The 43,993-nt window shown below is 65.2% G+C and carries 47 protein-coding genes; 17 read left to right on the top strand and 30 right to left on the bottom strand.

Annotation, left to right across the window (positions count from 1 at the left end; all coding sequences use genetic code 11):
* Positions 1-185 precede the first annotated feature (185 nt).
* Together ACXJMY_RS33630 and ACXJMY_RS33635 are read right to left on the bottom strand one after the other, a co-directional pair.
* Positions 186-1,559 (bottom strand): PleD family two-component system response regulator, encoded by a 1,374-nt coding sequence (locus ACXJMY_RS33630; protein WP_456623651.1) that lies wholly within the window; start codon positions 1,557-1,559, stop codon positions 186-188.
* A gap of 14 nt (positions 1,560-1,573) precedes the next feature.
* Entirely contained in the window at positions 1,574-1,939 is a 366-nt protein-coding gene (locus ACXJMY_RS33635) for a response regulator (protein WP_008566616.1), read from the bottom strand.
* 244 nt (positions 1,940-2,183) lie between these two features.
* Here ACXJMY_RS33635 and ACXJMY_RS33640 point away from each other — a divergent pair, with 244 nt between their 5' ends.
* Together ACXJMY_RS33640 and ACXJMY_RS33645 are read left to right on the top strand one after the other, a co-directional pair.
* Entirely contained in the window at positions 2,184-2,495 is a 312-nt protein-coding gene (locus ACXJMY_RS33640; RefSeq protein WP_456623652.1) for a DUF3572 domain-containing protein, read from the top strand.
* Positions 2,492-3,781, top strand: a complete 1,290-nt coding sequence (locus tag ACXJMY_RS33645; RefSeq protein WP_456623653.1) for a DNA polymerase IV — start codon at positions 2,492-2,494, stop codon at positions 3,779-3,781. The genes ACXJMY_RS33640 and ACXJMY_RS33645 overlap by 4 nt, the downstream gene beginning before the upstream one ends.
* A gap of 16 nt (positions 3,782-3,797) precedes the next feature.
* Here ACXJMY_RS33645 and ACXJMY_RS33650 read toward each other — a convergent pair whose 3' ends face one another.
* Entirely contained in the window at positions 3,798-3,953 is a 156-nt protein-coding gene (locus ACXJMY_RS33650) for a hypothetical protein (RefSeq protein WP_456623654.1), read from the bottom strand.
* Between the two features lie 200 nt (positions 3,954-4,153).
* On the opposite strand from ACXJMY_RS33650, the gene ACXJMY_RS33655 reads away from it, so the two are divergent.
* The gene (locus ACXJMY_RS33655) at positions 4,154-4,561 is read left to right on the top strand and encodes an ACT domain-containing protein (RefSeq protein ID WP_456623655.1); all 408 of its coding nucleotides are present in this window, start codon (positions 4,154-4,156) and stop codon (positions 4,559-4,561) included.
* Between the two features lie 94 nt (positions 4,562-4,655).
* On the opposite strand, the gene ACXJMY_RS33660 is transcribed toward ACXJMY_RS33655, so the two are convergent.
* The gene (locus ACXJMY_RS33660; protein WP_456623656.1) at positions 4,656-5,057 is read right to left on the bottom strand and encodes a RidA family protein; all 402 of its coding nucleotides are present in this window, start codon (positions 5,055-5,057) and stop codon (positions 4,656-4,658) included.
* Between the two features lie 170 nt (positions 5,058-5,227).
* The gene (locus tag ACXJMY_RS33665; RefSeq protein WP_456623657.1) at positions 5,228-6,073 is read right to left on the bottom strand and encodes a cell envelope integrity EipB family protein; all 846 of its coding nucleotides are present in this window, start codon (positions 6,071-6,073) and stop codon (positions 5,228-5,230) included.
* A gap of 267 nt (positions 6,074-6,340) precedes the next feature.
* Between ACXJMY_RS33665 and ACXJMY_RS33670 the strand changes: the two genes are divergently transcribed.
* The 4 genes from ACXJMY_RS33670 to ACXJMY_RS33685 are packed head-to-tail and all read left to right on the top strand — an operon-like array spanning position 6,341 to position 9,265.
* Positions 6,341-6,808 carry a RidA family protein gene (locus ACXJMY_RS33670; RefSeq protein ID WP_045008051.1) on the top strand — a complete coding sequence of 156 codons (468 nt, stop codon included), beginning with the start codon at positions 6,341-6,343 and terminating at the stop codon, positions 6,806-6,808.
* Positions 6,809-6,813: 5 nt separating this feature from the next.
* Positions 6,814-7,560 (top strand): glycerophosphodiester phosphodiesterase, encoded by a 747-nt coding sequence (locus tag ACXJMY_RS33675; protein ID WP_456623658.1) that lies wholly within the window; start codon positions 6,814-6,816, stop codon positions 7,558-7,560.
* Between the two features lie 33 nt (positions 7,561-7,593).
* On the top strand, positions 7,594-8,787 hold the full coding sequence (locus ACXJMY_RS33680) for a GNAT family N-acetyltransferase (RefSeq protein ID WP_456623659.1): 1,194 nt from the start codon (positions 7,594-7,596) through the stop codon (positions 8,785-8,787).
* 52 nt (positions 8,788-8,839) lie between these two features.
* Positions 8,840-9,265, top strand: a complete 426-nt coding sequence (locus tag ACXJMY_RS33685) for an HIT domain-containing protein (RefSeq protein ID WP_456623660.1) — start codon at positions 8,840-8,842, stop codon at positions 9,263-9,265.
* Positions 9,266-9,380: 115 nt separating this feature from the next.
* Here the strand turns inward: ACXJMY_RS33685 and tsaA are convergent, their stop codons facing one another.
* From tsaA to ACXJMY_RS33705, 4 genes are all read right to left on the bottom strand, one after another.
* Complete coding sequence (gene tsaA, locus ACXJMY_RS33690) at positions 9,381-9,872, bottom strand: tRNA (N6-threonylcarbamoyladenosine(37)-N6)-methyltransferase TrmO (RefSeq protein ID WP_456623661.1); 492 nt, start codon at positions 9,870-9,872, stop codon at positions 9,381-9,383.
* Between the two features lie 31 nt (positions 9,873-9,903).
* Entirely contained in the window at positions 9,904-10,254 is a 351-nt protein-coding gene (locus ACXJMY_RS33695) for an AzlD domain-containing protein (RefSeq protein ID WP_456623662.1), read from the bottom strand.
* The gene (locus ACXJMY_RS33700; RefSeq protein WP_456623663.1) at positions 10,251-10,991 is read right to left on the bottom strand and encodes an AzlC family ABC transporter permease; all 741 of its coding nucleotides are present in this window, start codon (positions 10,989-10,991) and stop codon (positions 10,251-10,253) included. Before ACXJMY_RS33700 ends, ACXJMY_RS33695 begins: the two co-directional genes overlap by 4 nt.
* A gap of 168 nt (positions 10,992-11,159) precedes the next feature.
* Positions 11,160-12,182 carry a transglycosylase SLT domain-containing protein gene (locus tag ACXJMY_RS33705; protein ID WP_456623664.1) on the bottom strand — a complete coding sequence of 341 codons (1,023 nt, stop codon included), beginning with the start codon at positions 12,180-12,182 and terminating at the stop codon, positions 11,160-11,162.
* 39 nt (positions 12,183-12,221) lie between these two features.
* Here ACXJMY_RS33705 and ACXJMY_RS33710 point away from each other — a divergent pair, with 39 nt between their 5' ends.
* Positions 12,222-13,238 (top strand): TRAP transporter substrate-binding protein, encoded by a 1,017-nt coding sequence (locus ACXJMY_RS33710; RefSeq protein ID WP_456623665.1) that lies wholly within the window; start codon positions 12,222-12,224, stop codon positions 13,236-13,238.
* Positions 13,239-13,307: 69 nt separating this feature from the next.
* On the opposite strand, the gene ACXJMY_RS33715 is transcribed toward ACXJMY_RS33710, so the two are convergent.
* From ACXJMY_RS33715 to ACXJMY_RS33745, 7 genes are all read right to left on the bottom strand, one after another.
* Positions 13,308-13,508, bottom strand: a complete 201-nt coding sequence (locus ACXJMY_RS33715) for a hypothetical protein (protein ID WP_063194940.1) — start codon at positions 13,506-13,508, stop codon at positions 13,308-13,310.
* A 41-nt stretch (positions 13,509-13,549) separates the two neighbouring features.
* On the bottom strand, positions 13,550-13,792 hold the full coding sequence (locus tag ACXJMY_RS33720) for a hypothetical protein (protein ID WP_456623666.1): 243 nt from the start codon (positions 13,790-13,792) through the stop codon (positions 13,550-13,552).
* A 55-nt stretch (positions 13,793-13,847) separates the two neighbouring features.
* Entirely contained in the window at positions 13,848-15,149 is a 1,302-nt protein-coding gene (locus ACXJMY_RS33725) for a glycoside hydrolase family 130 protein (protein ID WP_456623694.1), read from the bottom strand.
* Positions 15,150-15,183: 34 nt separating this feature from the next.
* Entirely contained in the window at positions 15,184-17,469 is a 2,286-nt protein-coding gene (locus tag ACXJMY_RS33730) for a glycosyltransferase family 4 protein (RefSeq protein ID WP_456623667.1), read from the bottom strand.
* Positions 17,466-18,404: a class I mannose-6-phosphate isomerase gene (locus tag ACXJMY_RS33735; RefSeq protein ID WP_456623668.1), complete on the bottom strand. Its 939-nt coding sequence runs from the start codon at positions 18,402-18,404 to the stop codon at positions 17,466-17,468. Before ACXJMY_RS33735 ends, ACXJMY_RS33730 begins: the two co-directional genes overlap by 4 nt.
* A 12-nt stretch (positions 18,405-18,416) precedes the next feature.
* Complete coding sequence (locus ACXJMY_RS33740) at positions 18,417-18,788, bottom strand: signal transduction histidine kinase (protein WP_456623669.1); 372 nt, start codon at positions 18,786-18,788, stop codon at positions 18,417-18,419.
* A 75-nt stretch (positions 18,789-18,863) separates the two neighbouring features.
* Positions 18,864-19,148 (bottom strand): hypothetical protein, encoded by a 285-nt coding sequence (locus ACXJMY_RS33745; protein ID WP_456623670.1) that lies wholly within the window; start codon positions 19,146-19,148, stop codon positions 18,864-18,866.
* A 639-nt stretch (positions 19,149-19,787) separates the two neighbouring features.
* Between ACXJMY_RS33745 and ACXJMY_RS33750 the strand changes: the two genes are divergently transcribed.
* Positions 19,788-20,426, top strand: coding sequence for an HAD family hydrolase (locus tag ACXJMY_RS33750; RefSeq protein ID WP_456623671.1), 639 nt, complete (start codon positions 19,788-19,790; stop codon positions 20,424-20,426).
* Positions 20,427-20,429: 3 nt separating this feature from the next.
* Here ACXJMY_RS33750 and ACXJMY_RS33755 read toward each other — a convergent pair whose 3' ends face one another.
* Together ACXJMY_RS33755 and ACXJMY_RS33760 are read right to left on the bottom strand one after the other, a co-directional pair.
* On the bottom strand, positions 20,430-21,470 hold the full coding sequence (locus ACXJMY_RS33755) for a phenylacetaldoxime dehydratase family protein (protein WP_456623672.1): 1,041 nt from the start codon (positions 21,468-21,470) through the stop codon (positions 20,430-20,432).
* A 28-nt stretch (positions 21,471-21,498) separates the two neighbouring features.
* A complete protein-coding gene (locus ACXJMY_RS33760) occupies positions 21,499-22,515 on the bottom strand; it encodes a carbon-nitrogen hydrolase family protein (protein WP_456623673.1) in 1,017 nt (338 codons plus the stop codon).
* A 212-nt stretch (positions 22,516-22,727) separates the two neighbouring features.
* Here ACXJMY_RS33760 and ACXJMY_RS33765 point away from each other — a divergent pair, with 212 nt between their 5' ends.
* From ACXJMY_RS33765 to ACXJMY_RS33785, 5 genes are all read left to right on the top strand, one after another.
* Positions 22,728-23,684, top strand: coding sequence for an AraC-like ligand-binding domain-containing protein (locus tag ACXJMY_RS33765; protein ID WP_456623674.1), 957 nt, complete (start codon positions 22,728-22,730; stop codon positions 23,682-23,684).
* A gap of 454 nt (positions 23,685-24,138) precedes the next feature.
* Entirely contained in the window at positions 24,139-25,164 is a 1,026-nt protein-coding gene (locus tag ACXJMY_RS33770; RefSeq protein ID WP_456623675.1) for an aldo/keto reductase, read from the top strand.
* A gap of 86 nt (positions 25,165-25,250) precedes the next feature.
* Complete coding sequence (locus ACXJMY_RS33775) at positions 25,251-25,412, top strand: hypothetical protein (RefSeq protein ID WP_456623676.1); 162 nt, start codon at positions 25,251-25,253, stop codon at positions 25,410-25,412.
* A gap of 147 nt (positions 25,413-25,559) precedes the next feature.
* Positions 25,560-26,981 (top strand): MFS transporter, encoded by a 1,422-nt coding sequence (locus ACXJMY_RS33780; RefSeq protein ID WP_456623677.1) that lies wholly within the window; start codon positions 25,560-25,562, stop codon positions 26,979-26,981.
* A 128-nt stretch (positions 26,982-27,109) separates the two neighbouring features.
* Complete coding sequence (locus ACXJMY_RS33785) at positions 27,110-27,565, top strand: translation initiation factor 2 (protein ID WP_456623678.1); 456 nt, start codon at positions 27,110-27,112, stop codon at positions 27,563-27,565.
* 89 nt (positions 27,566-27,654) lie between these two features.
* Here the strand turns inward: ACXJMY_RS33785 and clpA are convergent, their stop codons facing one another.
* From clpA to ACXJMY_RS33800, 3 genes are all read right to left on the bottom strand, one after another.
* The gene (clpA, locus tag ACXJMY_RS33790) at positions 27,655-30,063 is read right to left on the bottom strand and encodes an ATP-dependent Clp protease ATP-binding subunit ClpA (protein ID WP_456623679.1); all 2,409 of its coding nucleotides are present in this window, start codon (positions 30,061-30,063) and stop codon (positions 27,655-27,657) included.
* Between the two features lie 285 nt (positions 30,064-30,348).
* Entirely contained in the window at positions 30,349-30,681 is a 333-nt protein-coding gene (clpS, locus tag ACXJMY_RS33795) for an ATP-dependent Clp protease adapter ClpS (protein WP_456623680.1), read from the bottom strand.
* A 625-nt stretch (positions 30,682-31,306) separates the two neighbouring features.
* Positions 31,307-31,645 carry a phasin family protein gene (locus ACXJMY_RS33800; RefSeq protein ID WP_456623681.1) on the bottom strand — a complete coding sequence of 113 codons (339 nt, stop codon included), beginning with the start codon at positions 31,643-31,645 and terminating at the stop codon, positions 31,307-31,309.
* A 390-nt stretch (positions 31,646-32,035) separates the two neighbouring features.
* On the opposite strand from ACXJMY_RS33800, the gene ACXJMY_RS33805 reads away from it, so the two are divergent.
* The gene (locus tag ACXJMY_RS33805; protein WP_456623682.1) at positions 32,036-33,883 is read left to right on the top strand and encodes a serine hydrolase; all 1,848 of its coding nucleotides are present in this window, start codon (positions 32,036-32,038) and stop codon (positions 33,881-33,883) included.
* A 221-nt stretch (positions 33,884-34,104) separates the two neighbouring features.
* Here the strand turns inward: ACXJMY_RS33805 and ACXJMY_RS33810 are convergent, their stop codons facing one another.
* The 4 genes from ACXJMY_RS33810 to ACXJMY_RS33825 form a co-directional block, all read right to left on the bottom strand.
* Positions 34,105-34,830: a DnaJ domain-containing protein gene (locus ACXJMY_RS33810; RefSeq protein ID WP_456623683.1), complete on the bottom strand. Its 726-nt coding sequence runs from the start codon at positions 34,828-34,830 to the stop codon at positions 34,105-34,107.
* A 64-nt stretch (positions 34,831-34,894) separates the two neighbouring features.
* Complete coding sequence (locus ACXJMY_RS33815; protein ID WP_456623684.1) at positions 34,895-35,641, bottom strand: VWA domain-containing protein; 747 nt, start codon at positions 35,639-35,641, stop codon at positions 34,895-34,897.
* 141 nt (positions 35,642-35,782) lie between these two features.
* The gene (locus tag ACXJMY_RS33820; protein ID WP_456623685.1) at positions 35,783-36,643 is read right to left on the bottom strand and encodes an alpha/beta fold hydrolase; all 861 of its coding nucleotides are present in this window, start codon (positions 36,641-36,643) and stop codon (positions 35,783-35,785) included.
* Between the two features lie 343 nt (positions 36,644-36,986).
* The gene (locus ACXJMY_RS33825) at positions 36,987-37,910 is read right to left on the bottom strand and encodes a division plane positioning ATPase MipZ (protein WP_456623686.1); all 924 of its coding nucleotides are present in this window, start codon (positions 37,908-37,910) and stop codon (positions 36,987-36,989) included.
* Positions 37,911-38,195: 285 nt separating this feature from the next.
* Between ACXJMY_RS33825 and panC the strand changes: the two genes are divergently transcribed.
* Positions 38,196-39,047: a pantoate--beta-alanine ligase gene (panC, locus tag ACXJMY_RS33830; RefSeq protein WP_456623687.1), complete on the top strand. Its 852-nt coding sequence runs from the start codon at positions 38,196-38,198 to the stop codon at positions 39,045-39,047.
* Here the strand turns inward: panC and ACXJMY_RS33835 are convergent.
* The 5 genes from ACXJMY_RS33835 to ACXJMY_RS33855 all read right to left on the bottom strand — a co-directional run bounded on the left by ACXJMY_RS33835 (position 39,044) and on the right by ACXJMY_RS33855 (position 42,178).
* On the bottom strand, positions 39,044-39,484 hold the full coding sequence (locus ACXJMY_RS33835; protein ID WP_456623688.1) for a DUF1489 family protein: 441 nt from the start codon (positions 39,482-39,484) through the stop codon (positions 39,044-39,046). The genes panC and ACXJMY_RS33835 overlap by 4 nt on opposite strands.
* 42 nt (positions 39,485-39,526) lie before the next feature.
* Positions 39,527-40,510: a hypothetical protein gene (locus ACXJMY_RS33840; RefSeq protein WP_456623689.1), complete on the bottom strand. Its 984-nt coding sequence runs from the start codon at positions 40,508-40,510 to the stop codon at positions 39,527-39,529.
* A gap of 157 nt (positions 40,511-40,667) precedes the next feature.
* Positions 40,668-40,871 carry a hypothetical protein gene (locus ACXJMY_RS33845; RefSeq protein ID WP_456623690.1) on the bottom strand — a complete coding sequence of 68 codons (204 nt, stop codon included), beginning with the start codon at positions 40,869-40,871 and terminating at the stop codon, positions 40,668-40,670.
* A 190-nt stretch (positions 40,872-41,061) separates the two neighbouring features.
* On the bottom strand, positions 41,062-41,430 hold the full coding sequence (locus ACXJMY_RS33850) for a YidB family protein (protein WP_456623691.1): 369 nt from the start codon (positions 41,428-41,430) through the stop codon (positions 41,062-41,064).
* An 85-nt stretch (positions 41,431-41,515) separates the two neighbouring features.
* Positions 41,516-42,178 (bottom strand): glutathione S-transferase family protein, encoded by a 663-nt coding sequence (locus ACXJMY_RS33855; protein WP_456623692.1) that lies wholly within the window; start codon positions 42,176-42,178, stop codon positions 41,516-41,518.
* Positions 42,179-42,299: 121 nt separating this feature from the next.
* Here ACXJMY_RS33855 and ACXJMY_RS33860 point away from each other — a divergent pair, with 121 nt between their 5' ends.
* Complete coding sequence (locus ACXJMY_RS33860; RefSeq protein ID WP_456623693.1) at positions 42,300-43,013, top strand: DUF599 domain-containing protein; 714 nt, start codon at positions 42,300-42,302, stop codon at positions 43,011-43,013.
* Positions 43,014-43,993: the final 980 nt, after the last annotated feature.

Genomic DNA, 43,993 nt, shown 5'->3' on the forward strand with positions numbered 1-43,993 from the left:
GAGTATGTGGCCGCAGTATTCGCCCCACGCCCCGACGATACCAAAATGCGCCTGTTTTGCCCGACGAGTCAAACGGCTTTGCGGACGCATAAGCCATGACTTCGCTCACGCGTAAGCCATTGATCCGACTACTGCCGGCTACTGTGCATGGGGTTGTTTTCGCGTTTTTTGTGCCGCCGGCAGCCTCACGCCGCGTGCGACACCACGCGATTACGGCCGTCGTGCTTGGCGCGGTAGAGCGCGGTGTCGGCGCGCTTGAGGACGTCGGCGACCGCCTCGCCCTTCTGCTCCAGCGTGGTCAGGCCGATCGAGATCGTGACCTCGATGCGCTTGGCGCCCTTGTGAACGGCGAAGGGCTCGCCGGCGATCGAACGGCGCAGGCGCTCGGCAACCATGCCGGCGACGTGGAGATCGGTCTCGGGCATCACGATGACGAACTCCTCGCCGCCATAGCGGCAGGCGAGATCGATGCCGCGGATCGACTTGCGCACGCGCACCGCGAATTCGCGCAGCACGTCGTCGCCGGCATCGTGGCCGTAATTGTCGTTGATCGACTTGAAGTAGTCGATGTCCAGGATCATCAGCGCCAAGGGCTTGCCGCGGGTCGAGGCCTGCTCGGCGAGCGTCGCCAGATGGCTCTCCATGTAGCGGCGATTGTGCAGGCCGGTCAGCGCGTCGGTGATCGCCATCTCGATCGAGTTCTGCACGTTGTCGCGCAGATGATCGGTGTAGCGGCGGCGGCGGATCTGGGTGCGGACGCGCGCCAAAAGCTCGGTCTTGTCGATCGGACGCAGCAGGTAATCATTGACGCCGATCTCGAGGCCGCGGAGCAGCCGTGTTGAGTTCTCGGCCTCCGCAATCGCGAGGATCGGCACATGCCGCGTTCGTTCCAGCGAGCGCGCCTGGCTGCACAGCCGCAGACCATCGAAATTGTTGAGATCGAGCGAGACGATCAGGAGGTCGTAATTGCCCTCGGCGGCGTGAAACAGCGCCTCGGTCGGATTGGGCTCGACATCGACGGTGTGCTCGGCGGCGAGCAGCGTCGCCAGCCGCTCATAGGACGACTGGCGGTCGTCGACCAGCAGGATGCGGCCGCCCTTGCCGGTGTCGGCGACGGCGCTGCGCTCGGGCGCCTGCATGCCGATCTCGAGCGAGGTGATGGCGCGCATGCGCAGCTCGTCCGTCATCATCTTCAGCCGCGTCAGCGAGCGCACGCGCGCGATCAGCACGACGTCGGAGACGGGTTTTGTCAGGAAATCGTCGGCGCCGGCCTCCAGCCCGCGGTTGCGGTCGGCGGGGCTGTCGAGCGCGGTCACCATCACGACGGGAATGTGGTGGGTCGCCGGGTCGGTCTTCAGGCGGCGGCAGACCTCGAAGCCGTCCATGTCGGGCATCATGACGTCGAGCAGGATGATGTCGCATTCGGCGCGGGCGCAGATTGCGAGCGCCTCGGTGCCGTTCGAGGCGGTCATCACGTCGAAATATTCGGCGGACAGGCGGGCTTCGAGCAGCTTGACGTTGGCAGGGACGTCATCGACGACGAGGATACGCGCGGACACTTTGAACTCACTTCCTATCCGATGAAACGCCGGACCGTCTCAATGAATTTGCCGACCGAAATCGGCTTGGACAAATAGGCTTCGCAGCCGCCCTCGCGGATGCGTTCTTCGTCGCCCTTCATCGCGAAGGCCGTGACCGCGACGACGGGTATGGCACGCAGCTCCGGATCGTCCTTGATCCAGCGCGTCACCTCCAGGCCCGACACCTGCGGCAGTTGAATATCCATCAGCACGAGGTCCGGTCGCATCTTGCGAACGAGGTCGAGCGCCTCGTAGCCGTTGCTGGTGCCCGAGGTCTGGTAGCCGTGCGCCTCCAACAGGTCGCGGAAGAGCTTCATATTGAGCTCGTTGTCCTCCACGATCAGGACGGTCTTAGCCATTCCGTCCCTCCCATTGGCCAGGAGACTGATCCGACATGTGACGCCTCAGGCGCCGCACGCCGGCGCTTCGAAAACTGGATTCAAACTAGCCTCAGATTCGCTCTAGTTTCGTTAAACCCGAGGGCCCACTTTCTGCGATGTGGTTTCCAGTTGCTTGTCTGGGGTCGCAAGACTTAAGGCCGAGACTCGGGCATGATGATTCCAAAGTAGACACTGAAAGTTAATGGAAAGGCAAACCGCGCCCTTGAAAAAGCCTGTTCACAACCCCCGCGAAGTCGCTGAAATCGTTGCGATTCAGGCGCTCTCTTTCGTCGCAGGCGAGCCGGAACGGCTGGGCCTGTTCCTGGCCGAGACAGGTGTCGGTCCGGAGACGCTGCGGAATGCCGCCTCCGACCCCAATTTTCTCCTCAGTGTGCTCGATTTCGTGCTGCGCGATGACGCCACCGTGAAGGCCTTCGCCAGCGCCTCCGAACTGCATCCGACCAACGTCGCCGCAGCGCGGCAAGTGCTGGGCGACGCGCTCGGCGACCGCACCTGGGAGCGCGACGTGCCGTGACCGCCCCCGATCCGGCCGGTCCCCGCTGCTTCTGCCGGGATTGTCTGGCCGATCTGGACATGAGCGTGCGACGCTGTTCCGCCTGCGGTTCCCCTCGCCTGGTCCGCCACCGCACGCTGTCGACGCTGACGCTTGCCCATATCGATTGTGACGCCTTCTATGCGACGGTCGAGAAGCGCGACAACCCCGAAATCGCCGACAAGCCCGTCATCATCGGCGGGGGCAAGCGCGGCGTGGTGTCGGCGGCCTGCTACATCGCACGCACCTATGGCGTGCGCTCGGCGATGCCGATGTTCAAGGCGCTCGAGGCGTGTCCGCACGCGATCGTGATCCGGCCTGACATGGCGAAATACGTCCGCGTCGGCCGCGAGGTGCGTCACGCCATGCAGGCATTGACGCCGCTGGTCGAGCCGCTCTCGATCGACGAGGCCTTCCTCGATCTCTCCGGCACCGAGCGCGTTCACGGCATGATCCCGGCAAAGGTGCTGGCGCGCTTTGCCCGCGACGTCGAGCGCGATATCGGCATCAGCGTCTCGGTCGGGCTGTCCTGCAACAAGTTCCTGGCCAAGATCGCCTCCGACCTCGACAAGCCGCGCGGCTTTGCCGCGCTCGACCAGGAGGAAGCGCGGGCGATGCTCGCCGAGAAGCCGGTCGGCTTCATTTTTGGCGTGGGGCCCGCGACGCAGGAGCGGCTGACGCAGCGTGGCTTCCGCATCATCGCCGACCTCCAGAAGGCCGACGAGATCGAGATGATGCGGCAGTTTCCGAGCGACGGCCGCAGGCTGTGGCGGCTCGCGCGCGGCATCGACGACCGCCGCGTCGAGCCCGATCGCGGCGCCAAGACGATTTCCAGCGAGACCACCTTCGAGACCGACATCCGCGACTTCGCGACGCTGGAGCGGATCCTGTGGCGGCTCTGCGAGAAGACGTCGTCGCGCCTGAAGAGCAGCGAGCTTGCGGGTTCGACCGTCACGCTGAAGCTGAAGACCGCCGACTTCCGCCAGCGCACGCGTTCGCAATCGATCGCAGCCCCGACGCAGCTCGCCGCAAAGATCTTCGCGATCTGCCGCGAGATGCTGGCGAAAGAGATCGACGGCACCGCCTTCCGCCTGATGGGCGCCGGCGTCAGCGCGCTGCGGACCGGCTCGGCCGACGACGACACCGACATGCTCGACCGCCGCGCCGCCCATGCCGAACGTGCGGTAGACAGCTTGCGCAAGAAGTTCGGCAGTACCGCCGTGATCCGTGGCATTGCGTATGAGCGACCGGAGAAGACGCAGGAGTGATTCAGCCCGGCTGAAATCAGTCGCGTTCGAAGATCCGTGCACCTGGATAGACGCGCCGGGCGTACTGAACGACCAGCTGCCGGTCCTGGCTCTCCAGGAACGGAGTTCGGATCTCACAAGACCCGACGATGAGGTGCCACAAGCCGTTGAGCTTTCGAATGATGACGTTCATTGAGCTTCCTCGCAGTGACCCGAGCTTGCCCAAAGTGTAAGCGTCCACTGCCCTCGCTCAATTGTACGAGCGTTAGAGCAGCGCATGAGAAGGGATAGAAGATATAAACAAAGGTATGTTGACGAGGCCCCTGTCAATTTGCGGCCCTGATGGGTTCCGCAGGGGCTCACTCACCTTACGCAGCTTGGGAGGCTGACACGGTGACAGGCGAACGCGATCTCAACGCGCTGCTGAGGCACATGAGGCCCGAGATGCAGTCCGGCACCTTCGTGTTTTGCACGATCCCGCCCAACGAGCCCATTCCCGCGGCGGTCAATCCATTGCTGACATTCCGCGAGCAGGAAGGAACCACGCTGGTGATCCTGCGCGAAGCAGCCGAGGCGTCAGGCTTACACCACGCGTTTGCCTCGCGCCTGATCACCCTGACGGTTCACTCCGCACTCGACGCGGTGGGCTTCCTGGCTGCGGTCACGTCCCGCCTGGCCGAAGCCGGCATCAGCGTGAATGCCGTTTCGGCCTTCCACCACGATCATCTCTTCGTACCTGCCGACAGGGCCGATGAAGCTCTAGCCATCCTTCAAGAAATATCCGGCGCGAGGCGCGCGTAGCCCGGATGGAGCGCAGCGAAATCCGGGACAGTGCATCTACGGCGACAGGTTTCCCGGATCGCGCTGCGCTCCATCCGGGCTACGGAGTCCAATTTCAATCCGCGACGGCCACCGCCTCGATCTCGATCAGCCACTCCGGCGCGGCAAGCGCGGAGACGCCGACGAGGGTGGAGGCCGGCGGCTCCATGCCTTCGAAGAAGGCGGAGCGAGCCTTGCCGATGATCGGGCGCAACTCGGGCTTGTAGCCGACCACGAAGGTCGTGATCTTGACGATGTTGGCGTAGCTCGCGCCGGCAGCTTTCAACGCATGGCCTAGGTTCTGCATCACCTGCGTGGTCTGCGCGGCGAGATCGCCCTCGCCGACGATCCGCCCCTCCTCGTCGGTCGACACCTGCCCGGAGATGTAGATGGTGCGCGCGCCCGTGGCGGTGACGACGTGGGAATAGGCCGGATTGTGATGCAGGCCGCTGGGACGGAGATGATCGAGCTTGGGCATGGTGCTTGCCTCCCGGAGGTTTGTGGTTGGGAGCAAGCGTAGCCGCAGAGTGCGTTGAGGGCCAGCCCGTCATTGCGAGGAGCTCTTGCGACGAAGCAATCCAGAATCTTTCTACGGAGGGATTCTGGATTGCTTCGCTGCGCTCGCAATGACGGAGGAGAGACGCGCCCTCAATTGCAGGGCTTGCTGTCCTTGACGTCGAACTTGCCCATCGCGCCTGAGATCACAAAATCGTTGTAGTCGAGCACGAGCTGGCGGGAGACGCCGTTCTCGTAGAGCTCGAACGCCATCGCATAGACCGGCGTCTGCTCGCCCTCCTTCTGCTGGGCGTCACGGTCGAAATAGCTGACGGTGACGGGCCAGCGCTTGAGCGATTTCATGTGCTCGTCCGACGTCGACGGATCGGGCGCGGCGGTGCGGTCGGCGGGGATCGGCTGGCCGATCACGGTCAGCGTGTTGTAGACTTTCTGGCCGTCGTCGGAGCCGTCATAGACGGACAGCTCCAGCAGCGACTTGCCGTCCTTGGCGGCGGCGATGATGCGCTGGATCTGCTCGGTCGGGAACACGACCTTGCCGTCGAGGGTGAAGGTCTTCGGCGCCGGCAGCTTCAGCTTGACGTTGATGTGGTCGCCGTCGCGCTCCGCCGAGCCGTCGACCCGGCCGGCATCGGCCTCGTTCATCCGCGTCTCGATCTTGAAGCGGTAGCTCTTTCCCGCGGCGTCCTCCCAGGAATTGGAGCGGAGGTCGCTGAGCGTGACCTTGCCCTCGCCGCTGTCGAGCTCGGAGACCTGGCGGAATTCGGACGTGTAGCCCTCGCAAGAGCTCCCGGCGAAATTGTAGAGGATGCGGCCGCGCGCGCTGTTGACCGAGTTCGAGCGCGATTTCACGAGGCTCAGATCATAGAGCGCCTGATGCGCGAGGAACGGACCGTTGGCTGCGTCAGCCCCTCCGCCGGCGCCGAAAGCGGCCGCCGCGAGCGCCATCACACCGAGCGAAGTCCGGAAAAGGTGCACCATGTCTGTTCCTTGAGGATGCGTCCTTCGGGAAGCGCAGATTCGATACTTTAATGACCGTTCCATTGCGTCGCAACTGCGGCGGTTTCACGTAAAGTTGCGGCCCCGCGTTGAACCCCCTGTCCCGCCTCGGGAAAATGTAGTCCGGCGCAGCTCCCGCCGCCCGCACCGGCTTGCTTGCATGTGGCGGCACGATGGGCGAAACAGGGCAGGCCCGGCCGCGAACAGCCGCGCCGGGGCGGATGAATTCCAAGATATCGAGGTCGAGACATGGCGGGTACGGTCGAGCAGAAACTGGCGGAACAGGGCATCAAGCTGCACGAGGCCCCCACCCCCGTGGCCAATTACGTGCCGTTCGTGCGCACCGGCAATCTGCTGTTCGTCTCCGGCCAGGTCTGTTTCGCTCCCGACGGCAAGCTGATCGCCAAGGGCAAGCTGGGCGCCGGTGTCTCGCTCGAAGACGGCGCAGCGGCCGCGCGCGGCTGTGCCGTCAACCTGCTCGCCCAGGTCAAGGCGGCGCTCGGCGACCTCGACAAGGTCGTGCGCGTGGTGCGTCTCGGCGGCTTCATCAACTCGGCACCCGACTTCCTGGACGGGCCGAAGGTCCTCAACGGCGCCTCCGACCTGATGGTCGCGGCCTTCGGTGACAAGGGCCGCCACGCCCGCACCACCGTCGGCGTCGCCTCGCTGCCGGCGGACGCGGCGGTCGAGGTCGAAGGCGTGTTCGAGGTCGCCTGACGCGGATGCGCGCTCCTGATTGGCTGACAGCCCGGCCGGTCGCCCATCGCGGCCTGCACGACATCTCGCGTGGCATCGTCGAGAACATGCCGGGCGCGGTGCAGGCGGCGATCGCGGGCAATTTTGCGATCGAGGTCGACATCCAGCTCTCCGCTGACGGCGAGGCCATGGTGCATCACGACCACGCGCTCGGCCGCCTCACCGAGACCACCGGCGACGTGGTCGACAAGACCGCGGCGGAGCTGAAGGCCATCAGGTTCAAGGACACGGCCGAGCGGATGATGTCGCTGTCCGACCTCTGCGCCATGGTCGCCGGCCGCGTGCCGCTGGTGATCGAGGTGAAGAGCCATTTTGACGGCGACCGCAAGCTGGTGAGGCGGATGGCCGAGGTGCTGGCGTCCTACCAGGGCCCCGCCGTCGGCATGTCCTTCGATCCCGACCAGGTGCTGGCGCTGCGCGAACTGCTGCCCTCCCGCCCGCGCGGCATCGTCGCGCAGCGCACCTATGAGGACGAGTATTGGGCGAAGCTGACCGAGGCACAGCGCGACAGCATGCTGTACCTGCGCCACGGGTTGCAGACCCAGCCGCACTTCGTCGCCTTCAAGGTCGACCATTTGCCGGCCCCCGCCCCCTGGATCGCCCGAAATGTGTTCGGCTGCGCCCTGCTCGGCTGGACCGTGCGCACCCCCGAGCAGCGGACGCGCGTCGGGCAGTACGCGGATCAGATGATCTTTGAGGGATTCGTGCCGTAGCCCCTGGCGTGGGGGGGGGGGTCCATCGGCGAAGTGTCACCTGACGACTGGGACGCCTGCGCAAATCCCGGCAAGGCTTGCAACGGGCATGGCAGGGGAACCTCATCCGGGATCCCAGGCGACTCCGCCGGCCTCTCAAGACCTGCCTATAACCCGTTCGTCTCGCACGCGTTTCTTTCTGCAATCGAGAGGTCGGGTTCGGCAACCATCCGCACCGGCTGGGGGCCGCGGCACCTCGCGGCCAAGATCGACGGCCGCGTCGCCGGGGTCGTGCCCTGCTATCTGAAATCGCATTCGCAGGGCGAATACGTCTTCGACCGCGGCTGGGCGGACGCCTATGAGCGCGCCGGCGGGCGCTATTATCCCAAGCTCCAGGTCTCGGTTCCCTTCACACCGGCGACAGGGCCGCGGCTCCTCATCCGCGACGGCGTCGATCGCGAGCGTATTGCGGAGGCGCTGGCGGGCGGGCTGGTGGCGCTGTGCGGCGTCAGCAAGGCCTCCTCGGTGCACGTCACCTTCGCGCGTGAGGCCGAATGGAAGCTGCTCGCGGAGCACGGCTTCCTCCAGCGCACCGACCAGCAGTTCCACTGGCACAACGACGGCTTCGCGACCTTCGACGACTTTCTCGCCACCCTGAACTCGCGCCACCGCAAGTCGATCAAGCGCGAGCGGCGCGACGCGCTCGCCCCGGGCATCACCATCCACTGGCTGACGGGTAGCGACATCACCGAGGAAGCCTGGGACGCGTTCTTCGCGTTCTACATGGAGACCGGTTCGCGCAAATGGGGCCGGCCTTATCTCACGCGGGAATTCTTCTCGCTGATCGGCAAGACCATGAGCGACGACGTGCTGCTGGTGATGGCCCGCCGCAACGACCGCTGGATCGCGGGCGCGATCAACTTCATCGGCTCGGACACGCTGTTCGGCCGCAACTGGGGCGCGGTCGAGCATCATCCGTTCCTGCATTTCGAGGTCTGCTACTACCAGGCGATCGACTTCGCGATCAAACGCGGCCTGACGCATGTCGAGGCCGGCGCGCAAGGCGAGCACAAGATCGCGCGCGGCTACCTGCCGCGGACGACCCACTCCGCCCATTTCATCGCCGATCCGGGTCTGCGCCGCGCCATCGACGATTACCTCAAGCGCGAGCGCGCCTATGTCGCGGAAGCAGGCCGCGAGCTGGCCGAGATGGGCCCGTTCCGGAAAGACGCGGACGAGGCGCCTTGACGCCCTCGCGTGGCTGGTGACAGTAAGCACAAAATTTCGAGGAGCCGCCGCCATGACCGCCTACGACCCCAACAACATCTTTGCAAAAATCCTGCGCGGCGAGTTTTCCTGCCACAAGGTCTACGAGGACGAGCATGTGTTCGCCTTCCTCGACATCATGCCGCGCGTGCCCGGCCACACGCTGGTGATCCCGAAGGCCCCTGCCCGCAACATCCTCGACATCAAGCCCGACGATTACGCCCACGTCGCCCGCGGCGTGCACAAGATCGCGGCTGCCGCGATGAAGGCGTTCAAGGCCGACGGCATCACCGTGCAGCAGTTCAACGAGGCCGCCGGCGGACAGGTGGTGTTTCACCTGCACATGCACGTGATGCCGCGCCATGACGGCATCGCGATGCTGCCGCCGGCCAGCCGCAAGGAAGACGTCAAGGTGCTGGAAGAGAACGCGACCAAGCTGATCGCGGCGCTGAAGAGCTGATCGTCATTCCGGGGCGCGACGCAGTCGCGAACCCGGAATCCATTTCGCCGCCGTCATTGCTGCCCGATGGATTCCGGGCTCGTGCCTACGGCACGCCCCGGAATGACGGAGGAAATCACTCCGTCTGAAAATCCCCGGCCTGCGGCGCGGCGAGCGGCGTGAATTCGCAGCGGTCGGGCTTGATGTCGATCAGCGGCGTGTTGTCGATGCAATCGAGCCCGCGCACCAGGATCGCGTTGCCCTCGATGCCGACCAGCTTGACGATCGAGGTGCCGATCGGATTGGGCCTGACCGGCGAGCGCAGCGAGAAGGTGCCGCGGGTTTTCTCGTTGTTCTTCGGGCTTTGCAGGACGATGTCGCGGCGCGACTTGTCGAGCCAATAGAGCACTTCGAGATTGCTGTAGAAGTCGACGCCCTTGATCGCCGCCACGAACGGCTCGAAGATTTCGAGCCGGCACACCGGGCCGTCGGTACGGCCCTGCCGCGGCGTTTCCAGCCGTGAGGTCCAGGGCGTGCGGATGCGGCCGATGAAGACGAGGCCGGCGTCCTGCGTCGGCGGCAAGTCGATGGCGACCTCGCCCTCACGCAGCTCGTTTTCGCGAACCATATGTCCAGTTCCTTGCTGTACCGCGAGCGTTTTAGCCCAACCACCACGTGCCGGCCAGCATGAAGACTTCGCCCGTCACCACGCCCGCGAAGATCGAGCGGCGGGTCAGCAGGAAGGCGACGAGGCCGGCGCCCACCGCACCATACCGCAACACGTCCGGCACGCTGGCGAGCGCGCCGGGCGGCTCGACCACGATCTGGGCAATGACGCCGGCCAAAATCGCGGTTGCGACCGCCCGCACCCAGACCAGGAGCTCCGAGCCCTCGTCGATGCCGCCGCCGAACCACAGGCCCAGCATGCGCCAGATCTGGTTGGGAACAACGCCGGCAACGAACAGCACCGCGAGCGCGTGCCAGTCACCGATGAGCTGGGCAACACTCATGCGCGCACCTCCCGCCACCAGTGCACGCCATAGGCGATCGTGCCGGCCACGACGCCGCTGACGAGGATGTCGAGGCCGGAGTTCATCTTCGCCGCCAACGGATACAGCAAAATCCCGAGCGCGAGCGCGACGACGTCGGCGGCCTCGCGGCTGTTGCGCGCGGTCGAGAACAGGAAGGACAGCGGCGTCAGCAGCAGGATCGCGGCTCCCAACGTCTGCGTCAGGTTGGCGGCGAGGAAATAGCCGACCGTATTGGCGCAGAGACACACCGAGACGAGACCGCAGCCGAGCCCGTGAACGAAGGCGATCCGCCGCTCCCGCGGCACCTGCGGCAGGAAGCGGTGGCACTCGACCCACAATGTCACCGCGGTGAGATGCGCGGCGAAGACCAGCTCGCGCCGTTTTGTCGTCGGCGTCCGCATCAGGGGCAGGACCGACACCACCATCGGAAACAGGCGGATGGCGCTGACGGTCACCGCGATCGCCGACTGGACGACGGTGGCGCCCGAGCCAAGCGTGGTGATCAGGATGATTTGCGCTGGACCTGCCCAGACAAACAGCGTCGAGGCCAGCGCCCAGGCCAGGCTGAAATGGGTGTCGTGGGCGAGCGCACCGATGCCCAGATAAGTCACGAACAGGACGACGGTCAAAATCGTCTGCGTGATCGAGCGCAGCCCCCACGCGAAAGCGCGCCAGGGGCTTTGCCATTGCGGTGAATCGAGCGGTGGAAGCGCCAAGGGAGGGCCGGCCGGGGTTACGGAATCGTGCGCGCATAACGGGCAATGCGGTGGCTGGCGTCAAGGAAGCGAACGGCGGGGCTGGCATGCACGACTTGCCATCCCCTTGTCATTCCGGGGCGCGCCTCTTGGCGCGAGCCCGGAATGACGGAGAGAGAGAGTTGCCCCCTACCCGCTCACACCCCGGTTCTTCAGCACGAAGCAGGCTCCACCCGCCTTGCGGATCCGATTGCACAGATCATCCGCCTCGTTGCGCGTGTCGGCACCGATGCGCACCTGATAGAAGGCGCGCGTGCCGCGGCTGCGCATCACCGATGACAGCAGGCTCGGATCGCGGTCGCCGATCACGGCGCTCAGCCGCGTGACGGCGCGGGAATACATCGCGAGCGCCCTGTTGCGGTCGAAGCCGGCGGCGAGCTGCACGCCCCAGATTTTTGCGGCGGCAAGCTCGACATGCTGCTCGAGCTCGGCGACGAACGGGTTCGGCGCGCGCTTCAGGAGCGCCATCAGATCGCGGCAGCTCGTCGGCGGCGAACTCGGCGGCCCCTTGCCGGTGCTGCCCGCCTTGGCCCACGCATCCACCGACGTGCCGGTGATGGCGTAGACGTAGTTGCGGGTCTGCTCAGGCATGCCGCCGGTGCCGGCGAGCCATTCCTGGACGCGACGCGGGCCAGCGTTGTAGGCGGCGGCCGCAAGGCCGAGATTGCCGAACTGGTTGCGCAGCTCGTTCAAGAACTCCGCCGACTTCGGCAGCGCCTGCACCGGGTTGAAGGGATTGAGCAGCCCGCGCTCGCTCGCGGTGCCCGGCATGAACTGCGCGATCCCCTGCGCGTGCTCGCCACTGCGCGTCATGGGGCCGACCGCATCGGCCTGGAAGCGGCTTTCCTGCCAGATCACGCGGGCGAAGAACTCCAGCGGCAGATTGGCATCGCGCGCGGCCGCCTCGATGATCAGGCAGATCGATTCCCGCGTGTCGCTCTCGCGCGCATCCGCAGGCTTCGCCGGCGGCATCGCCAGTTCCTCGACGCTGGGAACGGCGACATCGGTCCTGGCGGGCGAACTGTCCCACGCCGCCGCCTGCGTCGCAGAGGCCAGCAGTGCGGCGATGACGAGTGATGCAATTCGCGCCAACACTGCCCAAGCATCGCTGTGGCGCAGGCCGGCGCGCCATGCGACAAGATGATCTGCCATGTTGTGGCATCGTGCCATGGTTCAACGAGTTGCCAATATATGCCGCCCGACCAGCTTCTTCCAATGCGTTCCCCTGCTAGGGGGATCCGCGCGCTCCTTGCCCTCGCCGCATTCATCCTGACCGCCGCGCCGGCCATGGCGCAAGTCAACTGGCGGATGACCACGGAATATCCCGAGAGTAACATTTCCGGTATCGGGCTCGTGACCTTCGCCAAACGCGTCTCCGAGCGCACCAACGGTTTCGTGACCGTGGCCAATGCCTTCGACAACGAGCTCAAGATCAACTCGAGCGAGATGCCGCGCGCGGTGCTGGATGGCCGGATCGCCGGCGGGGATGCCTTTGCCGGTGCGCTGTCCGGCCTCGATCCGGTGCTTGGTCTCTCCACCCTGCCCTTCCTCGTGCAATCGGTCGACCTCGCTCGCGCCACCAATGCGCGGGCACGCCCGCTCTACGAGAAGGCCTTCTCCGCGCGCGGCTTAAAACTGCTCTATCTGACGATCTGGCCGGCGACGGGCCTCTGGTCGGATCGCGCGCTTGCAGGCGCCGACGATTTACTGAGCCTGAACTTGCGGGCCTACGACGCCAATTCCAGCGCGGTGATGCGCGCGGCCGGAGCCAATGCGCAGTTCCTGCCGATGGACAAAGCGCTTGCCGGATTGAAGGAGCACCAGCTGAACGCGTTCCTCACCTCCGGCGACGGCGGTGCGGGACGCAAGCTCTGGGACTTCCTGCCGCACTTCACGGCCATCAACTACGCGATGCCGGTCTCGATCGCTTTCGTCCGCAGCGACGCGTTCGCGGAGCTGCCCGAGCCGATGCAGCGCGAGGTGCTGGCCGCGGCCGCCGAGACCGAGCAAAGCCAGTTCGCGCTGCTCGCCCATCGCACGGCCGAGAACTATGCACGCATGCGCGACAACGGCGTCAACATCGCCGAACCCGCGCCGCAATCCCTCGTCGCAGCACTGCGCAACGCCGCAACAAGCACGATCGCCGCCTGGGAAGCCCAGGCCGGCGCGGATGCGGCGGCGATCGTCGCATGGGCACGGCAGCAATAAGGGGTCGCGGCCAACGGCGTGCGACCGCTCCCCGGCGACGAGACATTGGCTGGTTTCGCCTTGCGCTGTTTAGTTTTTGACTGGAACCAGGCTTTCGCCGCTGATGGCGCGGTCGAGGGCATCAATCAGCGCCTGAAATTCGACGAACTTGTTGCGCGCCCGTTCGGCCGTGTCGCGCTCAAAAGGCGCGGCCAGCACCTTCGCATGCGCGTCCCTGTCCTCGATCATGCGATCACGGGCCTTCTTCAGTGTTTCAAGTCGCTCGCTCATGTCGGCTCCCTTACAAATATCTTTTCGATCGCAACCAGGGTTCAGTCGAAGCCGGACGGAAGCTCGCCCTTCCGGAAGAACACCGTCGGATCATCGTCATAATCACCCATTTCGGGATCGCCGCTGGACGAGAACGCGACGACGCCGAGCTTGCTCAATGCCAGTCTCTCGGCCGTTCGCAGCGCGCCGCTTTCCGACTTGCAGACGATGGGCGCGTCGGCCTTCAGATTTCCACCCTTGCCGGCGTTGAATGCCTGCACCACGTAGGTTGTTTCGCGGACCATGAGCTTCTGACCTCTTGACGAACGCGGTTGACGTCAATGACTGCGAAAGCCGCGCTCAGCGCCGCATCGCTTCCATGAGCGCGGAAATCCTGATCGTTGCAAAACTGGAGAAGGTGTCCGACACGGCATATGGCAGGATGATCTGGTCATTGTGCCTCATCGCACCGCAGGTATAGACGACGTTGGGGACATACCCTTCGCGCTCGGACGGTTCAGGCCGCAACAGCGGCTCGCTCGAACGCGCCAGCACCTTCGATGGGTCACGCTTGTCGAGCAGCGCCGCTCCGATCGAGTATTTGCGGATCGGGCCGACGCCGTGCGTCAGCAGCAGCCAGCCTTCGTCGAGTTCGATGGGCGACCCACAATTGCCGATCTGGACGAATTCCCAGGGAAATTGAGGTTTCAGAATGGCCCGGCCACCGCCTTCCCATGTGTAGAGGTCGTCCGAATACACCAGATACAGGTTCTCATTGTCCTGTCGCGCGATCATGGCATAGCTGCCACCGATCTTGCGTGGGAACAGCGCCATGCCCTTGTTGCCTGCCGCAGCCCCCCGCAAAGGCGTCAGTCGAAACGACATGAAATCGCTGGTCTCGATCAGTTCGGACCGGATCGCGCGTCCGCTGTAGGCCGTGTAGGTCGCGTAATAGGTCTTCCGATCGCCGTCGCGGAATTCGACAAAGCGCGCATCCTCGATGCCGTTCGATTGGGATTCGGTCACGGGAAAGATGACACGCTCGCTGAGATCTTCCTCGGGCCTGAACACCAGCTCGACACGGTCGCCGTCGGGGCCGGACGCGCGCTGGCCGATCCGCGGGACCGAGGCAAGGCGAGCCGTCGGGTCGACGGCCAGGCTCCCGTCCGCCGCGATCGTCCCGGTTCGAAACGTCAGTGACGACACATGGCCTTCACCAACGGCCCGGAGACTGATGATGAAACGCGTGCCGCCCTCGGGCGCACCCGATTGATCGGGGTGCGGCACGATGCTGGGATTGAACAAGGCAGAGGCCTCGWACGAATACTCGCTGAGAAAATACGCGCCGATCAGCTGGCGCTGGGTCCTCGAGAAGACGCCATGCGTCGCGAAAGCATCCTCCATTTCAACGGCGCGGGTCTCGAACCTCTCCAAGAGGTTACGATGCCGACCCTCGAAATTTTCCAGGACGTCCGCGAGCTGAGCCGCAACGGCTTCCGAGCTGAGCGCGAGAACCCGCTCGACGATATGATTGGCGCGCATCTTGTCGGTCGGGTTGAGATCGCGCGGTTCAGTCGCCGGCTTGAATGGCCGCACGATAACCCGCGCCGGATCGGGGCGCAGATGAAGGCCCTGCCGATTCAGGAAAGAAGCTTGTGACACGGTATCCTCGGCTTGCTGAATGAGAAGATGAAGTTCAGGCACCCACGGCGCGCAAGGCCGCAGGCCGTGTCAGGCTCGTGTTGACGCGCGCAAGCTGGCGCATCTCGGCAAGTCCAAGGAGATAGCAAACGACCGACTCGCCGCCGCGGTTTTCGTTGGCGCGATCGGGGTGCAAGCCATCGCGGCAACTGCCGGTGAGCGGATCGGCCAGCGCCACCGAGAGATCATTGCTGCCGAGAAACCAGGCGAAGGCGCGCGTTGCCCTGGTCTTCCATTCGGCATCGCCGTCCGCGCGCCACGCCGTAAGGCAGGCCGCGATCGTCGCCGTTGCCTCGACAGGCTGCTGATCGAAGGCACGGGGACGCTGCCGGCGCTCGCCGAAGCCGGCGGTGCCGACCGGCCGGAAGTGACCGGCCGTGGTCGTTTGCTGCGTCATGAGCCAGCGCAACGACCTCAATCCGGCATCGAGATATTGAGGCGCCTGCGTCGCCATGCCCGTGAGCATCAGAGCCTGCGGCAATCGTGCGTTGTCGTAGGCAAGCCCCTCCTCAAACCACACCCAGTCCGGCGTCTCCACCGCCGCCAGACAGGACATCAACCTGTCGGCAAGGGAATGCCGGACTGCCCTGGCGTGGAGATCGTCCGGCGCCACGGCGCAGTAAGCGTCGAGGCCCAGCAGCGTGAATGCCCACGCGCGGGGTGAACGGAAGCTCTCCGCGACCGACAGTGCCTGGGCGAACAACGCAATAGCCCACAGACGCCGCGCCGGGCTCGCGTCCCTGCGCGCAGCCTCACCCAAGGCCCATAGTGTTCGCCCGTGACTGTCTTCGGAGCCTCGGTCTTCGAGCCAGGTTCGATTGAAGCCCATGAAGTTGCGAAATTGCCCGGTATCAGGGTTCCAGGCATGCTGCACAAAGGCAGCAAAGCGGGAGGTCAAGACCTCCGATAGCGGCTGTTCGCCCGGATTGTTGAGGGCGCAGGCCAGCAGCAACGCCCGCGCATTGTCGTCGACGCAATAACCGTGCGCGCGATCGGGCACCGAATGCACCGCATGCTGGAACAGGCCGACATCGTCGCACATCGACAGGAAGTAGCCGATCTGCATATCCGGCGGCGCCGGGCCACGCGGCCCCGGCGAGCCGACGTCGGAGCGCGCGAAGACCTTGGGCCGGTGACCTTGCCGTGCAGTCTCGAAGACGGACATGTAACGCTCGGCCGTGCATTCCCACGTCATCGTCCGGCTCGCGGCATAGGCGCGCCGGGACATCGCCTGCCGTCGCACGTCGTCGGTGAGCAATTTTGCGATTTCGTCGCCAATGGCGGCGGCATCGCCGAACGGCACCAGAACTCCGCATCCCTCTGTCAGCAGCTCGCGTGCGTGCCAGTAAGGCGTCGAAACGACCGGCTTCCCCAATCCGAAGCTGTAGGCCAGCGTTCCAGATGTCATCTGGGCTTCGTTGAGATAGGGCGTGACATAGACGTCGCACATCGAGATGAATTCGAGCAACGTCGCCAGATCGACGAACCGGTCGAGGAACACCACGTGGTCGTCGATTCCAAGTTCGCGCACCCGCGCCATCAGGCCTTCGCGATAGGCCTCGCCCTGGTTTCGAACCAAATTCGGGTGCGTTGCGCCGAGCACGACGTACACCGCGTCCGCGCAGCGCTTCAGAATCTGCGGCATGGCGTCGATCATGACCTCGATGCCCTTGTTGGGGGACAGCAGACCGAAGGTCAGAATGACCGAATCTTGCTCAAATCCGAGCCTGGCTTTCGCCGCGTCGGGCGCGACGAAGGCGACATCGGGAATACCGTGGGCAATGACCTCGATCTTGTCGTCGGGCACCAGATAGACGTCGCGCAGCAGTTCGCGGCCTTTATGGGCCATCACCACGACCTTCGACGACGCATCGACGATGCGCTCCATGACCGTACGTTGCGCCGGTGTCGGATTGGCCAGCACGGTGTGGAACGTCGTCACCACCGGCATGGCAAGGCGAGACAACAGCACGAGAATATGGGCACCGGCTTCACCACCGAAAATCCCGAACTCGTGCTGCAGGCACACGGTGTCGAACTGGCCGGCATTGAGGAAATCCGCGGCCCGTATGTAGTCTTCGATACTGCCGTCCTTGATCTGGAAAGCGACCGCCGGGGGATAATCATAGGCCTGACCGCGATCGGTCATCGCCACGATGCAGGTCTCGAGATCAGGGCGCGAAATCGATATCGCGTTCTTCAGGTCGGTCGTATAGGTCGCGATTCCGCACCGGCGGGGCAACGAGTTGCCGATGACGGCGATACGGCGGAGCGGCGTCATGTCGGCACCTCGTTGATTTCGCTTGATGTCGGAGTGTGCACGGCGGCGGGCGGACCGGCAGGCCTCGTCGTCCGTTCGGTGCAATCCTGCAGCAGGGATGCAATTGGATCCGGCCCGGGATAGGCGATCAGGATGCTCATCCCGCTCGAGCCCACGTCGATGCCGGCGCGATCGGCCTCAATGAAGATCGCCTCCCCGACGGTGGCATTCGCCGGCCCGATGCGCCCCTTCCCGTCGACGACGAGGAGCCAGGATTCCCGATCGGTATCGAGCCTCCAATGCGAATGGGCCTGAAGATCGATCCGCTCGAGCACGAAATGCGAACTTGCGACGAGAACGCTGCGCGCATCGGCGAGGCGCCGTGGAGGCGATTGCGGTTGCGGCGGCCCGGCGTCGGAAATGGCGACCGCGCTGTCCTCGTGCAGCTCGCGCTGCCGGCCGAAATCGAACAGGCGGAATGTCGTGTCGCTGCGCTGCTGGATCTCGGCGAGCACGATATCGGCGCCGATGGCGTGGATCGTGCCGGCGGGGACGAAGATCACGTCGCCTTGCGCGACAGGACGCCATTGCACAAGGCCAGCAATCGAGCCGTCCCTGATCGCTGCGCGCAATGCCTGTGGCGTCAGATGCCGCTTCAATCCCAGCGCAACCTGCGCGCCCGGCGGCGCCGAGAGGATGTACCACGCCTCGGTTTTTCCGTTCGGCAGGCCGATGGCGTGCGCGAATTCGTCGGTCGGGTGAACCTGGATCGACAAGGGCTGGCTGGTGAACAGCAGCTTGAGCAGGAGTGCCGGGCTCGGCGCACGCTTGTCGATGCGTTCAAGCCACAACTCGCCGACCGGGTCAGCGGAAGCGTCAATGCTGCTCCAGGGGCGCAGATCGACGCGGCCCCAGGGTTTGCGGGCGATCTCTATGGAGGCATGCTCGAAGGTCATTCCTTGTCCGGCTCACGCCAGCCGATGGAATGCCGGCGGCAAAGGCTCCCGAACGAGCTCGCTCAGGTTCAGGGTCTCGCCGCTGTCCTCGATGTCCGAGACCAGAACTTCGACAAAGGGATGCTGGCGATTGAACCCGGCACCGCGCTGGTACTTTGCGCTGACGATGCGCTCGATCGATGCAAGATTGAGTTTGCCAAGCGCATTGTACTGACCGCGGAACAGGCTCTGTTCGCTGACGCGATGCTCGACCGAGGCGACCCAGATATCCATCACCTTGCGGCCAACGAACGCCTCGACCGGTTCAGAGCCATCCCGGGCGCTCAGTCGCAGCCCGTCCATACTATGTGGCCCGTCATCGACGCTAAATTGTGTAAGTAACATGACAGATCCTCCTGATAATGGCGCTTGTTCGCGCCGTCAGCCCTCTGCCACGCCCGCGCTGCTTGGTTACAAGCCTCAACAACCGCGACAGATATTCTTCAGCTTCGCCGCGGTTCGGGCCTCTTCCGCAACGAATGGATCTTTGTATGGAGCCCGAGAGACGTCGTTTTCGACAGCGGCAGGCGTCTTCGCCTTCGGCGGAAACGCGGCGTCGTAACAGGCGAGCCGTCCGCTCGTGCTTTCGATCGCGCGGCAGTCCGGTTCTCCGGCGGCAGCGCCTTGCGCCGAGGTGCCGGGCATCAATGCGACGAGAAGCGTTGTCATGCAGGCGCCTTTCCGGGCAGCACTCACGCCGAACATCCTATGATCTCCTTTTTGCCTGCCGATTGCCGCCCGGCGCGCCTTCGGCCGAGTCGGTCTTCCCGCAACAGCCTTCTGCGGAGCGGTAACAGTCGTGATACGGCTAAGGCCTACGCGCCGCAGGGTGGATCGTTCCTAGCGGCAGGGTGGATCGTTCCTATTGGCCAAGTATTGCGGTTGCGGCGTCCTATCCATGTAGGAAAGCCGCTGCGGCCACCAGAAGCAGAAGAAACAACGGGACGATCACCGGCGGCACGATCCAATCGGCCAGACGAAATTGAGGCATGCAGGCTCCTCCTCAGTCGGCGGGAGCGCTCGTGACCCTCAGTCACCGATGGAAGCCGTTGGAAGGGCGGTGATGGCGCAACCCTACGCTGACGCCCTGCGAATAGCGAGCTTTTAAAACGCTGTACGACATCAGCGAGCCCGATTTCGGCGTAACGACGAGTTGTCTGAAGGCCACGGCGACAGGATCGCTGGCTGCGTCGCAGCTGGTTGCCTTGGCTGGTGGCCTCGCTTACGTCATACCGGGTTGGGACAGCCGGATTTGTCACTCTTCGGACCGGAAGTCCGCCAACCCCTCCGGATTTATGCGGTTACGCCCAAGCAACGGGCGCTATCAACGTGGACGCGGCTCGCATGGTGACCATCTATTTCGATCTCGACGGCACGCTCACCGACCCCAAGCCCGGGATCACCCGCTCGATCCAGTACGCGCTCGAGCGGCTTGGCGTCGCGGTCCCGAGCGAGGACGAGCTGACCTGGTGCATTGGCCCGCCATTGCATGCCAGCCTGAAGAAGCTCACCGGAACCGACGAGCTCGCCGACCGGGCGCTGCTGCTCTATCGCGAGCGGTTCAGCGATATCGGCCTGTTCGAGAACGAGGCCTATGACGGCATCAAGGACACGCTGACGACGCTTGCCGCGACGACGCCACGCATGTTCGTCGCCACCAGCAAACCCGCGGTCTACGCCACCCGCATCGTCGATCATTTCGGCCTGAAACCGTATTTCGAGCGCGTGTTCGGCTCCGAGCTCGACGGCACGCGGGTCGACAAGCGCGACCTGCTGCGCTACGCGCTCGACGAGGCCAAGGTCGATCCCACCAGCGCGATCATGATCGGCGACCGCGGCCATGACGTGGTCGGCGCCAGGACCAACGGCATGACCGCGATCGGCGTGCTCTATGGCTATGGCAGCGAGGCGGAGCTCAGGGATGCCGGCGCGCATCACATCTGCGCCGCGCATCGCGAGCTGCTCGGCCATTGCGTGGCATGAACGTCAAGCGCCGTCGGTCCCGACCGCCGCCAGCATGCCGGTCTTCGGGTGGCAGTTCAGATATTCGAAGAACTGCTCGTCGGCGGCCGCCACCGTAACCTCGTGATAGAGCCGCAGCTTTGCCGATGGCCCGAGCGTCGAGAGATACTTCATCGCGGCGCCGAAGATCCTGACATGGGTCGGATGCGACTCCGCCCAGCGCTCGAGCGCAGCAAGGCTCTTCCACCAGCTCTGGCCGTAGGATTTTTCGCTCACGCTGCCGTCGGCGGCGAGCACATTCATGTAGCGATTGGCGTAGCAGCCGATGCCAAGCCCGTCGTCGCGCAAAAAATCCATGCCTTCGCGCAACACCGGTTCGACATCGTCGAGATAGAGTTTTCGCTCCGACGCCTCGGTGTCGCTCCAGTCCTGCCCGGAGCGGATCAGGCAGAGGTTGTCATGCGCCTGAACGCGCAGTCGCGCACCGTCGCGGATCAGCTCGGGAGCCCCGCCGGGCGCCATCGCATCGGTCTGGGACAGCGGAATGCGGTCGCGCATGCCGCCCCAATAGGCATGCTCCTGCACCTCGCCGCTCATGTCGTCCGCAATGACGGCGACGCCCTCGGGCCGGCCGAGCGAGGAGAACAGAGTCTCGTGGCGCGCGACTGAGGGGCGCAGCACCTCGATGAAGGTGCCGACGCCTTCGCGCGCCGTCCCGGTCCACGCCTCACGCGACGACGCAAACCAGGCGTCGAAACGCGCGATGTCGTCCCAATAGGCGACCGAGACGACATTCGTACAGCCGGCCTGGTCGACGTACTGCGCACGGTCCCAATGCGAGGGACCCCTGTCTGCCCGGAAGCGCCCGGCGATTTCGGCGAGCGCCTCCGTCGCCGCCGCCGGCACCGCGCCGCGATACTGCACACCGAAATAGGCCATCACGACGCGGCTCACGGCGGGCTTGTAGCGCGCCACGAACGACGGATATGGCGGCCGGTAATCGTCCGGCACGCGCCTGTGGCGCGAGCGCTCGGTCTCGAGATGCGGAGGAATTGCGGATTCCATGGCGATACCCTCCCCGTGATTGCAGTGCTCAGCTTGCCGCCGCAGCGATGTCCGCGGGCTCGATGGTGTCGGCCGGCAGCGCGAACTGCTCGACGCGCTGGTACCGCTTCTTGTTGAGCAGGAGCCGCGTCACGTCGGGCCGCGAATAGTGCCCGGCCGGATCGGCCGCGTTCTTGGCGACGCCGATGGCGCCGAGATCGATCTCGGCGATCAACAGCCCTTCCTGATCAGGCGGCAGCTTGTCGCCGATCTGGCTGCCGTCTGGGCCGTAGATTGCGGCGAACCCGCCGCCGACATGCAGCAGCGCGTTCTTGTCGGGCCGGTCGCACAGTTCATCGATCATGGCCTGCGACACCGTCGCGCAAGGCGCCAGCACGAAGCACGAGCCCTCCACCGCGTAGACGCGCGAGGCGGCGTTGTTCACCTCGGCGCCGAGCGCCGGCGCAAAGGGATCGTAGAGCGAAAAGCTCGGCCAGGCCGCGACATGGACCTGCTCGTTCTGGGCGTACATGGCGTATTTCGACAGCGGCTGGAGATGCTCCCAGCAGCACAGCGCGCCCAGGCGCCCGATATCGGACCTGGCGTGGACGGCGAGGTCGCTGCCGTCGCCCTCGCCATAGACGGTGCGCTCGGCATGGGTCGGCCGCAGCTTGCGGCGCTTGGCGATGGTCTCGCCATCGGGGCCGATCAGCCATTGCGCGAGATAGAGGCTGCCGCCGTCGCGCTCGGACAGTCCGATCACGGCGGTGAGGTTCGCCTTCCGCACGGCGTCGCGCAGCTTCTCGGCCTGCGGGCTGTCATAGGACAGCGAATTGTCGAAATAGCGCTGGACGAAGCCGCGGCCGATCGCCCAGGCCGGCGAGTCCAGCCAGATGTGCCAGGGATAGCCGGGGATGAAGGCCTCCGGAAAGGCGATGAGCCTGGCGCCCTTTTCCGCCGCCTCCCTGATCAGCCCGATCGACTTGTCGATCGAGGCGTCGAGATCCAGCCAGGCGGGCGCCGCCTGCACCACCGCCACCTTGTATTTCGGATGTTGGATGCCCATTGCCGCCTCCTCGTGCTCCGCTGGGACAGGGTGGCTTTCCGGTTGATCGCGGCCCGCCCCCGATGCAGTCTATTGGGCCAGAGCCGGACGAGGCCCGCTCGACCGCCATGGCACGAAAATTCGACTGGAACGGCGGTACGGAATTTGCCTCGAACTCCGCCAGGGCCAGTGATCGCCTGCGCAATTTCGGGACGTGAAAGGGAGGCCAGCTCATGTCCATCCAGTTCACCACGGACGGCAGCCCCGGGCACCGGCGTCTCGCGCTGTGGCAGGACATCGTCTGCGACGTCTTCGTCGGGCTCGACTGCAAATCGGACCTCGGCAGCGCCTTTCGCGGCTCGGTGACCCAGGCCGCGCTTGGCAAAGCGGTGTGCTCCGAGGTCTGCTCGGATCGCCAGCATGTCTTCCGCACGCCCTCGCGCATTGCGCGCTCGGACCAGGACTTCGTGCTCGTCGCGCTTGGCAATCGCGGCAACGGCGGTGTCGTGCAGGACGGCCGCGAGACCGTGATCCATCCCGGCGAGTTCGCGCTCTACGACACCACGCGTCCCTACGAACTGAAGTTCAACGATGCTTTCACGCAGACCATCTTCAAGGTGCCACGCGAGATGCTGCAGCGGCGGCTCGGCCGCACCGAAGCCCTCACTGCGTTGTCATTCGGCGCCGGCGTGCCGCTGGAACGGCTCGCCTATGATTTCATCGTCAAGCTCTGCCAGAGCGCGGACCAACTCGCCCCGGACAACGCCGCCGCACTGTCAGAACAGGCCGTCGATCTCCTGGCGATGGCGCTGAGCGAGCGGCTCGGCAAGACCTCGCTGCCGTCCTCGACCCATCGCTCCGCCCTGCTGTACCGGCTGAAAGCGCATATCCGCGCGCGCCTCTCCGACCCCGAGCTCTCTCTGTCGGAGACCGCCGCCGCGCTCGGCATCTCGCCGCGCTACGTCAATGATCTTCTCGCCGACGAGGACACATCATTCCAGCGTTATGTCCTCGCCGAGCGCCTCGCCCAATGCAGGCGCGACCTCGCCTCGCCCGTGCTCGCCCACCGCCATGTCAGCGAGATCGCTTTCGCCTGGGGCTTCAACGACCTCTCGCATTTCGGCCGCGTCTTCCGTGAGCATTTCGGGATGTCGCCGCGCGACTTCCGGCAGAGCCAGTTGCGGCATTGAGGCCCATTCCCAGTTAGCCATCACCTCGAGCCTTCGCCCTGAGCGAAGGCAATGCTCGCCAATTCCAGATTGTCAGGCCCTGCGGCCTGCATCAGGCTGGCACGTATGAGGACTCACGCCACGATAAGCGGATCGGAGCTGTTGCTGAGTGTGATCACTCTCCGGCTCGCGGTGTTGGTCCTGGTCGGCTGGGGCCTGACGCTCCTGCCGCGACAGCCGCATGACCAACCCGTCTGCCTTCCCTCGCCTGTCATACGGGGCGATGCTCAGCCTCCAGCCAAGACACTCGGCCCGCGCGTTGCCGATGCGGCATTCGATGACATGCGCTTGCACGACTAGGCCGTTCCCAAGCAAGGCCGGTATGTGAGCGCGGAGTAGGACGCAGCGCCGGCTTGCATTACCATCGCTCCCAAGACCGCACGGATCAATCAGCGGCCAGTCGAGGAGCATATCGATGGAATACCGACGCTTGGGCCGGTCAGGCCTCATGGTGCCCGCTTTGAGCCTTGGAACCGGCACCTTCGGCGGCGTCGGCCGCCTCGCCGCCTGGGGCACGACGGACGCGACCGAAGCGCGCCGCCTTCTCGATATCTGCCTCGAGGCTGGCGTGTCGATGTTCGACACCGCGGACGTCTATTCGCTCGGTGAGTCCGAGCGCGTTCTCGGCGAGGCCATCAAGGGCCGCCGTGACAAGGTCCTGGTCTCGACCAAGGCAACGTTCCGCTTCGGCGATGGCCCCAACGACATCGGCTCGTCACGGCAGCATCTGCTCACGGCGATCGATGCCTCGCTGAGCCGGCTCGGCACCGATTACATCGACCTGTTCCAGCTTCACGGCTTCGACGCCTTCACTCCTCCTGAGGAAGTGCTCAGCACCCTCGATGTGCTCGTGCGCGCCGGCAAGATCCGCTATGTCGGCGTTTCGAACTTTTCGGGCTGGCACCTGATGAAGTCGCTCGCAACGGCCGACAAGCACGGCTTCCCGCGCTACGTGGCCAATCAGACCTATTATTCGTTGATCGGGCGCGACTACGAATGGGAGCTGATGCCGCTCGGTCTCGACCAGGGGCTCGGCGCGGTGGTCTGGTCGCCGCTCGGATGGGGACGTCTCACCGGAAAAATCCGCCGCGGTCAACCGAAGCCCGAAGTGAGCCGCCTGCCGAAGACCGCCGATTTCGGGCCGCCGGTGCCGGACGAGCACGTCTATCGCGTCGTGGACGCGATAGACGAGGTCGCAAAGGAGACAGGCAAGAGCGTGTCGCAGATTGCGCTGAACTGGTTGCTGCAGCRTCCGACCGTCTCGACGCTGATCATCGGCGCGCGCAACGAGACGCAGTTGCGCGAAAATCTCGGTGCGGTCGGCTGGTCGCTGACCAAGGACCAGATCGCCAAGCTCGATGCGGCAAGCAAGGTGACGCTGCCCTATCCCTATTGGCATCAGCGCACGACCTTCACCGACCGCAATCCGCCACCGGTGTAGGGCAGCTCGTCTCGAACGTTCGGCCTTGAGCTGCATCAAGCCGGCCGGCGTCCGCCGTGGCATCGTGTCGGCTTCGCGAGGCTCCGATGCGCCGATTTGCCATGAAGGCCCTGTTCACGGTCCTCAGTCTCAACCGCGCCAGGCGGACGCGGGTCGATCGGGATCGCGCCGTCCTGATCTTTTCGACGGCGGTGACGCTCGGGCTCGCCGCACTCTATGTCTTCGGAAAATCGACAGCGCGCTGGTGAGCGTTGCGGAAACGGCCCCGCCCAGGGCCTGCGGCGCCGGTCGGCCGGCTTCCGGGAGGAACCGTCCGTGTCCTGCCGGGTTGCGGTCAATCCTGCAATTTCCTAATCCGGAGATGAACCACGGCTCGAATCAAGCGCGCATCCACCATGTCGCCTGTCCCCATCGAGCATGCCGACGGCCTGCCACAGCCCCAGCGCAACCAGGCGATCCTGACCATTGCGCTCGGCATCATCATGGCCGTGGTCGACAGCGCCATCGCCAACGTGGCGCTGCCGACGATCGCGGCCGACCTCGATGCGAGCCCAGCCTTCTCGATCTGGATCGTCAACGGCTATCAGCTCGCGATCACGATCTCGCTGCTGCCGCTGGCTTCGCTCGGCGAGATCGTCGGCTATCGCCGCGTCTATCTGGTCGGGCTCGTGCTGTTCACGCTGGCGTCCGCATTCTGCGCGCTGGCGCATACGCTGCCGCTGCTGACGATCGCGCGCATCATGCAAGGGTTCGGCGCAGCCGGCATCATGAGCGTCAACGCAGCGCTGGTGCGCTTCACCTATCCGCGCAGCCAGCTCGGCCGCGGCATCGGGATCAACGCGCTCGTCGTGGCCTTCTCGGCCGCGGTGGGGCCGACGCTCGCAGCCGGCATCCTCGCGGTCGGAAGCTGGCCCTGGCTGTTCGCCATCAACGTGCCGCTCGGCGCGGTGACGCTGGTGATGGGCCTGCGCAGCCTGCCGCACACCACGCCCGCGAGCCGTTCTTTCGACTGGCAAAGCGCGGGGCTCTCCGCGATCACGTTCGGCGTCGGCATCGCCGCGATCGACAGCGTCGGCCATGGCGAGGCGCTCGTGACCTGCCTCGTCCAGTTCGGCATCGCCATCGTCGCGGGCGTGCTGCTGGTCTATCGCGAGACCCACATGACATCGCCGCTGCTGCCGATCGACCTCCTGCGCATCCCCGTCTTCGCGCTGTCGATTGCGACCTCGATCGCCTCGTTCTGCGGGCAGATGCTGGCCTTCGTCGCGATCCCCTTCTACCTCCAGAGCCGCTTCGGCTATTCGGCCGTGCATATGGGCCTGCTGATCACGCCATGGCCGATCGCAGTGGCCTTCGCAGCGCCCCTCGCCGGCCGGCTGGTCGAGCACTATCCGGCCGGCCTGCTCGGCGGCATCGGCCTCACGCTGTTTGCCTGTGGCCTCGGCGCGCTCGCCTTCCTGCCCGCGGCCCCCACGCCGCTCGACGTGGTGTGGCGGATGGCGCTGGCCGGCGCCGGCTTCGGCCTGTTCCAGACGCCCAACAACCGCACCATGATCGCGGCCGCCCCGCGCGAGCGCGCCGGCGGCGCCAGCGGCATGCTGGGCACGGCGCGGCTGCTCGGCCAGACCACGGGCGCGGCGCTGGTGGCGCTGTTCCTCGGCCTCTATCCAGCCGACGGAACCCGGATCGCGCTGCTCGCCGGCGTCGGTTTCGCGCTCTGTGGCGCGGCGCTGAGCATGCTGCGGCTGTCGCCAGCGGGCGCGCGCGGCGCCGAGCACGTCCGCGTCCAGGACGACCAGCGTCTGCGCGGCGAATAGGACCGGCCCACGCGCAGGTTCGCGCCCCTCCTCCACACAACCGGTGCGTGGCTTAACTATCTGGACCAATGACGTATTGCCCTCCCGCTCTGGTTGCGCTTCACTGCAACCGGGACAAGGGGCATTTCATGCGATCATTTGGAATTGTGGCGCTCAGCGTCATGCTGGGCGGCTGCGCGTCCGTCACGCGCGGCACGACCGAGAATATCAGCATCTCATCGACACCTTCAGGCGTTGAAGCCGTGGTCACTGGGCTCGAAGTGCCCACCACCTGCACCACGCCATGCGCCATCGTCGCCAAGCGCAGTGCCGACATCACGGTCACCTTCCAGAAGGAAGGCTATGAGTCGCAGACGGTGCAGCTGACCAAGGAGGTATCGGGCACCGGCGCTGCCGGTTTCGCCGGCAATCTCCTCGCCGGTGGCGTGGTCGGCATGGGCGTGGACGCTGTGACGGGTGCTGCGACCGATCACAAACCGAACCCGGTCATCGTGACGATGCAGCCCTCGATCCGCGCGCGGCCCGCTGCTCCCGCCGCTCCGAAGAAACCGCGGACACCGGCTCCGCCTGAGGCCGGCACGTAGACATCCACTGCATCCCGATATGCGGCGGCGGCCAGACAAACAAAAAGGCCGGCTTTTCAGCCGGCCTTTTCGATTTGTGACGCTCGCGATCAAGCCTTGACCAGCGGGCCCTTGGAGGTCGGCCCCTTCGAGCCGCCGGGGCCGCCCGGCTTGGGCTTGCCCGGCGGGCGCTTGCGGGTGCCGGGCAGCTTTTCCTGCTTCGGCGTGACCGGCCCCTCGACGAATTCGAAGCCGATCTTGTCCTTGGTCTCGTCGGCTTCGTCCTTGACCAGGACGACGCGGACATGGCCACCACTCTTGAGCTTGCCGAACAGCACCTCGTCGGCCAGCGGCTTCTTGATGTGCTCCTGGATCACGCGGGCCATCGGCCGCGCGCCCATCTGCTCGTCATAGCCGTGCTGGACCAGCCAGGCCTTGGCGGGCTCGGACAGCTCGATGGTGACGTCGCGGTCGCCAAGCTGAGCCTCGAGCTGGAGCACGAACTTCTCCACCACCGTGCCGATCACCTCGACGCTGAGATGGCCGAACGAAACGATGGCGTCGAGGCGGTTGCGGAATTCCGGCGCGAACTGCCGGTTGATCGCCTCGTGGTCGTCGCCTTCCCGCTTCGAGCGGGTGAAGCCGAACGCCTGCTTGGCGAGATCCGCCGCGCCCGCATTCGTCGTCATGATCAGGATCACGTTGCGGAAGTTGACCTGCTTGCCGTTATGGTCGGTGAGCCGGCCGTGATCCATGATCTGGAGCAGCACGTTGTAGAGATCGGGATGCGCCTTCTCGATCTCGTCGAGCAGAACCACGCAATGCGGATGCTGATCGACGCCGTCGGTGAGCAGGCCGCCCTGGTCGAAGCCGACATAGCCGGGAGGCGCGCCGATCAGGCGCGACACCGTGTGCCGCTCCATGTATTCGGACATGTCGAAGCGCAGCAGCTCGACGCCGAGCGACGCCGCCAGTTGCTTTGCGACCTCGGTCTTGCCGACGCCGGTGGGGCCCGAGAACAAATAGCAGCCGATCGGCTTCTCTGGCTCGCGCAGGCCGGCACGCGCCAGCTTGATCGATGCCGCAAGCGACTCGATCGCCTTGTCCTGACCGAACACCGTGCGCTTCAGGGTCTGCTCGAGATGCTTCAGCACCTCGGCATCGTCCTTCGACACGCTCTTCGGCGGGATCCGCGCCATCGAGGCGATCGTGGTCTCGATCTCCTTGATGCCGATGGTCTTCTTGCGCTTGTTCTCGGCGACCAGCATCTGCGCCGCGCCGGATTCGTCGATCACGTCGATCGCCTTGTCCGGCAGCTTGCGGTCGTGGATGTAGCGCGAGGAGAGCTGCACCGCGGCCTCGATCGCCTCATTGGTGTACTTCAGCCGATGGTAGTCCTCGAAGTACGGCTTGAGACCCTTGAGGATCGCGATCGCGTCCTCGACCGTGGGCTCGTTGATGTCGATCTTCTGGAAGCGCCGCACCAGCGCGCGGTCCTTCTCGAAGTGCTGGCGGTACTCCTTGTAGGTCGTCGAGCCCATGCACCGAATGGTGCCCGAGGCGAGCGCCGGCTTGAGCAGGTTCGAGGCGTCCATCGCCCCGCCCGACGTCGCGCCCGCACCGATCACGGTGTGGATCTCGTCGATGAACAGGATGGCGTTGGGATGCGCCTCGAGCTCCTTCAGCACCTGCTTCAGGCGCTCCTCGAAGTCGCCGCGATAACGCGTGCCCGCGAGCAGCGTGCCCATGTCGAGCGAGAATACGGTGGCAGCCGCGAGAACTTCCGGCACCTCGCTGTCGACGATGCGCTTGGCGAGGCCCTCCGCGATCGCGGTCTTGCCGACACCGGCCTCGCCCACGAACAGCGGATTGTTCTTCTGCCGGCGGCACAGCACCTGGATCGCGCGGTTGATCTCGGAATTGCGTCCGATCACCGGATCGATCTTGCCGTCACGCGCCTTCTTGTTGAGGTTGACGCAATAGGTCTCGAGTGCCTCGCCCTTCTTCTTGGCGTCCTCGTTGCCCTTGGTCTCGGTCTCCTCGTCGACGCCGCGCACCGGGCGCGCCTCGGAGACACCCGGCCGCTTGGCGATGCCGTGGCTGATGTAGTTGACCGCGTCGTAGCGCGTCATGTCCTGCTCTTGCAGGAAATAGGCGGCATGGCTTTCGCGCTCGGCGAAGATCGCGATCAACACGTTGGCGCCGGTCACCTCTTCGCGACCGGAGGACTGCACGTGGATCACCGCGCGCTGAATCACGCGCTGGAAACCGGCGGTCGGCTTGGCGTCGTCGGCGCCGTCCGTCACCAGATTCTCGAATTCGGTCTCAAGATAATTGACGAGGCTCGTGCGGAGCTTGTCGAGATCGACGCTACAGGCGCGCATGACCGCGGCTGCATCGGAGTCGTCGATCAAGGAGAGCAAGAGATGCTCGAGCGTCGCGTATTGGTGATGACGCTCGTTTGCGATCGCCAGCGCACGATGCAGGGATTGTTCAAGGCTTTGAGAAAAAGTCGGCATTCGCGTCCTCTATGGCCCCCACCATCATGATCGCCATCGCCCGGTCAGGCAACAACAACCTTTGTCACATATAGTTATACAAGATCGCGGCGAAAGACCGGTTCCGCGACTCGGCGGCTACACACCTGCGGCATTTTCAATGCAAAACCCGTTCCGATTTGGGCGGGGTCGGCGCCGATGCTGATTTTCGCAGGTTTCCCGGTCCGGCGCGCATCGCGCAGACGTCACGCGACAATCACACTGCGACATGCACAGGAGCCGGCTTCGAACGCGCCTTGACGAGGCCTACTTCTTTTCCATCACGCATTGCAGCGGATGCTGGTGCTTGCGGGCGAAATCCATCACCTGCGTCACCTTGGTCTCGGCAATCTCGTAGGTGAACACGCCGCACTCCCCGATGCCGTGATGATGGACGTGCAGCATGATCTTGGTCGCAGCCTCGACGTCCTTCTGGAAGAACTTCTCCAGCACATGAACGACGAATTCCATCGGCGTATAATCGTCGTTCAGGATCAGCACGCGATACAGGTTCGGCCGCTTGGTCTTCGGCTTGACCTTGGTGATGACGGACGTGTTCGGAGCGGAGGGGCCGCCGGAACGGTTCTCGTCATTGCTCATCCGAGGAGCGTGGGCGGCGGCCGCCGCGGACAGGTCGAGTCTGGAAGACAATTGCAGCATGGCTCAGGCGTTCAATTCCCCACGGAAGCGTATGACGGTCCACCGCGCAGCCCCGCTTCGGAGCTTCGCGCAGGCGCGCCGCCTTATTGGATCGCCGCTTCCAACCGGTCCGGTCCAAAGCCGCATCGGCTTCACCGAATATGGGCCCGCCCCCGGCTCCCCGCAAGCGTGCAAAGCTCGACCGATGCGGCCACGGCGGTCCCGATTCCCGGTCCGGGCGATCCTCGCCGAGGTTAGTCAATCCGAACCGATTTGACAAAAAATTCGATCCCGACGGTTTAGAACGTATTGACCAGGAACCCGCCCTTGGCCGCGACGGTCTCGCGGGGTGCCTCCGGTGTTCTACGGTCCGATTGACCTGGCGCTCATCTCGAGCGGTGCTGCAATATTGTGCGAGGGGCACCGGCAAGTTTTATCCGGTGACGTCGGCGACCCTGCTCGGCGCGCGAGGACACGGCATCTTGTCGTCGAAATTGCGCGTGGCGCGGCGACGGATTGCTCGGTCGCAAACGAAAAAAAGCCCGGCTGGTTCAGCCGGGCTTTTTGATTCCAGGAGTCCGCAGGGTTAGTGGGCGGCCGGGGTGAACTTCGACACGATGGTCTCGACCGGCTTGAAGGCCTGCTTGGCGAGATCGCTGTAGAGGCCGGCGATCTTCTGCGATTCCGCAACGAAGGTCTCGTAGGCCGAGCGGGCGAAATCGGTCTGCGCTTCCATCGCCTTGTCCAGCGACTTCACGCCGGAAAGCTTCTCGACGAAGGACTTGGTGTCTTCGAACGACTTCTTGGTGTAGTCGCCATAGGCGCTGGCGATCGCCTGGAGGCCGTGCTGCACCGAGGTCGCGGAAGCAACGCACTGCTCGAACTGCTCTTTGCCGTAGCTCTGAAAGTCTTCAACCTTGAACATCTCGGAATCCTTTTTCCCTGGCTTTCGTCGGGAAGCCCCGGCTCCCTGACACTGCCCATAATTAGTGCAACGCACAAAAAAGTCAAGAATTTTGTGCGACGCACAAAAAGAAGGTGCAAGTTGCGACGATTCCCGGAGTTTCCCGCAAGGGTTCCTTAAGCTTTTGGAAACCGCGGCCCCCTACCCTGATTCCCTGGACGTGTTCACCTATCGCAGGCGGTCAAAAGCCGTTTGAGAACATCACCTTAGCCAGAATAGCGGCTCAGGTTCAACGTCCCCCGCGGCGAGCACCGGCGGAGGGACAGCCTGGGCAGGTAATGATCCCGGGTCCGCAGGGCACAATTTCGCCTCACGGGCCGGTGATCAAGTCAGAAACGGGGACGGGGTTTCATGCTTCGTAAAAACTTGTCTTCCTCGCGCTTGGCGCGGGTTGGGGTTTTCGGGCTTCTTACGATCACCACCGCAGTCATCTTCACCACCGATGCTGCGGAGGCGCGGCGCCACCGGCGTCATTACGCGCACCACCGGGTGCAGCGCGATGTGTCCGAGAGCTCCAGCCCGAAATTCGCGTCCATCATCGTCGACGGCAATTCCGGTGCGGTGCTTCAGTCGAACAGCCCCGACGGGATCCGCCATCCCGCCTCGCTCACCAAGATCATGACGCTCTATCTGCTGTTCGAGCGTCTCGAGTCCGGCAAGATGAAGCTCGACACCGAGATGCCGGTGTCGCAGCACGCCGCCGATCAGGATCCGACCAAGCTGAATCTGCGTGCCGGCCAGACCATTCGCGTCGAGGACGCGATCAAGGGTCTCGTCACCCGCTCCGCCAACGACGCCGCCGTGGTGATCGCGGAAGCGATCGCCGGCGACGAGGATGACTTCGCCCAGATGATGACGCGCAAGGCGCGCTCGCTCGGCATGTCCAGGACGGTCTACCGCAATGCCAACGGCCTTCCCAACGACGAGCAGGTCACGACCGCGCGAGACCAGGCCACGCTCGGGCGCGCCATCCAGGAGCGCTTCCCGCGCTACTACCGCTATTTCGCGACCTCGACGTTCAACTGGCGCGGACAGTCGATCCGGAATCACAATCACCTGCTCGGCAATGTCGAGGGCGTCGACGGCATCAAGACCGGCTACACCCGCGCCTCCGGCTTCAACCTCGTAACCTCGATGCGCCGCGGCAACCGCCATCTGATCGGCGTGGTGCTGGGCGGCCGCAGCGGCGGCTCGCGCGACGCCATCATGCGCAACCTGCTCGCGGAGAATCTCGAGAAGGGCGCATCGACCCGCACGGTCGCCGCGATCACCGAGCGCAGCGGCTCCGACGCCAGCACCGACGTCGCCGATGCATCGGATACCCCGGCCCGCCCTGCTCCGCAGGTCCAGGCCGCCGCTGCCCCTGCTCCGGAAACAACCGCGCCGCGTCCCGCCTCGCGCCTGTCGGCGCTTGCGGCTGCGACCGCCGCGATGCCGCCGGCGCAGGCCAAGCCTGAGGCCAGGGCCGACGCCCGGCCGGCCGAAGCCAAGATCGAGCCCGCCCCGCTCACCAGCGGCGTCATCTCGAGCCAGCCGCTCTCCATCATCCCGGGCTCGTCCGAGCCGATGAAGCCGGTCCGGGTCAAGACGGTTCAGGTCAAGGCCGGCACCGTGAAGGTTGCCTCGGCCGCCCCGACGCAGACCCCTCCGCAGGTCACCAGTACCGTTCAGTCCCGCTCCGATGTCGCCGAAACGTCCGGCGCCGTCGTCGCGCGGGCAGACCTCATCAACAAGCCCGAGGCCATGAGCCAACCGGAAGCGCCGAAGGCCGAGATCGCCCGCACCGAGCTGCCGCGGCAGCCGGCGGGCTTCGGCACCGGCAACGGCGTCCTCGGCGTGCTGCCGGTCACAACCGCCGCCGCTCCCGCCCCGGCGGCTCCGAAGCTCGCCTCCGCCGATCCGGCGCCACAGCCGATCCAGATGAGCGCCACCACCCGGCCGGTCGTCACCCACAGCGGCTGGATCGTCCAGGTCGGCGCGCTCGAGAGCGAGAGCGAAGCCCAGCAGCGCATCGACGCCGCGCGCAGCTCAGCCCGCGGCCTGCTTAGCAAGGCCGATCCGTTCACCGAGCCGGTCCTCGCCAAGGACAATCGCAAGCTCTACCGCGCCCGCTTCGCCGGGCTCGAGCGGGACCAGGCCGAAGCGGTCTGCCGCGCCCTCAAGCGCGCCGACATCTCCTGCATCACCGTCCGCAACTGATCTCATCCACCGTTCCGACGAAAATGCCCGCCCCTCGCGGGCATTTTTGTTTTCGGGACGCCGCGACGCAAAGTCAGTTCGGCAACAACCTCTCGTCAAGGATTTACGGTTAAAACTTTACGCAATGGATCGACCACGCCGGCAACGGCGGGCATCGGGGCGACGGCAGACAGAGCAAGCGGAGGTCACGCGGTACGAGCGTTTGTAGCGTGGTGCCGGAGTTAGCCGTTATGCGTGCGAAGCAGAGTATCCTTGGCCTCGTTTACCCGGGCAGCGAGGTACGTCGAGCCCCCCTGGTCGGGATGCAGTTTCTTCATCAAGGATTTGTGGGCCCGGCTGATGTCGTCGCGCCCCGCCCCCGGCTGCAAGCCAAGGATCTGATAGGCTTCCTCCGCCGTCATTTTGCCGCTCGCCACCGTGCGGCGCTGCCCCCCTGCCGCGTCGCCCTGCGCGTTCTGACGCCAAGCGGGAAACCGGCGGTCCAGATAGCTTTCAAGTAAGGCCACGCTCTCGGCGTCGAACGTCGGGACCATCGCCAGCAGCCCGGCGAGATCGAACTCGTCGAGATTGCGCCCGGCGTGAGGCCCGGCGACGATCTGGCCCGCGAGCTGGCCAGAATCGTGGTCGAGCCGCATGTCGAGGAATTGCGAGCGCACGCGCGAGACCTGCCCGGACGAGCGCGCCGCGCCGCCGCCGAACAGCCCGCCGATATTGCCGAAGCCGGAGTTTGTCAGCGGTGTCCAGCCGAGCAGGCCGGCGCCGAATATCCCGAGCGGGATTGCCACCGCCAGCTCGCCCCGCAACCCCGTGAACGCCGCGACCGCCAGCGCCACCACGCCGCCACCGAACTTGATGGTGCGCGCCAGCACCGCCGGATTGGCGGAGCGGAACATCTGGAGCAGCAGATAGAGCGTGATAACGGCGACGGCGCCGGCAAGCAGAGTCATGGCCCGTATATAGTCGCCTCGCGCCCAAAAAGCATGCCGCCGTATCCCGCCGGGCGAATCCGCCTCACTTGATCTGGTCGATCAGCTTCGCCGCGCCGCGCGTCGTCCTCGCCAATTTCAGCAGCGCCTCGCGGCCGCCGGCCGCATAGGCCGCAGCCGCGCGCAGGAGGTCGCGCAATTGGGCCGCAGCGCCAGGATCGAACCGGCACCAGGCACCGCCGGTCAGGCGCGCGATCTCGCGAAACGCGTGCTCGGCGACGTCGTCATGGCCTTCCTGAAACAGGAACACGGGCACCTTGAGCATGCCGAGCTCGCCGGCCTTGGCGCAGAGCTCGTCGACCTTTTCCTCCATGGCGTCGCCGACGAAGACCACGGCGCGCACGCCCGAATCGACCGCCTCGCGCCGCGCCTCGCTCAGCACCTTGCCGATCTGGGTGTCGCCCCCGCGGCAGTCGATCTTGCCCATCAGCGTCGCGAGCTTGGCGCTGTCGGAGATCCAGCCTGTGGCGCGGCACTCGTTGAACCCGCGGTAGTAGACCAGCCGGATGTCGAGACTGCCGATTGCCGCCGCCTCGCGGAACATGTCCGCCTGGAGCGCGCAGGCCATGTCCCAGGTCGGCTGCCGGCTCATCGTTGCGTCCAGCGCGAAGATCAACCGCCCGTTCGCGCCGGGCGCATGCGGTGACAGCGCGCGGGCCTTGGCGACGAAGGCCGCGATATCCTCCGAGGTCGAGGTCTTGGCCTGTGGCAGCGCGCCGCCTGTCTGCGAGACGGCATCGCGGCCACGCGGTTTGATAGGTTCGCCCGACATCCTGCTCGCACCCTGCGTGAACGGCTAATGTGGTTTGCGCGCACTGCCTGGTCAATGAGCAAAGCCTCCGCAGGCGGGCGCCGGCGGAGGCTTTGACGATCTATTGCTGACGATGAGTGAAGCGTCAGCTCTTGGGAAGCATCAGCTCTTGGCAGGCGCCATCAGCGCGACCGGCCCGGGCTCGAGAATCTTGGGCGCGGACGAGCCGGTGTCGACCGGCGACACGTCGCTGTCAGTCGCGCTCAGGAACCTGTCCAGCATTCCCTGGATCGAGTTCTTCGCATCGTCCGGACCGGTGTCACGCATGTCGTTATGCTGGAAGTCCGTCTTCACGACCTGAATTCCGGCCTTCTCGCACTCCTCGTCCGTGGGGATCACACCCGGATCGGTCTTGAATTGCGGGTCCTTGGAACGGAACGACAGGATCTTGAACTTGCCGGCGGTGACGAAGGGGACGCGGAGGTTATCCAGCGTGACGACCTTCTTGACCTCGTCCGGATACTGCTTGGCGAAGTACATCGTGATGTCGCCGCCCATGGAGTGACCGACCATCGTCACCTTCTCGTAGTCGGCGTTGGGCTGAACCTTCTTCATCTCCTGCATCGCCAGATGGATGTTGGCGACGCCGCGCAGGATCTGCGGCAGCCGGCCGACATAGAGCTCGCCGGGCTTGGTCACCATCGGAGGATCGGTCGGCAGATCATGCTGCGGGCTGACGACGAGATAGCCGCGCGCAGCGAAAATGTTGGCGAGGAAGCCGTACTCGGTGTTCTTGACGGTGTTGCCGTGATTGATCACGGCGACCGGCATCGTGATCATGCCGGCATTGGCCTGCATTTCCTTGTCGCGACGGATCGCGATGTCGACAGGCACGGGACGGTTGTCGCGCGAGGCGTCGTAGAAGGTGATGGTCTCGTGCCTGATCGCCCACTTGCTCGCCGTGAAATAGGCGACGCCGCAGAGGGCACCAACTGAAACCAGAACGGCAATTCCACGCTTCATTTTCGTCCTCAGCCTTCAGGCTCTTGCGGCCTGATCCCTGTTGAAAATCGTGTTCTTCGGGGCTCTACGACCCCGCTGCGCCTATTCCCTAATATATGTCACAGCCGCGTGACAGGAAGGCCAAATATTGTGAACTGGCAGCCCTTTCATTGTGCGCCGCACTCGTTTCTTGGGCATCCTCCTCTCATACGGCTACGTCAGGGTGCAGGCCACCATCGGACGCAACCCGTCGTGATCTGGTTCAATTTCGCGGTAAACATAGGGTGAAAACGGCTGAGCGCGGCCTCGGTTCCGGCCGGCGACGACGACTTTGACCGCCTGGAAGTAGCGGCATACCGCCGCGTCAGGCGCCGAGGATGTCGTGGACCTCAAGCGGCTTGTCGACCTGGTTGAACCACTCGGCCCGATTGGCCGCGCGGCGGCGGCCGCGCTCGTCCAGCGGCAGCTTGAGCTGGCGGAGCAGGCCCGTCACCTCTTCCCGCGCAGTGAGATGGCCGAGATTGGGCCGCATGCCGAGCGTGGCCTCGTCGATCTCGTCGAGGGCGGTCAGGCCGCGCGGAAAGAACTCGCGATAGACGACGCGCTCGGCGAAGCCGTCGACATAGCGGAAGCCGAGCCGCAGCGACAAATCCTTCAGGCCGTCGGCGACGAGCTGCTTGTTGCGGGAGCCGAGCATGGACAGGCGGTTGCGCACGACGATCCAGTCCGTGGTCGAGCCGTCGAGCTGACGGCGCTTGCGGCGGGTGTCGCGCACCATCTCGGCGTAGTGGCTCTCGCCCGTCACCGCATAGTTGGCGGGGTCGACGGTGCCGAGCACGTCGAAATCGAGAAAGCTGTCGTTGATCGGCGTGACCAGCGTGTCGGCCATCGAATGGGCGAGCCGCATCAGGTAGCTATCGGTGCCGGGCGTATCGATGACGATGAAGTCGAAACTGCTCTCGACCGCCGAGACCGCCTCCATGAACTGCTGAAACTCGGAATTCTCGTTCTCGGCGATCTGCATGGTCTCGCCGAGCTTGATGCAGCGATGCACCGGCAGCTCGAGATCGAGCTTGGTGCGGCGGGCCCAGGCGGCACGGTTGTCGATGTAGTGGGTGAAGCTCTGCTGACGGCAGTCGAGGTCGATGGTGGCAACGCGCTGACCGGCCTTGAGGAGTGCAACCGCGATGTGCAAGGCCGTGGTCGATTTGCCGGAGCCGCCCTTCTCGTTGCCGAGCACGACAACGTGCGCCGAGCCGGATTGGCCGTGGCTAGCCTGCACAAGCATGGTGATCCTCAACACCCCTAAGCAATATCTTCGAGTTGGCCGCGTCTGCGGTCAAGTGAAATGCGTGACAGGATAGCGAAATCACACTGCGTCGTTCGTCATCGTGAATTGCACCGCCGCCGCGCGTCTGTGAACCAGCCCACAATGTCGGGATATCCCGCGCGGCTTCGCAGGGAATGCTGTGCCGCATCTGGATGCATGGCGTCCACGACCGCCGCTTGTTAAGGTTAGCCCGCTCGGGCGCCGGGACGCGCCCGCCTCCATCCCCAACCTCGTTGAGTGCTGATGCCACGAAGCCCCTTGATCGCCCGCACGGTCCCCGCCCTGCGGCGCGCCGTCGACAATCTTCGCAAGCGAAAAGCCACCGTCGCGCTGGTGCCGACCATGGGGGCACTCCATGACGGGCATGTGTCGCTGGTGCGCCTCGCCAAGCGGCGCGCGAGCCGCGTCGTGGTCTCGATCTTCGTGAACCCGACTCAGTTCGCCCCGACCGAGGATTTCGGCGCTTACCCGCGAACCTGGAAGGCCGACATCGCCAAGCTCGCGGCCGAAGACGTCGACATCGTCTGGCACCCCGGCGTCGGGGCCATGTATCCGGAGGGCTTTGCCACCCGCATCGTGCCGGAGGGCCCGGCGCTGGCCGGCCTCGAAGACCGCTTCCGCCCGCACTTCTTCGGCGGCGTCGCCACCGTCGTCGGCAAGCTGTTCACGCAGTGCCGGCCGGATGTCGCGATCTTCGGCGAGAAGGACTTTCAGCAATTGCGCGTGGTGACGCAGATGGCCGGGGATCTCGACCTCGGGGTCAAGGTGATCGGCTCCCGCACCGTGCGCGAACGCGACGGGCTCGCGATGTCCTCGCGCAACGTCTACCTGTCGCCGGAGGAGCGGCAGACCGCGACCACGCTCTACCGCGCCATGAAGGAGAGCGCCGGGCGGATCCGCGCCGGCGAGGCGATCGCGTCCGCGATGGCGCGCGGCGCCGAGATGATCAAGGCGGCCGGCTTTGCCCTCGACTATTTCGAGGTCCGCCACGCCGAGACGCTGGCGCCGGTCGCCTCGCGCAAGGACGGGCCGTTGCGGATCCTGGTCGCGGCCAAGCTCGGAGCGACCCGCCTGATCGACAATGTCGCGGTTTAGAGCAATCCGAGATCGCGCAGCTCGCGCCGCATCGGCTCCGGCATCGCCGCGATGGTGCCAGCGGCGGACTTGCCGAGATCGGGCGGCACGGAATCCTCAGTGAGATAGCGCCAGCCCTGGAACGGGCGCATCGGCCGCGGCGACACCGAGATCACCTTGGGCTGCATCACGATCCGGCAGCGGCCGATGCCGTCCTTGTCGCGGAACGGCTCGATGCCGATGATCTTCTCGCGCGCCGCGATCTCACCCTTGATCACCCAATAGAGCGAGCCGCCCGAGAGAATCTCGGCGTCGCGCTTGGGCACCATGCGGGTGATGTGGATGTGATGTTGCGGCAGGCCCTTCTTCTTGGCCGTCTGCATCCGTTCGGCGACCCACCCCTTCAATTCCTTGACGGAGTCGCAGCCGACGGCGAGCTTGATCAGATGTAGTGGCATGCCCAAGCATTAGCGGGCCGGCCGCGGGTTTTCAAAGCCGATCTATTCGTTATCCGCAGCCGCGGGCGCCGAGGCCGGCGGCGGCGCGAGCGGAACCGGTGCGGCGGCCGGAGCGCGTGCAGCCTTCGGAGCCGGCGGCTTCTTGGCGGCCGGTGCCGCAGGCGCCAAAGCCTGGGCCGAGGCCGCAGCCGGCGCGCGCGGAGCCGGCGCCGGGGCGGCGTTGGCGGCGGGCGCCTGGCGCGTCGCCGCCGTTGGCTCCGGATTCATGATGCTCACCGGCGGCGTCGACATGGCGCTCGGGAACTCCGCATTGGTCGGCTTGCCCGTCGGCATCGACGGCGGCAGCGCCGCAAGCGCACCGGCGGGCGGCGGCGCCGCCGCGGGGGCGTTCCAGCTCGGCGCATAACGTGCGACCAGCGTATCGTAGAGATGGACGTTCATATTGGCGGCGACCTGCTGCTGATCGGTCAGCGAGCGGAAGGCGGCGCAATCGAACGGCGTGCAGCCGTCGCGTACGATCAGCACCTGCGCCACGAGGCCGTAGCGATCGCGCTCGAGCGCCTTGCGCAGCACCTTCACGTCCAGCGTCAGGCTCTGCTCGGCGGTCGCGACATCGCCGAGCGCGGTCAGCCGGTCGATCCTCGCTGCGGTGTAGGAGACGGCGGCAGCCGCCGCATCGGGCGAGCCGAACAGCGCCTTCTCGCAACCTGCAAGCACGGCGTCACCGGCGAGATCGTCGAGGCAGGACAGCGCCGGCAGGCTCGCAGTCCCCGCGACCTGCGCGCGCGCTTCGATCGGGGCTCCCTGCCCCACAGGTCCGTAGAGACGCATGGTGGCAGCCACCGCGATGACGATGGCGAGCAGCGTGATCACCGTCAGCGCGCCGTTGGCGACCGACTTCTCGGCGCGCAGCAGCGTGACCAGGAGAATCAGTCCGAAGAATCCGGCGGCTGCCAGCGTCATCCACATCGGAAAGGCCGCCGAGTGCCAGATTTGGTCGAGCGAAGTGGCCCATGCCCAGTTCATGCGCGACGTCCCCTCACGCGAGCAAAGAGCGAATGGTCAAAGCGAGCACCGCGAGTCGGCAGCTGCCCCCGGCCCACCTTGTCGAGGTGAAGCGGGCCTTTTGACGGCGAGCGGAGCAAATTCGTCCGCGAGGTCAATGGGTGGTGCCGTCAGCGCTTCAAGAGAGCGCGAGCTGGCTTTCCTTGGCAACCCGTTCGAAGGCTTCAGTCGAGCTCTTGATCCGGTACTGGCAATCGTCGCCGTCCGTCGGGAGCAGACGGATGATCTCATACGAACCGGTGGCAGCCGGACGCGCGACATTGCTGGCCGTGAACAATACGCGCGTGCCGATCGGAAATTTATGCTTCAACGCCCTCTCCATGACTCAAACAGCGCCTGCCGTGCCCAGGGTCCCACTGCGACGGCCGGCCGAAAACCCGCCCGCTCTATAGCATGCGGCCGTCTGTTTTGGCTAGCAGTATGCAGGCCTGACGAACGTGCCAATCCGGCAGCATTTTCAGGATGATACTAGGAAACCGGCGCGCCGGTGACGCTGCTGGAACCCGAGCGTTTCAGGCGGTATCGGGCAACCGGCCGGCGGGACTCGCCTGGTCCACGGCCTTGGGCAGTTCCTGAGCCAGGATCTGGCCCAGCTGGTCGACCGGGATGTTGAAGCGGGCGGCGAGCTGGCGGACGGTGTCGTTGCCGAGCACGGCGCGGAGCTGGTCGGCCGAGATCGGCAGGTTCTGGCCGTTGCCGAGCCAGGATTTGACCTGGTCGCCGAACCCCGCCTGCTGGAGCTTGGCAACGATCGCGCTGAGGCCGCCCTGATTGTTGTTGCCGAGCACCTCGCCCAGCACGGCCGGCAGCACCGCGGCGCCGAGCTGACCAAGCGCGCTGCGGAAGGCGGGATTGTTCTCCAGCGAGTCCAAAATTCCCATGGCCGTGCCCTCTCACTTGCGTTCCGTCGCGATTGAGCGCCGCCTCGCGACATGCCGTCAAGCGGCGCCCAATCACAATCGCGGGTTAGACGTCTTCGAACCTCGCGATGAGAAGCGTCTCGGCGATCCCGTCGCGGGTCCATTGCTGGAATGCCGGCAGCGCCATCATCGTCTCCATGTAGGCCTTGGCCTCCGGCCCGACCTCGATCGCATAGGTGCGGAAGCGGTGCACGACCGGCGCATACATCGCATCGGCTGCGCCGAAGCTGCCGAACAGGAACGGCCCCTTGGCGCCATAGCGCGCGCGGCACTCGCGCCAGATCTCCTGCACGCGCGCGACGTTGGCTTTGGCGTCCGCCGACAGCGCCACGGCGCCGACCGGCCGATGCAGGTTCATGCCGCATTCGTTGCGCAAGGCCATGAAGCCGGAATGCATCTCGGCGCACACCGAACGGGCATGCGCACGGGCGGCGACGTCGTCGGGCCACAGCTTCTTCTCGGGATAGCGCTCGGCGATGTATTCGATGATGCTGAGCGAATCCCACACCGTGATGTCGCCGTCGACCAGCACCGGCACCTTGCCGGCGCGGCTGAAGCTCAGGATCCGCTCCTTGTCCGCCGGATTGTCGGTGTAGAGCGGAATGACGGTCTCCTCGAACGGGATGCCGCTCGCGCGCAGCGCGAGCCAGGGCCGCATCGACCATGACGAGTAGTTCTTGTTGCCGATTGCAAGTTTGAGCGCAGCCATGTCACCGGTCCTTCCCGAAGCTCCTCGATGCGGCTGCTTTTAGCGCCAACGCCTGCTGCCAATCAATCGTTGCCGCGCCTCGGCATGCGTGGCAATCGTTGGCACCTGCGAGGAGAGAGACATGAGCAGGCATTGGGTCGACATCACCGCCGTCGGCTTCTTCATCATCGAATGGACGGTCTATGCCCTGACGCTGGAGCACTCGGCCTATGGCCGCGACAGCCTGTCGGCGCGCATGAACCGCTATCGCGAGGTCTGGGTGCGCCGCCTGCTCGACCGCGAGACGCGCATGGTCGACATGCAGATCATGGCCTCGCTCCAGAACGGCACCGCCTTCTTCGCCTCCACCAGCCTGTTCGCACTCGGCGGCGCGCTGGCGCTGCTGCATGCGACCAACGACGCGATCGCCATTCTGGGCAAGCTGCCGATCGACTTCAGCACCTCGCCCGCGCTGTGGGAACTGAAATGCGTCGGCCTGGTGCTGATCTGCGTCTATGCTTTCTTCAAGTTCGCCTGGGCCTACCGCCTGTTCAACTATGTCGCGATCCTGTTCGGCGGCATGCCGCCGGCCTCCCAGCGCGACACGCCGGAAGCTGAGGCCCACGTCATCCGCACCTCGCGCCTGTTCGAATCCGCCGGCCGTCACTTCAACCGCGGCCAGCGCGCCTTCTTCTTCGCGCTCGGCTATCTCGGCTGGTTCGTCAGCCCCTGGCTGCTGTTCGTGACCACGGCAGCCGTGGTGATCGTGACCTGGCGCCGGCAGTTCGCGTCCAGCGCATGGGCGGCGATGGCGCCGGAGGTGGTGGACGGCGAGATGCAGAAGCGCGGTCCTTGATCTCGCGTGTCCCGGACAAGCTGCAACGCATAAGCGTTGCAGCGCAGAGCCGGGACCCAGAAAGCGACACGCCACGGTGCCGATAGATGGGCCCCGGCTCTGCAGCGCACCGCTGAAGGGCGCTGCGCTGCGTCCGAGGCACGAGAGTGCATTTCGTTTCGCATCCATATTCAATCGCAGACACAGCTTCGCATTCTCGCGGCTCATTTCGCCCGAGCTTTGCTTCGTCGCTCCACCCTCTCAAAGCCAAGAGGGCGCAGGGAAGGCCGGGTGCCGGCTGGCACCCGCGGTCCGCTGCGCGAAAAGCACACGCAGAAAAACCGCACAGCAGCATACAGGTGTAGCCAATCACTCGGCCTTCCCTGCGCAGTGGTCGGACGGCTTATGCCGTGCTCTCCCGGGAGCCGAGTTCGTTCTGGCCTCCCTCGCCCTCGCGAAATTCACCGGCACCGCGCCGGTTGACGCGACTGCCGCCTCCGCAATAGCTTGACCGTAGCAACGACGGCCAGGACCACACGGTTTTGCCGTACGCACGGCCCGTTTGCTCGCCGCAGTTTTTCCAGCCCTGTCGACGGAGCCGGAAACTTACAGACGAGACGAACCTGAAAGCGCCGCTCATCCAGCGCGAAGTTTTGGGCTCACGGAGAGCAATCCGCCCTGCCCACGCCTCTCGCACCCGACGCTGCCGCGTCCACCGCAAGCCCGGCTCGCGACACGTGACGACACAAGATCGCCCCTCAAGGTCAAGCCGGGATGGGCGACACTTACGCCATTTCCGATTTTCTGTTTAGTGGAATATTTTTGCGAGGCGGGATTGACACCCGACCGAATCAGCAACTCTACGGCCAAGGCTGGCGAAGCCGATCGAAACGCTCAGGTTTTGAAGCACACACCGCGATATCCGGCTTACTTCCTGCGCATCGTCCCTGACCGACAATCGAATCGGGCCACAGGCCGATCCATCTGCCATAGCTCCACCT

The organism is Bradyrhizobium sp. P5_C12 (assembly GCF_054049735.1).

What these genes read in the sequence shown, in the direction of transcription:
- ACXJMY_RS33850 (WP_456623691.1), bottom strand. Translation starts at nt 41,430, where the DNA reads ATGGGAATTTTGGACTCGCTGGAGAACAATCCCGCCTTCCGCAGCGCG.
- panC (WP_456623687.1), top strand. Translation starts at nt 38,196, where the DNA reads ATGCCACGAAGCCCCTTGATCGCCCGCACGGTCCCCGCCCTGCGGCGC.
- ACXJMY_RS33675 (WP_456623658.1), top strand. Translation starts at nt 6,814, where the DNA reads ATGCGCGCTCCTGATTGGCTGACAGCCCGGCCGGTCGCCCATCGCGGC.
- ACXJMY_RS33670 (WP_045008051.1), top strand. Translation starts at nt 6,341, where the DNA reads ATGGCGGGTACGGTCGAGCAGAAACTGGCGGAACAGGGCATCAAGCTG.
- ACXJMY_RS33660 (WP_456623656.1), bottom strand. Translation starts at nt 5,057, where the DNA reads ATGCCCAAGCTCGATCATCTCCGTCCCAGCGGCCTGCATCACAATCCG.
- ACXJMY_RS33760 (WP_456623673.1), bottom strand. Translation starts at nt 22,515, where the DNA reads ATGGGCATCCAACATCCGAAATACAAGGTGGCGGTGGTGCAGGCGGCG.
- ACXJMY_RS33665 (WP_456623657.1), bottom strand. Translation starts at nt 6,073, where the DNA reads ATGGTGCACCTTTTCCGGACTTCGCTCGGTGTGATGGCGCTCGCGGCG.
- ACXJMY_RS33825 (WP_456623686.1), bottom strand. Translation starts at nt 37,910, where the DNA reads ATGCTTGTGCAGGCTAGCCACGGCCAATCCGGCTCGGCGCACGTTGTC.
- ACXJMY_RS33695 (WP_456623662.1), bottom strand. Translation starts at nt 10,254, where the DNA reads ATGAGTGTTGCCCAGCTCATCGGTGACTGGCACGCGCTCGCGGTGCTG.
- tsaA (WP_456623661.1), bottom strand. Translation starts at nt 9,872, where the DNA reads ATGGTTCGCGAAAACGAGCTGCGTGAGGGCGAGGTCGCCATCGACTTG.
- ACXJMY_RS33805 (WP_456623682.1), top strand. Translation starts at nt 32,036, where the DNA reads ATGCTTCGTAAAAACTTGTCTTCCTCGCGCTTGGCGCGGGTTGGGGTT.
- ACXJMY_RS33635 (WP_008566616.1), bottom strand. Translation starts at nt 1,939, where the DNA reads ATGGCTAAGACCGTCCTGATCGTGGAGGACAACGAGCTCAATATGAAG.
- ACXJMY_RS33710 (WP_456623665.1), top strand. Translation starts at nt 12,222, where the DNA reads ATGCCGCCCGACCAGCTTCTTCCAATGCGTTCCCCTGCTAGGGGGATC.
- ACXJMY_RS33720 (WP_456623666.1), bottom strand. Translation starts at nt 13,792, where the DNA reads ATGGTCCGCGAAACAACCTACGTGGTGCAGGCATTCAACGCCGGCAAG.
- ACXJMY_RS33800 (WP_456623681.1), bottom strand. Translation starts at nt 31,645, where the DNA reads ATGTTCAAGGTTGAAGACTTTCAGAGCTACGGCAAAGAGCAGTTCGAG.
- clpA (WP_456623679.1), bottom strand. Translation starts at nt 30,063, where the DNA reads ATGCCGACTTTTTCTCAAAGCCTTGAACAATCCCTGCATCGTGCGCTG.
- ACXJMY_RS33840 (WP_456623689.1), bottom strand. Translation starts at nt 40,510, where the DNA reads ATGAACTGGGCATGGGCCACTTCGCTCGACCAAATCTGGCACTCGGCG.
- ACXJMY_RS33685 (WP_456623660.1), top strand. Translation starts at nt 8,840, where the DNA reads ATGACCGCCTACGACCCCAACAACATCTTTGCAAAAATCCTGCGCGGC.
- ACXJMY_RS33745 (WP_456623670.1), bottom strand. Translation starts at nt 19,148, where the DNA reads ATGTTCGGCGTGAGTGCTGCCCGGAAAGGCGCCTGCATGACAACGCTT.
- ACXJMY_RS33750 (WP_456623671.1), top strand. Translation starts at nt 19,788, where the DNA reads ATGGTGACCATCTATTTCGATCTCGACGGCACGCTCACCGACCCCAAG.
- ACXJMY_RS33775 (WP_456623676.1), top strand. Translation starts at nt 25,251, where the DNA reads ATGCGCCGATTTGCCATGAAGGCCCTGTTCACGGTCCTCAGTCTCAAC.
- ACXJMY_RS33755 (WP_456623672.1), bottom strand. Translation starts at nt 21,470, where the DNA reads ATGGAATCCGCAATTCCTCCGCATCTCGAGACCGAGCGCTCGCGCCAC.
- ACXJMY_RS33650 (WP_456623654.1), bottom strand. Translation starts at nt 3,953, where the DNA reads ATGAACGTCATCATTCGAAAGCTCAACGGCTTGTGGCACCTCATCGTC.
- ACXJMY_RS33735 (WP_456623668.1), bottom strand. Translation starts at nt 18,404, where the DNA reads ATGACCTTCGAGCATGCCTCCATAGAGATCGCCCGCAAACCCTGGGGC.
- ACXJMY_RS33810 (WP_456623683.1), bottom strand. Translation starts at nt 34,830, where the DNA reads ATGACTCTGCTTGCCGGCGCCGTCGCCGTTATCACGCTCTATCTGCTG.
- ACXJMY_RS33860 (WP_456623693.1), top strand. Translation starts at nt 42,300, where the DNA reads ATGAGCAGGCATTGGGTCGACATCACCGCCGTCGGCTTCTTCATCATC.
- ACXJMY_RS33740 (WP_456623669.1), bottom strand. Translation starts at nt 18,788, where the DNA reads ATGTTACTTACACAATTTAGCGTCGATGACGGGCCACATAGTATGGAC.
- ACXJMY_RS33730 (WP_456623667.1), bottom strand. Translation starts at nt 17,469, where the DNA reads ATGACGCCGCTCCGCCGTATCGCCGTCATCGGCAACTCGTTGCCCCGC.
- ACXJMY_RS33780 (WP_456623677.1), top strand. Translation starts at nt 25,560, where the DNA reads ATGTCGCCTGTCCCCATCGAGCATGCCGACGGCCTGCCACAGCCCCAG.
- clpS (WP_456623680.1), bottom strand. Translation starts at nt 30,681, where the DNA reads ATGAGCAATGACGAGAACCGTTCCGGCGGCCCCTCCGCTCCGAACACG.
- ACXJMY_RS33835 (WP_456623688.1), bottom strand. Translation starts at nt 39,484, where the DNA reads ATGCCACTACATCTGATCAAGCTCGCCGTCGGCTGCGACTCCGTCAAG.
- ACXJMY_RS33845 (WP_456623690.1), bottom strand. Translation starts at nt 40,871, where the DNA reads ATGGAGAGGGCGTTGAAGCATAAATTTCCGATCGGCACGCGCGTATTG.
- ACXJMY_RS33785 (WP_456623678.1), top strand. Translation starts at nt 27,110, where the DNA reads ATGCGATCATTTGGAATTGTGGCGCTCAGCGTCATGCTGGGCGGCTGC.
- ACXJMY_RS33820 (WP_456623685.1), bottom strand. Translation starts at nt 36,643, where the DNA reads ATGAAGCGTGGAATTGCCGTTCTGGTTTCAGTTGGTGCCCTCTGCGGC.
- ACXJMY_RS33765 (WP_456623674.1), top strand. Translation starts at nt 22,728, where the DNA reads ATGTCCATCCAGTTCACCACGGACGGCAGCCCCGGGCACCGGCGTCTC.
- ACXJMY_RS33855 (WP_456623692.1), bottom strand. Translation starts at nt 42,178, where the DNA reads ATGGCTGCGCTCAAACTTGCAATCGGCAACAAGAACTACTCGTCATGG.
- ACXJMY_RS33715 (WP_063194940.1), bottom strand. Translation starts at nt 13,508, where the DNA reads ATGAGCGAGCGACTTGAAACACTGAAGAAGGCCCGTGATCGCATGATC.
- ACXJMY_RS33815 (WP_456623684.1), bottom strand. Translation starts at nt 35,641, where the DNA reads ATGTCGGGCGAACCTATCAAACCGCGTGGCCGCGATGCCGTCTCGCAG.
- ACXJMY_RS33705 (WP_456623664.1), bottom strand. Translation starts at nt 12,182, where the DNA reads ATGGCAGATCATCTTGTCGCATGGCGCGCCGGCCTGCGCCACAGCGAT.